Here is a 47,705-nt window from a genome sequence, read left to right as displayed (position 1 = left end):
AAAACGATCTCATCTTTTGGGAGAATTATGATTAAAAAAGGGTGGATAGAAAAACTACCAGAGGCGGATGATCGTAAAGAGTTACCTAATAATTAACGAAAGTTTTTACTTTTTTATAAATGTTTAAGATGGGATAGCGTCAGAAAAGTGCGGATTTACAACCTTAAGGAAATCCAAGTATAAGAAAGCCTACTATCTCGATGTTTCAAGTGAAATAATAGGCTTTAGTTACCTCAAAGCTTAACTATAAAAGTAGAACGAAAAACACAGACTTTTAACCGATGAAATAATCCAAGAATATGAATGTTTTTTAGAAAGAGTTAACTCACAACCTGAACATACGCCAATGGCAGTAAGTTGGTTAGAAAAAATATTCCCTAAGAAAAAGAAAAAGGTAGGAAGTATTATCGTTTCAGCTGTTAATCTTGCTTTTTTAAAAAACTTGATTATAGTCACTAAAAGAAAACATAAAGTAAAATTTATCTAGTTGTCAGCTTATATAGCAGAAAATCTATTTAAAAAGACCAAGCCCTCATACACATTGTTCTAACAATTTAGTCATATAATGCAACTAAGAAGATTTACTTTTACAAGTAGCTTCTGTCTTTATTCGTAACTACTCAGACCCTATGGAATTTTTTAAAAATAAACCTGCCTTCACGTTTGATTTCTTGATAACTAGTTAACACTTGAAATATCAAATCAAAGGAGGTGGAGTGTATGAACTACAAACAGTTTTTAGACATTTACAATCAAGGACCCGAGGAAGTATATCGCTTATTCAAAACGTATGAAAAAAGAATAGAATCTCTAAATGGAAAAATTCAAGTTATTTCTAATCGTGTTTCCACTCTTGAATTTCATACTAAAAAAAACTCTACAAATAGCCATAAGCCCCCTTCATCGGACGGACTCCGTAAACCGAAAACGAAGAGTTTACGTGAGAAAACAGATCGTCAGACAGGTGGTCAACCGGGTCATGAAGGTCATACCCTCCACCACGTTTCTCATCCTGATTATGTGATCAACCATCGTGTGACAACTTGCGACGGTTGTGGTGAATCGTTAGAAAATCAGCCTGTCATTCGAGTGAAGACACGCCAGGTATTTGATATTCCGCCGATTCAACTGGAAGTGACGCAACACGAGACTGAAGTCAAAACATGTGCAAGTTGCGGCACAAAGACAGAATCTTCCTTCCCTGAAGAGGTGCAGCACCATGTCCAATACGGGGCAAATGTGCAAAGTATGGTCATGTATATGATGCACTACCAATTGGCTCCTTTCGCTCGGACAAAAGAGTTCTTTCATCACTTTTTCGATCTGTCCATCAGCGAAGGGACCCTTTGGAATATGAATCGAAAATTTGGAACCTATTTGGTGGGAACCTTTGAGCCGCAAGCCCGAAACAGGTTAATCCAAGCACCTGTTGTCCATTTTGATGAAACCGGCTTACGAAGTGAAGGGAAAACGCAATGGTTACATACGTTGAGTACCGATCAAGTGACGTTACAGTATGTTCACGAAAAACGCGGCACAGATGCGATAAACGAGATCGATCTTTTGCCGAAATTCCAAGGCATTGCCGTTCATGATTGTCTGGCATCATATTTTGTTTATGAAAAGTGTGAACATGCCGTGTGCAATGCCCATTTACTTCGCGACCTAAAGGCCGTTCACGAACAAACGAAACAAACATGGACACAGGATATGATGGAAATTCTCCTTTTGGCGAAACAGGAGAGAGAACGTCAAAATGCACCTCTGAATCCCATGGTTGTCGCATGGATGGATGATACCTACACAGCCATTCTGGAAAAAGGATATATGGAGAACGCTGCAATGGCGAATCATGACGCGGAAAAGTTATTAAATCGACTCTCCAAACGCCAAGATTCCGTCCTACTATTTGTAGAAAATCCAAGTGTCCCCTTTGACAATAACTTGGCCGAACGAGATTTACGAATGGCTAAAGTGAAACAAAAAGTCTCAGGTACCTTCCGAAGTGGAACGGGCGCACAGAATTTCGCGATGGCACGAAGCTTTTTAAGCACACTGAAAAAGCAAAAAAAGAACCTGTTTGAATCCATTAAACAAGTAATGAAAACAGGGGAAATACAATTATTTGAAACATAGTTTACGAGGTAATTCGTGATCAATTACCTCTATTTGTATTGGTTTTGGATAGGGATCTGAGTAGTTACCTTTATTCTTACTTTATAGGATCTGATGCTTACTACGCTGAAAAACTCTTTTCAAAAAGTTTTAGGCTTTGACTTAAAATGGAGAAGGAGTGAGTGGTTATGCTATCAACGGTACTGCAGTTTATTTTAGGAATTGGTTTTTTATTCTTTGGTTTCATGAAGTTTTACTCGCAGGACATGGTGAGTGAGTTTGAGCGGTATGGCTTTTCGAGTGGGTTCCGAAAATTCACAGGATTTGTAGAAGTAGTTGGAGCTATTGTCATCGTGTGGGGAGTTTGGTATGAAAGTCTTTCCGCAATCGGTGCGTTTGTATTGGGAGTGACGATGCTGGGTGCAATCTATACGCATTTAGTTCGTGCAAAAGATTCGTTTTCAAAAGTGGTTGTTCCTATTATTCTTTTGGCACTAGCAGTAGTAGTATTTGTACTGAATTTTGATTCCATACCGTTTTTATAAACATTAATATGCAATGTTAGCCGCGAGTTTCGACTAGCGGCTTTTTTCATTCTCTATTCTGCTTTTCAAGCAATTCAATCATTCTATCATTTTGTTTTACTGTTTTTCGCAGATTTGATTCTATTGAAAATAAAGTGACCATAATTGCGAGAAACCCAAATATTAAAAAAATCATAGTGCTTTACAACTCCTATACAACATGTTATCTAAGAAAACAATAACTATATAATAACATATTTTCTATATTTTACATATATGTATTGCTATCTCGATAGACCTTTTTAATTATTTCCAACTAGTGTATAGTTAAGGATAAATTATACAATTAATTAAAGAGGTGAGGTCCTTATGAATCAGCTAGAATACGAGTGGGTAAAGAAAACACGACAAATTTTACTGGATCAATGTAAAGAACTAAATGAAGATGATTTTACGAAAGAGTTTGAATTTGGATTTCAAAGTATTAGAGACTCTTTAGTTCACGTAGCTGGTTGCTACCATGCGTGGTTGGGTTCTTTTGTACTTTCAAAAACAGCCTCACCACTACTAACAAAAGAAGTTATTCAGACTATGCAAGTAGGCGATATTGAACGTTATTTTCAAGAGGCTGATAGATATGTAGAAGAAGTAATCGAAAGTTTCACAGATACATTTGATGAACTTATCGAAAAAGAGCCTTCTTGGAAAGCGAACGGTCAAGTGATAGGGAAAACACCTCGCCAATTACTTATTCATTCCATCACTCATGAGTTTCATCATAAAGGGCAAATTGTGGCTATGCTACGCCTGCTTAATCATACCCCTGAAAATACAGATATTTTAGTTTTGGAGTAAAATCAGGTGGTTGCTTGTTATTCCGCTCGTTTTATTCAGTTGGCTCCTGACTGGTTTAACTGTAAACTCATTTGGAAACATAGGCAATATATTGTTGAAAAACAAAGCCATATGTAAATTTCTTCTTGTTACAAGGAAGATAAATTGCTTCTTCATTAATATTCCATCTATAATAGGTTCACAACCTATTTGGTTTACTAATGGAGGCAAACAACCATGGCGTACGTATTATTATTTCTAATTTTATTAATCGTTGGTATTGTGCTGTTTATTAATGTCCATCCAACGTTTGGGGCAAACCCAACCAAATTACAAAAAGAAGCCTATGAACGGTTTCCTCATTATGAAAATGGCAAGTTTAAAAACATGGTGCCTACTAACATGAAAATGAGCGCAGCTGACATTCTGTCTTTTATCAAAGATTCTATGAACAAAGAGCAGGAACGGAGTCCAAGAAACCAGCTTTCTATGAACAAGATTGACTGGGAAAAGGTGAAAAGTAGGGAAGATAGTCTTACTTGGTTTGGACATTCCGCATTTTTACTAAGCATTGACAATAAAAAACTACTTATTGACCCAATGCTTGGTCCTACAGCTTCGCCTGTATCCTTCATTGGGAGCAAGCGCTACAGCCAAGATATTTTGCATATCATTGATGAAATGCCACCGATTGATGCAGTTTTATTCACGCATGATCATTATGATCACCTTGATTATTCGTCGATTAAAAAGCTTAAGTGCAAGGTAAACCACTTTTTTGTGCCGCTTGGTGTAGGCGCTCACTTAATGAGATGGGGCGTTTCTTCACACAACATTACTGAGCTGAACTGGTGGGACGAGGTAGAATTAGGAGGTATAACACTAGCTTTTACTCCTTCTAAGCATTTCTCTGGAAGAGGCGTATTGAACCGTGATTCCACACTTTGGGGTGGCTGGGTTATCCTTGGTGAAAACACGCGCTTTTATACAAGCGGGGACGGTGGATACGATGCTCATTTTAAAGAAGTAGGAGATAAATACGGTCCGTTTACCTTAACGCTGATGGAAGGCGGACAGTATGATGCGCGCTGGTCGTGGGTTCACATGAGACCAGAAGAGTCGGTGCAAGCACATCTTGATGTAAAAGGTGAAACGATGATGCTCATTCACTGGGGAGCCTTTACACTTGCGTATCACAGCTGGACAGATCCAATAGAACGAGCGATTCAAAAAGCAAAAGAAGAAGGCGTGAACTTACTTATTCCAGAGCTCGGAGAAACGGTTTTGCTGCATGGTGAAAAAGCAAGCGGTGTTAACGACTGGTGGACAAATGAAAGTAAAGAAGCATAAATGAAATGCCCCTAACAAAAGGGGCATTTTCTAATGGAGGAGACAATGAAGCCAAATTATAAAGAGTTAGGACATGCAGATATTTTAGGACCAAAGTTAAAGGAGCTAGTTGAGCAGCAGCTCCTTGAAGATTTAAAATTTTATGGTATTAATGGAGAGAAATTTAAGTTTGACTGGTCGGAAAGTTGTATTGAAGGGCATGACGAAGAGTACTTAGACGGAACAGTGGAAAACTTTTCAGGTATTAACTTATTTAATGAGCAAGATGAACATCAATTAGAAGGCTGGATGGAATTTATTTATGAGCGGGAACATCACTTTTTCATCGCATACTGGGAGTTTTTACACGATATATCTGCTACTAAACGATACCTCAAAGATATGCCTGGAATTCCTGATCACGTGTTTAGTAGAATTCCAGAAGCGGTGCGCCCTAGTTATAAAAACGAACGACTCAATCAATAAAAGGAGAATGACATATGAAAAGAGAAGACCGGCTTTTAGCCGAAAAAGTACTAAAGTATTTGTTGATTGGTAGCCAAGTAGATGGTGTGAAGTTTGGGCCTCACAGTGGAACAACTATACTGAACTTTAGTAACTATAGCCGCAAGGAAGACAGTGACTTTGTTTTATCAATTGAAACTACCTGGAATTTATACCCCAAACCAACTGATTATCCATCGTGCGAGGAGGAAGTGCCTAACTTAACAGAGAAAGAACAGTTTCAGCATATTTGGAGCATGCGTAGGGAAAAGGTAGTGAAAGTTGAATTAGGGAATCAATCGCCACATCTTATTATTCACTTAGAATCTAACAAAGTACTGTTTGTGAACGGCCACGACCCTAATTATGAATGCTGGCAGCTTGAAGAAGAATGGATGAGCGGCGACTGGCTTGTGGTAGCTGCGCCTGGTGATGAGGTTGCGGTTTGGTGTCTAGATGGGTTTGAAGTCTTTTAATCTTGAAAACACTAAAGATAAAGGATAAAATTAACACTGTAATATTTTGCTATATTAGCTGAGGAGAGATGAGACGAGATGAGTAAAGAAACGTTCTATGAACAGGTAGGAGTTGCTATGACGTGCAGATCCTACGAAGAGTACGAAAAAATGTTTGTGTTAGATGATAATCTGTTAAGAAAAGGGCCAATTCTAGATGTTGCAGCGGGTGCTTCTTCTTTTAGTGCCAGCGCCAACGAACAGAGCTATGATGCTTTTGCTGTTGATCCGCTGTATAACTTAGAATTTGAAGACATGATGTGTAAAGGTCAAAAGGAAATGCAAGAGGCAAGTGATAAGCTAGAGAGAAGTCGTTCAAACTTCTCTTGGGAATCTTATGGAAGCTTAGCGGAGCATATACAGATTAGAAAACAATCTTTTGATGTTTTTCTAACCCATTATCAAGAAAAAGAAGTCAATAAACGATTTGTATGTGGAGCCTTACCGAATCTACCCTTTAACAATGAAACTTTTTCTCTAGTTTTATGTAATCATTTTTTATTTTTATATGAAGAGCAATTTGATTTTAACTTTCATTTGCAAGCCATTCATGAGCTAATTCGAGTCACTAAAAAGGGTGGAGAAATAAGGATTTATCCTCTAGTAAACTTTAAAGGAGAGAGGTTTCCTTTTTTAAATGAGCTAATAGAAACTTTAAGCGACGAGAATTTATCTGTAAAAATAATTAGTACACCGTTTCGATTCGTTCCTACAGCAACCGAAGTGTTAACTATTAAGAAAGCAGATTAAAAATCGAAACCTTTCTTCTCATGGGGAAGGGTTTTTTTATGTGGATTTCATTAATAAGGGGGACTGTTACTTGAACAACAAATATAAGCTTTTACTACTCGCTGCTCTGGTAATTACAATCTCTTGGGCCACTTATGTCATTGTCTCAGAAGTAATTCTTCGCTATTAACGTGCTGTAAATAAGAAAAAGGAGACTGAGACATAAGTAGTTCAGTCCTTACTATACCTGAACGATTGAGAGTTCATAACTTTTAATCGTTCAGGTTTTTTGGTTGATTGTGAAAACAATGTTGGAAACAAGGTGGAATGGAGCGTAGGACACTCGACTCCTGCGGGAAAGAGAGGGAAAACGGAGATCCCGTAGCGCAATGGAACGAACGTGTTGAGACAAACCAAAGAGATGGGAACAGCTAGTGTTCGTCGAGGCATCATTTTATTATGTCCCAAACTCTTTTTAATGTGGTTTGTATACGAAAAGCGAATTCTGTTAAGAGTGTTTATGCAAACTAGTAATGCATATAATATTCATTTGTTTCTCTCTCTTTATAACGTTTTAAGATGAACGTTTTAGGTTGGAAGCAAACTCTGTAAAAGAAAACGGAAGATGGTTTAGTTACGAAAACGCTCTAACAGATGAAGATTATACACAAGTTGCAGAACAAGTCCTCAAATCTCTTAAAACATCCGATGAATCTTGGATTACTTCGTTATTTTTATAACTTTTCAAAGGTGAAATAAAGCTTCTTTGAGGCTTTATTTTTTTGTTTTTTTCTCAATAGCTTTTTAGACATGATAATTAGTCATGTTATAAAGCTGATTCTGTTTCAATTTATAGATGGTTATTTCCTTTTTTTATATCTAACATACTCTATTATGTGTGTTATGTAAAAAAAGCATTCTTCGCGCACTTTCAAACAACGTATATTTAGTGATTTTCTGTTCATAATATCCCACACCGTAAAAAATATAATATGTAAACGTCTCAAATTGATGACCATTATCTATATAAGCTGATGTCAATGAATAATATGTCCTTATAATACAGATGATTAATGTCTAGATAATTATTTAGTGTATATGAATTACTTTGTTATACAAGAGGAACTTTACATAATAAAAGGAGTATTGGCAATGGACTCAATGACTTTTGTTTTATTTGGAGCTACAGGAGATTTAGCTAAAAGAAAAATAATACCCGCGTTATATAATTTATTTTTAAATAAGAAAATGCCTCAGCCAATTTCTATTGTTGGATCGGGTAGAGAAGAGATGTCTGATACGGATTTTCAAAACCTAGTAAGAGAGTCAGTGAAAACTTTTTCTCGACGAAAGGTAGACAATCGTTCAAGCATGGAAGATTTTATAGGTTATTTCAGTTATATTAGCTTGGATGCAACAGCACCAGAAGATTATAAAGATGTATTAAATCATGTTCAACAACGTGAAAAAGAATTAGGAATTCCAGAAAATCGAATATTTTACCTATCAGTAGCACCAGATTTTTTTGATTCTATCGCATTAAACATTAAAGAGAGCGGGCTAGGTTCTACAAAAGGTTGGAAGCGCCTGATAATCGAAAAGCCATTTGGACATGATTTAAAATCTGCGCAAGATTTAAACCTAAAATTAAGTCAAGCATTTAAAGAAGATGAAATTTACCGTATTGATCACTATCTTGGAAAATCTATGGTTCAAAACTTAGAAGCTTTAGAATTTGCAAATCCTATACTTCAATCACTATGGAATAACGAACACATTGCTAATGTCCAAATTACGGCAAGTGAAACGGTAGGGGTAGAAGAAAGAGCTGGTTATTATGACCAAGCAGGTGCAATTCGAGATATGGTTCAAAATCATATGTTGCAACTCGTAATGATGACGGCTATGCACCTACCAAAAAGAATTAATTCAGAAGAGATTCGTAATGAAAAGAAAAAAGTAATGGAATCACTTCGCCTCATAAAGAAAGAGGAAGTAGGTATGCACGTTATTCGCGGTCAGTATAGTGCTGGAGAAGTTCAAGAACAGTCTGTAGTTGGATATAAAGAAGAACCTGGTATTGACACGTCTTCACAAACTGATACATTTGTAGCTGCTAGATTGTGGATTGATAATCCATTTTGGACTGAAGTCCCTTTTTATATTCGCACAGGAAAAAGAATGAAAAATAAGTCTACTCGCATTGTGATTGAATTTAAAAACTCGTTAAAATATTTGCATATTACTGAAAAAAGAAACCTGGCTCCTAATTTGCTAATTATTGAAATTAATCCACATGAACAGGTCTCCATACAACTTAACAGTAAAAATCCATTAAATAACGGAGAAATTGAACCTGTAAGAGTAAACTTTTCATTGGATCAAAAGGACGTACCTGAAGCCTATGAACGGTTAATCTTTGATGCTTTCTGTGGAGATCCTACTTTCTTTGCTCACTGGGATGAGGTGGAGATGTCTTGGAAATGGGTACAGCCAATCTTAGAAGCTTTTGCTGAAAACCTTTTACCTCTTTATTCTTATAAATCAGGTTCTTATGGGCCTGAGGAGGCGAATCGTTTACTGAGTGCAAACGGATTTAAATGGTGGTTAGATAAGGATCACTTTCCAACTTTAGAAGGGTGAGACCTTTAAAAAAGCGTCTATTATTTGAAATAAGAATCTCCCTGGGATGGGAATGATAAGGACCATAGGAGAAAATAATATCTAGTGACATGTTTCGAGCGTTAGATCAGAGGTCAATCATTTGAATTTACCACAGAAAACGTTGTTCAACTTACTAAAAATGTATTGAGATATTAGGGAAAAGAAAGTAAACAAGCTTATGCTCTATTGTCTTGTAGCTAAAAAAGATTTGATGGAGGAATACAACTATGAAATTTTTTATTGATACAGCAAACATTGAAGATATTAAAAAAGCATATAAAGTAGGCGTTTTATCCGGTGTGACAACAAACCCATCTTTAGTGGCAAAAGAAGGCGTAAAGTTCGAAGATCGCATTGAAGAAATTCTAAAAATAGTACCTGAAGTAGAATCAGTTTCAGCAGAAGTAACACCGGATGCTGAAACTGCAGAAGAAATGATTGCACAGGCAGAAGAATTAATTAAAATTAACGGCGGAGATAAAAATATTACAATCAAACTTCCAATGACAATCCCTGGCCTGGAAGCAACACGTTACCTTTCAAAAAAGGCGTGAAAACAAATGTAACACTCATCTTTACCGTGAACCAGGCACTTCTAGCAGCGCGTGCAGGTGCTACTTATGTATCTCCATTCTTAGGACGTTTAGATGATATTTCAGAAGACGGTGTCCACCTTGTATCAAAAATTGCAGAGCTGTTCCGCGTACAAAACATTGATTCGCAAATTATTGCGGCTTCTGTCAGACATCCAGATCATGTGACGCGTGTAGCGCTTGCTGGAGCTCATATTGCAACAATTCCTTATGCTGTCATTGAACAACTAGTGAAACATCCTTTAACTGAGCAGGGAATTGAAAAGTTTGCAGCTGATTGGAAAAACGCTGTTAAGAGCTAATTTCTCTACCTAAAACGATTTATTTAATGGAAGGAACGTTAGCTGTTTAAGAATTGTTAACGTTCCTTCTCATTATAAGGATATTAATACGACTAAGGGGTTAATTAGTATGGATTTATTAAGTAGTAAAGTAATTAAGACTGCCCGTGGTTTGGAACTATATATAGATTCAGTAGAGAATATCACGATTAAAGGGATTCATATTCCAACTACATCTAAGCCATATTATGGGGTTAAATTTGAAATTGATTATTTTTTATTAGAAGAACATAAATATTATGACCTTCAACAAAATTATTTCTGCCTTGTTATGAGTGAAAACTTTCAGTCAATCAAGTTAGAGGAACCAGAGATGCAAAGTTTATTTGGTGTTAAAAATGAAGAGGAATTTAAAGCAACCAAACATCTCTTAAGTGACTGGTTAATTAAAACAAATGCTTATAGAGAAGCAATTCTTCAATCTCTTAATGAACATAAAGAGCATGGTACAAAAGAAGGAAATGAAGATACTAAAAAAACAATTACATTCTTAAAGGAGTTATTAGAACTGAAAACAATAGACATAGAGCAAGCGCCTATCTAAAGAACGGTTTATTATTTTCACTATCCGGTATAGTAAAGAAGCTCCAGAACTAATTTAATCGTTCTGGGGCTTCCTTGGAGTTAGCATAGTTTCATGGACACCATTTAATTAAATACCTTTAAGCTTTATGAAGCCTGTATTACACATAGCTAAAAACAGATAATTGCGGTGATTACCTGGATATGAGATGAATAATACATAGGTTACGCTAATCAAATTTCTTTATCTTAATTATCACCCAATAAGAGGAGCAAATAAATGTCTAGTTCTAAAAGACAAATGATGGACGCTGCTTTAGCTCAACATTATAAAAGAGAAGGTGGTTCAAACGGGATAGAGCTGAAACAAATTGAAAACCTTTAGTCCTAATTTGAAATAACTTCGTCCAGAAAAGATTTACCTCGAAAGGAATCTTTTCTGGACAAGTACAGTATTAACAAAAACTTATAGATTAATAGGTTTTAGATGTCGCAATTGCTTGTTCAAGGCTAGAGACAATTGAGATTTTACTGAAATCAATCCCGATTTGAATAGCAGTTTGTGCAATTTCAGGTCGAATACCTGATAGTGTAGCTTTTACACCTATTAAGCTTAATGATTCAATTAATTGAAAGATTTGATGAGCCACCATTGTATCAATAATGACTACTCCGGATAAATCAAGCAAAAGGTGACGAATCCCCTTATCTACACATTGATTTAAAGTGTTCTCAAGAATAAACCTAGCGCGGTCTGTGTCAATCTCACCTACAATAGGAAGTAGGGCTAAGCTTGAACTTAATGAGATGATAGGTGAGCTCAGTTCTATAATCAGTTCTTGCTGAGCCTTCAATCGTAGCTGAGAATGCGCATGGTATTCTCTAGTGAATACAATCATGACGTAATTAAAGTTTTTAATCACAACACGATTCCACCTATTGATTGTTTCTTGTGAATACGTTTCACTACTTGTCCGAATAAATTCTTCAATTAGGTCCAAATACTGATTTTGCGTAACGAAAAACTCATGTAAAATGACGTCGATTGGCGTGTTTAAATGTTCTTCATCTTTTGAAATTGAATTAATCCATTCATCGAAGTGAATGGAAAACTGTTCACTTGACTCGTTATTATCAAAGACTTTACAAAATCGAACATGAAATTCATGGTTTTGCTGTTTTACTTTATCAATTACGAGTGGATCATTTGAAGCATATACACCTAATGAATTTTCTTTGTCTAATGATTCATACCAGTTTTCAGTCAAAGACCATGTGCGTTCAACTAAAAAATGATATAATTTGTGATTTCTATGCATCGGTTATTATCTCCTTATACAAGTGATGGCCATCATCGATCTTTCATGTTGTAAACAGTAAAGTCGTTATTATCTTATAAAGAAAAAAGCCCTGGATTTTTCTGCTCTTAAATTATTGTGCATGCAGTTTTCACTTTATTAAATTTAAAATAGACTGCTTTGTGTTTGTTTATCCTAACATATTAATATAGAGAAAAATACCTTTTTTAGTGTATATATGCTCACAAGGAGTATTTTGCTAACAGCAGTTAACTTAGCTTGAAGGGGGGATAGTATAGCTTTACAGACAAGCATTCAAAGCGTAGAATGACTCTAACGAATAGACAATTTACTATTTTAAGAATCTTAAAATGTGGGTTGATCTTATATAAGGGAGCCTACACAATTGAAAAATCAATTTTCTAAATTAATAGAGAACAACGAAAGCGTTCATATTTATTATAATATTAACGATAAAAGAAATTACTTGGACAATCTAGTGTCGTATATTGTTTCAAGTGTAGAACAAGAAAGACATACGTTAGTAATTGAAAGTGAAAGATTAATTCCGCTCATTTTTAAAAAGTTAGAGGGAATGCTAACTAAGGAACAATTAACATATACACACATTCTACGTTTCTTTTTGTTGGCTTATGCTGCAGTCTATTTGACGTTTTGTTTCGGTCAATTCTTTCGTTGAGATCCGCTTCTAGCTCCACAAAATATATCGTACCGCATTTTGATTCAAAAATGTCGCATACTTCTTTAACAAAATCCCAATCGCTTTGCATATCAAACACCCATACATAAGTGAAAATTATACCTTCTGCGTCACTTTTTGCAACAGCTTCAAAGATTTCTTTACGGAACAAATCCACTAATCTCCACATTTCTTCGTTGAATTGAAACAAAGGAGCAAGAAGCTCAATAGTCATATGGTTATGAAACAGCTTCAGTCCCGTACTTTTCTCTAACTCTTGTCCTACCGTCATTTTCCCAACCGCCTGTGGGCCGAATATGAGAACGAACTTCATCTAGTTTCTCCTTTCTACCGTAAGCTTACTAGATTATCATTATATACATTTGGTGAATTTTATCACAAATAAACAAACAGCCGAAGAAGAGATTCCAACAACTAACAATTTACCGTAGAGGTGCGGAATTGCACCAACTCCAATCAAGAATGATAGCATAGCTTCTTCATAACCACGGCTTCTGCTTATCTCAAAAAAGCATTAAAAAAGGATGAAGGTATACAATACCCTCATCCTTGGATTTATATTTCTGCTGAACATCTTGAAAACAAAACAATTTCATGATAAATTAGTATAGATGCGTATCTATATTTATTATCGATTATAATTTTCCCTACTATAATTATAATATAGAAATGATGCGCTAGTCAACTATTTTTTAAGGGGTGTTTGCGATGGGTTCGGAACTTCAGCAGGAACAAAAGCGCGTAGACGACGTTACGGAAAGAATTAATGAAGAAATAAATAAGCTAGAAGAAGAGACGACAAAGCGTAAAGAAGAAGTCATTCATATTCGCAAGCACTTTTGGGATGAGGTTAAGGTAAATACGGATACGTTTGATGATTACCTTGAAACGATTATTGGGTTACGTCAGGAAGCTCAGGCGCTATCAGTAACTCAAAGTACACATAAACATTCCTCTAAGCGATTATCCACGTTGCATCGGATGAAAGAACTTCCTTATTTCGGTCGTATTGATTTTACAGAAGAAGGAGATTCAGCTCCTGAAAGCATTTATATTGGAATTGCTGCTCTTAATGACCAAACCGGAGATGATTTTTTGGTTTACGATTGGCGAGCGCCTGTTTCCAGCGTCTATTATGATTATCAGCCTGGGCCGGCTCATTATATGACGCCTGGTGGCATGATTCAAGGTGTGCTTGAAAAGAAATGGCAGTACCTTATTCGTAACGGGGTGATTCAGTCCATGTTTGATACAAGTTTGACGATTGGAGATGAAATCTTACAGCAGGTTTTAGGTAAAGGTACAGATAAGCAAATGCATAGTATCGTTGCGACAATTCAAAAAGAACAAAATAAAATCATTCGCCACGATAAAGGACGATTATTGATTGTTCACGGGGCAGCTGGAAGCGGAAAAACCTCGGCAGCTCTGCAGCGAATTGCGTATTTATTGTATAAATACCGAGACCACATCAATGCGGATCAAATTATTCTGTTTTCACCTAACTCTATGTTCAGTAGCTATGTTTCAAACGTACTACCAGAGCTTGGAGAAGAAAATATGCAGCAAGTGACGTTTCAAGAGTATTTAGACCACCGCTTAAGTAAAGCATTTCAAGTAGAAACGCCGTATGAACAGTTAGAATATGTTTTAACAGCTAAAAAGACATCTTTCTATCAATCGAGGCTCGCAAGCATACGCTTCAAAGCATCTACACGCTTTTTCGAAGCTGTTCAAGCCTACAGAAAATCGCTTGAATCAGAAGGGATGCTATTTAACGACGTTGTGTTTAGAGGGAAAGCAGTTGTAACAGCAGAAGAAATGGTAGAACGATTTTACAATTTTGATACATCTCTCCGCTTTCATAATCGACTTGAAAAGTTAAGAGATAGGTTATTGAAGCGGCTAACTGACTTTCAAAAAACCGAAAGCAAAAAGCCTTGGGTTCAAGACGAAATCGAGCTTTTAAGCAATGAAGATTATCATAAAGCACATGCGTATTTAGCTAAAAAACGCGGATTTAAAAGAGAAGACACCGCTGATTACGATATGGAACCACAAGCGCTTGCAAGGCTGATTGTGCGTCAAAAGCTAAAGCCGCTGCGAAGCAAAATTAAAGCGCTGCAGTTTATTGATTTTATCGGAATATACAAACAGCTGTTCACGAATTCTCTTGAAATAACGAAACACTTAAAAGACAAGGCGCCTGCTAATTGGCCTGACATTTGTGACATCACGGTCGATACGTTAGAGAAAGATAAGCTTTTTTATGAAGACGCTACGCCGTTTTTACTTCTAAAAGAAATCATTGAAGGGTTTCAAATAAACAGCGCTATTAAGCATATCGTCATTGATGAAGCGCAGGACTATTCGCCGTTTCAGTTTGAGTTTTTAAAACGTTTATTTCCAGCTGCACGAATGACAGTACTTGGTGATTTCAACCAAGCTATTTTTGCTCATGCAAGTGAAAATGCCGACTTTAAACTATTAACGAACCTTTATGGTGAAGAGCAAACGGAACTGATTAACATTACAAGAAGCTATCGATCGACAAAACCAATCATTGAGCTGGCGAGAAGGCTTGTGCCGAATGGAGAAACAATCGTTCCATTTGAGCGCGAAGGTAAACGACCTGCTCTTACACAGCTGTCAGATTATGATGAGCTCCATCAAGCAATTGCCTCCAAGGTTGATGAGTTCAAGAGCGAGGGCTACAACAGTATTGCAATTATCTGTAAGTCTGCAGAAGAAAGCGCATCTGCCTACGAAGCGTTAGCTAATATTAAGGAGCTTAAGCTATTAAAAAGCAACGCTCTTGAGTATGAGCAAGGAGTAGTAGTTGTTCCCACATACTTATCAAAAGGAATTGAATTTGATGCGGTTATCATCTACAACGCATCAAAGAACGTATACGGCGAAGAAAGTTTACGCCGGACGTTTTATACGGCTTGCACAAGAGCTATGCACGACTTTCACCTATACAGCGTAGGGGAAGTCAGTCCGTTTTTAGGCAAAGCACTTCGTGAAGGAGCACTTGACGTGTAAGATAATAAAAGATATTTACTTCCTTTACCTATCTTCTTTACTCACTGGTCTCCTTATGACCAACAAATGGACTATTTTAAAGGCGAAGATACGAGTTGGTCTGAAGCCTTATTAACAGAAATTAAGCAGCTTGGAGTAAGGTGCGAAGCGATGAAGCTTGACTTATCTAAACCTGATGCAGCCAAGTTGATTGCCTTCTTAGCTAGTGATGAAGCCGCATGGATTACCGGACAAATTATTCACTCTGACGGTGGATTTTTGTAAAAAAATCAATTTTCCTGTCCACTAACATCAATTTTGGCAACTTTTCATACTATAGGTTGAGGTGAGATTATGCCAAGAGTTCAATATAAGGATTCAGATGTTGCGTTAATGGCTAGAATGATGCGAGCGGAAGCAGAAGGTGAAGGACAGCAAGGAATGTTATACGTTGGAAATGTCATTGTAAACCGAGTAAAAGCGAATTGCCTTGACTTTAAAGGTCTACGAACAATTCCGCAGGTTATTTATCAAGTGCAAGGAGGTAACTATTCCTTTGAAGCTGTTCAAAAAGGGAATGCTTTTTATCAACGAGCAAGAAGTACAGAGAAAAGATTAGCCAAGAAAACGCTTGATTTTTGGCGTGAGTATCCTGCAAAATATGCGCTTTGGTATTTTAACCCATACGGTCCGTGTCCTCCAACTTGGTACGGCCAGCCATTTGCAGGTCAATATAAAAACCACTGCTACTACGAGCCGCAGCCGAATACGTGTGACAGTGTGTATACTGGATCGTAAAGTTAATTTAAAATAAAAAAGAGTTCATCGCCTTTATATTTTAAAGATGAGCTCTTTTTTTGTTTTAAAACCGCAAAAAGTTTTGAGGCGTAACACGATATTTTCTACTACATTAGTATAGCTATGTCCAAGGGGATTTTGAAATCTCGGTACAATATAGAAAAATTTAATATCATTGTTTCGAAATATATACTCTAGACGCTCAAGGTCAATTCCTTCCATGGCTAGCTCAATACCAAAAGTAGTAGCTTGATGCAGGGTAGCGGATTCAATAAAGCCAAAATACGTGGGCTGCTCAATGAGAATATTGCTTTTTCCATTTGGGAAAGGCATTGAGACTAATAGATTAAGAGCTTGCTGAGAGCCGGATACAATAAATAATTTGTCTGGATTGGTAAAAACCTGTAGAGTTTGCAAATAGTTCACAAGCTGAACTCGTAGTGAATAAAGACCTTGCTGTTCAGAATAAGTAAATAGTTCTTCTTTATATAGATCTATCGCTTGGTACTGTTTTGGCGTTTCCTTTACTTACGAGCTGGGCAATGAAAACTCTACCTGTATCTCACGGAGCTGTAGAATTAACACTTTTACCCTTAGCCACAGCAGGCTTTGCGATCATTAGAGCAAATGAAGCTCCTTCGCTTACGTTTTGGATTTCAAGCTTAATCGGCTCTTTATCAGTCATTATCTATGCCATGCACCTCGGTTTTGGACAATTACACTATGCAGACTTGGCCCTATTGGATGATTGTTTTTGCAGCGCTCTTTTTGAACGAATCTATTACATTCTTTACAATTGTAACGGCTGTGGTTGTAGTAATAGCAGTCATTGTAGGTAAAAATACTGGAGTCACGAAGAAAAGTTCTGCATCAATCAAACAATCAAGATAGATGCCGTAAATATGTATAGAAAAGAATAGTTTATAGGCTTGTATCCGTTACCAAACCTCCCATCTTTCATAAGCTAATAGAGAAGGGAGAGACAAGTCATATGAAAAAGATTTATCTTGATGCCGGCCATGGCGGCAAGGACTCAGGTGCAGTCGGTAATGGCTTATTAGAAAAAAATCTTGTTTTAAAGCTTCAGCAATACATGATTAGTTTTTTGAATACAAACTATACTGGTTTTACACTTCAAACAACGCGCACAACGGATACGTTTTTAAGTTTGTCAGAACGCGCTTCTAAAGCAAATGCTTGGGGAGCTGATGTATTCATGTCTATTCACGTAAACGCTGGTGGTGGTACAGGCTATGAGGATTATATTTACAATGGATCCGTCAGCTCAGCAACCGTAAACTATCGCAATCGCGTGCACGAACAGGTCATTCCTGTACTAGCAGCTTACAACCATACAAATCGAGGCAAAAAAGCAGCAAACTTTGCGGTTTTACGCTTAACGAATATGCCAGCTGTTTTAACTGAAATTGCGTTTATTGACACAACGAAGGATGCAAATCTTTTAAAAAATGAAGCTTTCTTACAAGCGATGGCAAATGCATACGCAAGAGGGATTGCGGTGTATTTAAATTTACCTGTTCGCCAATCAACGGTTTATACCATCCAAGCAGGAGATACGTTTTATAAAATTGCGAATATGTATAACATTACCGTTGAAGCGCTGAGAAATGCGAATCCTGGCGTTAATCCAACTACTCTACAGATTGGCCAGAAAATCTATGTTCCTGTGCGCACATATATAGTAAAAGCAGGAGATACGCTGTATAAAATCGCAAGGATGTATAGCGTAACAGTTCAACAAATCCAAGCAGCGAACCCAGGTATTGACCCATCTGCACTTCAAATTGGTCAACAAATTAGGATTCCTTCATAAAAAAGTAGAAAAAGGGCTTATCTTTAAGCTCTTTTTCGCTTATAATAGCGCTTTAGAGTAGGTGTTTAGGTTCATTTTTTTGAATCTCTTTTTATAGACGGAAAAAAATTCTATAATAGACATAAGGAGGAGAGGTATGTACATTGTTTATATTATTGGCACAATCTTAATTCTAGGGTTAATAACGACTTGTATTTACCTTTATCGCCGAAATGTACAAGTCGAAGAGAAGTATGTTACCCAGCTGGAGCTAGCACAAAAGGAAGCGGCTGTTTCCATCGCTGCTTGTGAAGAAGAATACAAACAGAAGAAACAAGCTGATTTAACAGAGAAAGAAGAGCACTACAAAAATATTATCAGAGATTTACGAGAAAAACATACGGCTCAGCTAATTAAATCGACAAAGTATATAAAAAGCTTGGAAGCTTTTTCGAAAAATAAAGGTGAAATTGTTATTCATAAAACGTTAACGACATTACAAACAAACTTAATTCATAAAAATAAAATTACAGCTGATGACATGATTATTATGGGAAACGTTTTTATGCCTTATTACATGAACGAACAGCTATTTATTCGACAAATTGACCACGTTGTTTTAATGAAAACTGGTATTTATTTGATTGAAGTGAAGAACTGGAGCGGAGATATTCTTTATGGTATTCGAAAAGACCAGATTCATGAGCTGTCATTTTTAGTCGATTCACTATCCACTCGGGTAGCACGAACCGAAGAGCAAACCTTTGTATTTACGAAAACAAGTGAAGGTGAGATTAAAGTAATGAGTAAGCCTCATCCTGGAAAAGAAGTCCAGCAACACGCGGCTAGCTTAAAGTCTTACTTGCAAAAATTACGTCGCGATATACCTGTAGTAACACCAATCGTTTATTTTAACGGTGATTATAATACGAGTGTAAAAAACTACTCACAAAACCATTCACTTTGCTTTTCTACTAAAGATGACCTATCTGTCTTTTTCACTGAACAGTTAAAACAACAGCCTATCTATACAACAGAAGACTTAAAGATGTTTAAAGAAACGCTTGAAAAAGCAAGTTATCATTTCATTCATTCCTAGTTGTTAAAACGAACATAGCTTACTAAGGTAAAAGAGTAGTATACGTATTGACTAAAATGGAAAGTAAATACCTAAAATATGTTGTGTAAAAAGTGCTTTTATAAGCACTTTTTTTCATCAAGAAAGGATGGGAACCAATTGAATGTTCGTCAAATTTCAAAAGAAGACACGTGGCAACTTAGGCAAAGCGTAATGTGGCCGGATAAGAATATTGAGTATGTGAAAATAGACAACGATCATGAAGGAATTCATTACGGGCTATTTGATCATAATGAGCTTTGTTCAGTAATTTCACTCTTTGTCCAAGGTGATACAGCTCAGTTTCGTAAATTTGCAACTGATACAAGTCGTCAAGGAAAAGGCTACGGTACGACTTTACTAAATTACGTCATAAATGAAGCGAAAGAGATGAATACAAAAATAATTTGGTGCAACGCCAGAAAGAACAAGACCACCTACTATAAAAGATTTGGTTTAACGCCTTCTAATGATACGTTTCAAAAGGGCGGCGTTGACTATGTTATTATGTCAAGACACCTATAATTTTGTTTGATTTTGAAAAAATATCCTGATATGGTGCTATAATGTAAATATCGATGATTATAGTAAAGCAGGTGAAATGAATGGATCTAGGTTATAAAGACAAAGCCGCGCACCATGCGATGGGCTTTGAATCAAGCTATGACTATTATGATGAGCAGTACAAGATTAACGACAATCCAACTGTTTGGCGCTATATGAACGCAGATCATTTTGAGTCCTTGCTATCTACAAAATCACTATTTTTCACAAAGCCCACTGCGTTTCTAGATCCTCTTTCTACGAATTACATGATGTGGAATATGCGCGATGTTGATAAATCTATGTTTGCAACCACTGAAGATTTAAAAAGCTATCTTGAAAAGGTCTATGAATTTTCTGCATTGTCCTCTTGGCATATAAATGAGCATGAGTCAGCAGGGATGTGGGATTTGTTTTTGAAATCTCAAGATGGCATCGCCATTCGCACGACATACGACCGATTATTAGGAAGTATTAAGGATTTACGCTATAAAGTTTTTGCGCGTAAAGTTCAGTACATTGATTTTGCTAAAAAGCAAGTGAGTGAAAATATCTTTGATACGCTTTTTTATAAGCGAAAATCGTACAGCTATGAAAACGAACTGCGGTTGCTTATTATCGCAAGTCGCATTGATGCATGGAAGAGCCAACAGCTATTTATTAAAGAAGAAATCTATGCTAGCGAATGGCAAGCGCGTATGGACGCTTTAAAAGAAAGATCTTTTGCATTTTCGCATCTGCACGGAAATCTTGTACGCTGTGACCTTGCTCATTTACTTACAGAGATATACGTATCACCCAAGAGTTCTCCTGCTTTTGTTCAAAAAATAAAAGCGCTATTAAGCGATCACGGCTTAGCTTATAAGGATGTTATTCAGTCTGATTTAGCAAAAGACTATATATATTAACCGTATGAAATCTCTCTCCTCACTCCATTATAAGAATGGAGGTGTAGATGATGAAGCAACCGGTTGTAATCTGTCCAAAATGTCAGTCTGCAAGCGAATTAGGATCTGTGTTAACCGCACAGTCCAATCAAAACGTCATTTATCATTGCTCGCAATGTGGCTATCAGCTTCGCAACGTGTATACGAATAAAGGATGAACTAACAAGAAAAGTCAAGGTGTTGATACGCTTTGACTTTTCTTGTTGTTCGTAGTTCAATAAGTTTTATAGTTAAAAAGAAAGGGTACTTCACATGAGAGAACATAAGAGGTGGGTTGACGTCACTAAAGGAGTTTTAGTTATATGAAGCAATACAATTTTACTGAAGGCTCAATCTTAAAGCAGCTCATTTTCTTTTCAACGCCAGTTCTACTAACGAACTTGCTTCAGGTGTCTTATCAGTTCATAGATAGTCTATGGGTTGGTAATTTGTTAGGATCAGATGCTTTAGGAGCTATTGCGGTTTCAGGTACCGTTATTTTTACGATCTTATCATTTATTATTGGAATTAATAATGCCAGCTTAACGATTTTATCTCAGCAAAAAGGAAACGATGATAAAGAAGGGCTATCTCGTTATTTAAATGCGTTTGTTGTGATATTATCGGCTTTAGCAATCTTACTTGGCGTCATTGGCTTTTTAAGCTCAGAGACAATCTTGAAGTTACTGGGCACTCCTGAAACAATGCTTGTCGACGCTACAACATACTTACAAATTAACTTTGTCGGAATTTTATTTTTGTTCGGGTACAACTTTATCGGTACTGTACTACGAGCAGTAGGAGATAGTAAAACCCCGCTGCGGTTTGTGTTTATCTCGGTTATTTTAAATGCTGTGCTTGATCCAATCTTTATCTGGACGTTTGATTTAGGTATTGCAGGAGCTGCGTATGCAACTGTTTTATCTCAGGGCTTTGCATTCATTTACGGCATCATTTATATTCTTAAAAAGAAGTTTGTACCGTTTTCACGTCCTGCTCTGCCAAAGAGGGAAGAAACAGTGCTTATTTTCAAGCTTGGTATTCCGTCAGGTTTACAAATGACGGTTATTTCAGCTGGTGTTATGGCAATTATGAGCGTCGTTACATCCTTTGGAAACGATGCAGTTGCAGGATTTGGCGCAGCTCAACGCTTAGATAGTATTCTTATGCTTCCAGCGATGGCGCTTGGAACCTCTGTGAGTAGTATGGCAGGGCAAAACATTGGTGCAGGAAAGTGGAGTCGAGTGAATCAAATTGGCCTATATGGAGTTATATATAACTTTGCAATAATGATGCTTGTAGCTGTGGTTATCTTTTTCTTAGCAGAGTGGGCGACTCGTCTATTTATTGAAGACGAAGGAGCCGTGGCGTTTGGTACACATTACTTAAAGGTTGTCGCTTTCTTTTATCCGTTTCTTGGTATTAACTTCATTCTAAATGGAGTTGTAAGAGCATCAGGAGCGATGTTTGCGATTCTTGTGTTAAATATTGTTTCTTTTTGGGTACTGCGTTATCCACTCACTTATTTATTCGCTAAGTGGCTAGGTGAAACGGGCATCGGACTTGGCATGGGTACAAGTTTTGTAATAAGCAGCATTATCGCATTTGTTTATTACAAATATGGAAAGTGGGATCAAAAACAAATTTTTGCTTCTAAATAAAGCACTAATCATAAAACCCCTCTTATTGTCTTTGGAAATAAGAGGGGTTTTATGATTAGTGCTTGTCTTTATTTAATTTCTCAGTAAGCTCTTTCACTTGTTGTTCTATTTGGTTAAGCTGTTTTCTGCTCTTTAAAAATGAACGAAACAAAAATACTAGAAGTGCAATAAACAAGATAATAAGTCCAAAAGTCACGAGTTGAAATATAATATCACCAATATTGTACGTACTCATACAAAATAACCCTCCGTTAAAAATGAAAATATGACCATTATTTTAACATAAAATTACATATAAAAGTAGGTGGAATAGTAAATTGATAGTATAAATAGAATTAAGATTCTAAGTTAAAGGCAGAATGAACAAAAGTAACAGCTTTGTACTCTGCTTCATTCTGCCTTTATCCCAATCTCGATAAAATATCTCTTGCTTCATTTTTAATATTCGCTACACACTTCAAATAAAATATCTAACCCCTTTTCTAGTTCCTCTAATGACGCGTACGCATACGACAGACGAATATGATATAAATCCCTTGTTTCATAAATATAGCCGGGATTAATTAGAACATTTCGCTTTAGCAAATTAAGAAATAGTGCTTTATTAACGATTGGCTTCTTAAATTTAAGCCATATAAAAAATCCGCCTTCAGGTTTTTCCCAGTTTGCTAAGCTTTGAAATTTTTGATAGAGAATCTTTTCTACAAATTCCGCTCGGATTTTTAGCTGTTCTCGCAGCTGTCCTAAGTGATTCTCATATAACCCTGTTGATAGCCAGTGCGCCACAATCTCTTGAGAAAAGGCGCTAGATCCATAATCTGTTTGCATTTTTATATCTGCTAGCCGTTCAATTACAGGGGGAGGAGCAACAACCCATCCAATTCGTAAACCAGGGCTAAGCGTTTTTGAGACGCTACCAATGTATAAAACTTGTCCGGACGTATCCAGCGCTTTGATAGGTTCAATCCCTGAAGTAAATAGCAGCTCGTGATAGACGTCATCTTCAATGATAGGAATCTGGAGTTCTTTGCACGTTTGATAAAAGGCTATTCTCTCCTCTAAAGTCCAACTATAGCCTGTCGGATTATGCAAAGTAGGTACACAATAAAACAATGACTGTTTATTTTTCTTAAGCCTACGTAGATGTTCGGGTAGGTTCTTACCTCTTAAAACGGACATAACGCGCATGCCTGCAGACTGAAAAGGATGTACTGAATTCAAATACGATGATTGTTCTTGAAAGACAAGTGATCCTTTTTCTAATAGCCCAACCGCAATTAGCTGAAGTGCTTGAAGGGCCCCAGAAACAATTAAAATATTTTCAGGCGTTGTATAAATTCCTTTTTTCTTTAAGTATGTACATAAGGTTGTTCTTAGAGCTTTACTGCCCCTTGGTGATGAATAGCCAATTGCTTTTGATTCGAGCGAAATTTCTTTTAACGACTCTTCAAGCTGCTTTGTTGGAAGTAAATCTGGCGATAATTCACCTGTTCCAAGTCGAATAATATGATCAACTTGTTCATATTGGTTAATAAGCTGAATGGTATGGTAGTTTGGTTCATGAACGCTTCCTTCAATATACTGCTGCCAATTCGGATTTGTTTTGTTTACAAGAACGTTCCAAGAACTATTGCTTACAAATACTCCAGAGCCTCTTTTAGATTGAAGTAAACCCTCTGCACGAAGTTCATCAAGAGCCAGCTGCACCGTGCTTCGGTTTACATTAAACTGCGCTGCAAGTTGGCGCTGTGTTGGAATTTTCGTTCCTACGCACCAGTCACCTTTTTCAATTCTCTCCTTTATCCAATCGATAATTTGGTCGTGAAGAGTTAAGTGTGAATCTGTATTTGGCTTCCAGTCCATGCAATCTCCTCTAAATTGGATGGGTAAAAAACCATCCAATTGGTTGTTTTCTTTTTAATCTATCATAGTAGGATAGTGATTGAAAGGAGGTTGTTGATGGATGGAAGCTATTTTTCATGGAGTTCTTTTAGCATTAGGTCTTATTTTACCTTTAGGCGTGCAAAACGTATTTATTTTCTCTCAAGGAGCTACGCAAACGCAATTTGTCCGAGCGTTACCGGCAACGATTACAGCTGCAGTATGTGATACGTTGCTAATTTTATTAGCTATCTTTGGATTATCTGCTATTGTATTTCAGTTTGAGTGGATTCGAGTTGCTTTAATGAGTGGAGGTAGCTTATTTCTACTATATATGGGTTACACTATTTGGACGTCTGTACCAAAAGCAGATGGGAATTATCACGTATTAACAACTCGTGAGCAAACTTTATTCGCTTTATCGGTTTCTTTACTCAACCCGCACGCAATTTTAGATACGATTGGTGTAATTGGAACAAGCGCACTAAAATATAGCGGTGCAGAACAAGCCTTGTTTACGGGAGCTTGTATTGCCGTATCGTGGCTATGGTTTATCAGCCTTACGTTTGCTGGAAGGGTGATAGGGAAAATTGACCATACAGGTGGTTTTATGAAGCTGCTAAATAAATTATCTGCTTTGTTTATATGGGGAACTGCTGTTTATTTAATAATAGGACTCTTTTAACCTAAAACAAAAACAAGCATCTGAAGGAGTATGTCGGATGCTTGTTTAGCGTTCTTTTTTACCCTCATGTTTCTCCGCAGCATTTTTTGTTACTACTATTCCCGTTAACCCGGCCGGCCGTCATGCTAATGAGAAAGCTCCACAAGAGGTAGCGCCATTCTCCTGTAAACAGCGCAACACATAAAAAGACAAGGACTTGCCCAATAAAAGCAAACCACGAAGCGAACCAAGCTAAGCGTAGATGTTCTTTCATTACATTACTCCAGAGCATTTCATCTTTTTTTCACGAATTCTACCTATTCAATCTTTTTTATTTCATGTTTTTAATCGCAAACATCGGGTAAAGATAGAGAGTGCTTACAAATATAAGATAATGACAATAAAGAAAAAACAAGCAACGAAAGGGGAAGCGGTCATGCAATCCTATGAACAACACCTAGAAACCCAGCGTGAACGAGTACTACACCAGCTCATTAATTACGGATGCTATAAGGCAAAAGATGGACGACATTTATATGAGCTTTCTATGCTCGAATTAAAAACGATGTACACAGAAATCCAGAAGCAGCGCATTAACTCCGTGCTAGGAGAGCGATAACTTAAGTTTTTCAGCCGCTACATAACCTTTTCGAGTTAATTTTGTGCCACCACGTCCTTTTTGCTTCATCACTAATCCTTTTTCTTCTAACATCTCTAAACGATAGCGCACCTGCTGCTCAGAAAGAGGCGTGTGGGATGCTTCAGCAAACTCAACCAAACGCTTGCGACTAGGCGTAACTCCTTGCCTAGTTAACGCATAAATGCCCTTCAATAAAATCAACTCATCCATCCCAAGCTCTTCAAGACTAGAATCTGATTGGTTCTGGTCTTTTTGATAATCACTTAGTTCAAGAATGGTCCATTTCAATGCTCTTTTTCTTCGTTTTTACTGTCGCATAGTTGTTCTGTTATTTCTTTCAAATGTTCTAACGTTATGTACATAAAAGAAGTCAAAGTATGTAAAATGTTGTATAATTAGACATATTAAACCTGAAGGAGACACTACATGACAAAAACGAAACAAGCTTTAGTTCAATTTTCAGCTAAGACAATCGATGAAGCGCCTGAGTACTACAGCTACGCTTTTCCTGTTCAGAAGATTAAAGAGTATTTAAAAACAAAGACAGGTCACGATTTCCAACTATATGTTGATAGCGATACGTCTAATGAGATTTGGGAAGTACTTGAAGAAGATCTAGAGCTTCACCCTGAAAGTGTTACGGAACTCGCTTCCGTTTTTGACTGCTTAGAAATGGGGATTATTTCTTCCAATCATACAGACAAAGAAATGGAGCTTATTTTAAAACCATCGCTCTACAATCACCTTTATTATTATGAAAAGCATAACCTAGCGCTTGTGCGTATGCCTGCTTTTCAAAGGAACGAATTGACTCAGTATGACTACATTTTGGCATCGAGTGAAGAAAGCCTATCATCCTTTTTAGACTATGTGTTAAAACGTAAGCGGGACTATATTAAAGATTACGTGACCATTTTTATTGATACAGAAGATGGTGTTGAAAATCATAAAGAGAAGATTACAACGCTTGTTAAGCGGGACGAAGTTTTTTTAGAAGATAAGCTCAAAAATCAAATCTATCGTTCTATTGACGAATTTTTCACAAACGGCGGAGAGTTTTTTCATACGTATCAAATTCCGTATAAACGTGGAATCTTATTGTATGGAAAGCCTGGAAACGGTAAAACAACGCTTGTCAAATCGATTGCAACGAGTATTGAAGCTCCCGTTGCCTATTGGCAAATTACTGAGTATACGTCCAGTTATTCGATTCAAGAAGTATTTTCTTCCGTTGCAAAAATGAGTCCGATGGTGCTCGTTATTGAAGATATTGACTCTATGCCTCAAGGAATTCGCTCTGTCTTTTTAAATACTCTTGATGGCGCGACATCTAAAGAGGGGATTTACTTAATCGGCACAACCAATTATCCAGAACGTATTGATCCCGCGCTTATTAACCGCTCCGGGCGATTTGACCGCGCCTATGAAATTAAGCTTCCAACACCGAGACTTCGCGAACAGTATCTTGTGAAGAAAAACAGCAGGGATCTTTTGACGGCAGAAGAAATTAAAGAGCTTGTTTCTGCTACAAATGAATTTTCATATGCGCAGCTTAATGAGCTGTATAACAGCATTGCTCTTCAAAAACATTATGAAGATAATGTCAACATCATCGATATTTGTAACGAATTAAAAGCAGATAATAAAAAAGGCCAGCGTAATGCTTGGTCAAATAACGATGAAGCGAATATTGGATTTTAAACTAATACTTTTTTGTAACATAAAAAACCAATTTTACGATCTAGTGTAAAATTGGTTTTTTCGAAGATTAGGAGAATGTATGATGAACCTTTTTTACTTTAATCATGAAAACTACACGGGTAATCACTTGCACGTAGACAGCTGGCAAGACGAGAACACAGCGTATTTAGAAGGCATTGCTTTGGAACGAAAAAATGGAACAATGGATGTGTTTTTTCAAGGGACTGATTTACTGTCAGACGAAATGAAGAAAAAAGGAAACATTCATGAAACATTCGGCATTTTTTTAGGGAATGTTAAAAACGCTGGGGATGCCTGTAACCTCTTTTGTCGATGGGTTCAAAACAATCCTTTATAAGCAGTCGTTTTTTAGCTACATAAGGCGATTCGACAGAGCTCGCTAACAAAAGTTTAAATTTTCAGATAAATATATTAGAATTTTTTGTAAACACTTTCACATTTCGACAACGTTTTCAAAAAAGAGTCTGTATACTAATATCCAGGGAGAGGCATTCAAGGGAATAAGTTTGACGTCACCGTTAATTGATATGTGCATTGGTTTTTCAAACTAAACAGTATTCATTCTAATAAACGGACACTACGTTTTATGTCACTTTGCCATTATGGACCCTTGAAAGAAAAGCAGAAAATAGCAATCTACATCAACATTCAATAGAGGTCAACGGGGGGATATAAATGAGTATTCACATTGAGTTAAAGATGATGAGAAACTACGAAATACTAGAAGACATGACACTAGTCGAATTAGCACACACAGGCGATGATGAGTCGCTCAATCACTTGATTAATCGCTATCGTAATTTTGTACGAGCAAAAGCACGTCCTTATTTTCTCATTGGTGCTGAGCGAGAAGACCTTATTCAAGAAGGCATGATTGGCTTATATAAAGCCATTCGTGATTTTAAAGAAGATAAAACGAGTTCATTCCGAAGTTTTGCAGAGCTCTGCATCACAAGGCAGATCTTAACAGCTATTAAAACAGCGACTCGTCAAAAACACGGACCGCTTAACTCATCCGTGTCGTTGGACAAGCCGCTTTCGGATGATGAATCAAACTATACACTTTTAGATTTACTATCAGAAGAAAATCGTACAAACCCTGAAATGATGCTGATTAACCGTGAAAAATCACTTGATATGCAGCTGAAAATTTCTGAATTATTAAGCGAATTAGAACGAAATGTACTAAACCTTCACTTAGAGGGGAAATCTTATTTAGAGATTTCTAACGAGCTACAGACGCATGTAAAGTCAATTGATAATGCCCTGCAGCGCGTGAAGAAAAAGCTCGAGCGCAACTTACAAATTAAGCAAGCAATTTAACATCAAAAACAGCATTTAGACGCCTAAATGCTGTTTTTGATGTTATTGGAAATATCAGATTACATAATAGAATCCTTATTTAAACTACGGTGTTCTTTTCAATAAAATCTATTGACATATTTATCAAAAATATGATAATTAAATAGTGATTAGCACTCCGGACAAAAGAGTGCTAATCACTACATATTCATACAACGGGAAGGAGATTTTTTATGACAAAGAAAGAATTTAAAGCTGAATCAAAACGACTGCTCGACATGATGATTCATTCGATTTATTCTCAAAAAGAAATTTTCTTACGCGAGCTCATTTCAAACGCAAGTGATGCGATTGATAAAATCTATTACAAAGCGTTAACAGATGAATCACTATCATTTGAAAAAGATCGCTACTTTATTAAAGTAACGGCAGATAAAGAAAAACGTACGCTTACCATTACAGATACAGGTATTGGCATGACGCAGGAAGAGTTGGAAAACAACCTTGGCACAATTGCGAAAAGCGGCTCTTTGGCGTTTAAAGCTGAAAATGAAGCAAAAGATGGACACGATATTATCGGTCAATTTGGCGTTGGTTTTTACTCAGCATTTATGGTTGCTGATGAAGTAACCGTGACGTCAAAAGCACTTGGAAGCGATACTGCTTACCGCTGGAATTCAAAAGGAGCAGACGGCTATACGATTGAGCCTTGTAAAAAAGCCGAAGTTGGTACAGAAATCGTCTTAAAGATTAAAGAAAATACGGAAGAAGATCAGTATGATGAGTATTTAGAAGAGTATCGCTTAAAAGCTATTGTTAAAAAGTATTCAGACTTTATTCGCTACCCAATTAAAATGGACGTTACTGAGAGCAAACCAAAAGAAGGCAGCGATTCTGAGTTTGAACAGGTAACGGAAGAACAAGTCATTAACAGCATGGTGCCAATTTGGCGTAAAAATAAAAGTGAGCTAACGGATGAGGATTACGACGCATTTTATCAAGAAAAGCGCTATGGTTTTGACAAACCGCTGAAGCACATTCACATTAGCGTGGATGGAATGGTGCGCTACAACGCTATCTTATATATTCCAGAAACAATGCCGTTTGATTACTATTCTCCTGAATATGAAAAAGGCCTAGAACTTTATTCAAGCGGCGTATTAATCATGAACAAATGCGCGGACCTTCTTCCAGACTACTACAGCTTTGTGAAGGGTCTTGTTGATTCAGAAGACTTATCGCTCAACATTTCACGTGAAATGCTGCAGCATGATCGTCAGCTAAAACTGATTGCGAAAAACATTAAAAATAAGATTACGAGTCAGTTGAAATCCCTTTTAAAAGATGATCGTGAAAAGTATGAAACGTTCTTTGGTACATTTGGTCGCCAGCTAAAATACGGCGTGTACAGCGACTTTGGTGCAAATAAAGATACGCTAAAAGATTTACTATTGTTCTATTCATCAAAAGAGCAAACGCTTGTAACGCTTAAAGAATATATTGAACGTATGCCTGAAGACCAAAAGTATATTTACTACGCATCTGGTGAATCGTATGACCGCATCTCAAAAATGCCACAAACAGAGATGGTTCTTGATAAAGGCTATGAGATTCTTTACTTTACCGATGAAGTGGATGAATTTGCGATTAAGATGCTGATGTCTTATGAAGATAAAGAATTTAAATCTGTTTCAAGCGGTGACTTAGGAATTGAAGCAGATGAAAAAGAAAGCGCAAAAGAAGAAGAAGCTGACAGCAAAGACCTTCTTACGTATATGAAAGAAATGTTAGCAACAAAAGTGAAAGACGTTCGATTATCTAAACGTCTAAAAACTCATCCTGTTTGCTTATCAACTGAAGGTGACGTAACAATTGAGATGGAAAAAATCTTAAAAGCAATGCCAAATAATCAGCAAGTACAAGCTGACAAGATTTTAGAAATCAACCCAAGTCATAACGTGTTCCAAGCGTTAAAAATAGCGTTTGAGCAGGATAAAGAAAAAGCAGAGCTTTACACAAATCTTCTCTACAACCAAGCTCTTCTTATTGAAGGTTTACCGCTTGAAGATCCGATTGAATTTACAAACAACGTGTGTAAAGTGATGGTATAACGTAAAGGAAGCAGAAATGCTTCCTTTTTCAATGCAAAAATGTAACGGTTTACAAATGGTTTTTGGTAAACTAAAAGCGGGAGGGATTTTTATGACAAAATATCCAATAATAGAAGGCGCAGAGCCGTTTTACTTTGAAGGAAACGAAATTGGTATTTTAGTATCGCACGGTTTTACAGGTACTACACACAGTGTGAAGCCTTTGGGGGAAGCTTACCATAAAGCTGGCTATACGGTTTGTGGTCCCCGTTTAAAAGGACACGGCACGCACTACGAAGATATGGAAACGTCAACTTATCAAGAGTGGATTCAATCGGTAGAAGAAGGCTATGCATGGTTAAAAGAGCGCTGCCATACCATCTTTGTGGTCGGTTTATCAATGGGAGGCACACTGACGCTTTATATGGCAGAAAATCATCCCGAAATTAAAGGAATTGTATCAATAAACGCAGCTATTGACATTCCTGCTTTAAATCCACAGGCATTCGAAGCAGATCCTCATACTCGTTTTCTTGATTCAGCTGGATCTGATGTAAAAAAAGAAAACGCAGATGAAATCGGCTATGACAAAACGCCTGTCGCGTCACTTAAAGAACTATATAAGCTGCTTGGAATTGTTAAAAATGATTTACCCAAAATTACTTGCCCGACCCTGATTTTTGTATCCACAGAAGATCACGTTGTTCCACCGCTAAATAGCACATATATAACTGAAAACATCAGCTCAGCTGAGAAGAAAGCTATAACGCTTGAAAATAGCTACCACGTGGCGACATTAGATAACGATCAGCAAATCATCATCGATGAATCGTTGAAATTCTTTAAAGACTATCAATAAGTAAAGAGCTCTACACTTAGGTGTGGAGCTCTTTACTTATTTTTTGTTAATTTCATAATCCTAAGAACTCCCCAAGCTGCTATTCCAAGAGACAGCGCAAGTAATGCTAGAACGATCAAAATCCCCCAAAAAGTATCCATACTTAATTCACCTCTACTTGTACTAGGAAATTACTTTTCGAAAGTTTCAGATTTAAAAACTATATTTTTCCTATTACGGTTGTTGAAGAATGAACATAATCTGGTAGAATTTGAGAATGGTATTTTATTAAAAAGGAGTGTCGGTTTAATGTTGTCAAAAGTACATGTAATTGTAACGGGGGCAGGAGCTGGGATAGGAAAAGAAATTGTCACATCATGTTTAAGTGAAAGAGCTCATGTTGTTGCTTGTGATATCAGCGAAGATTCATTAAATGAACTAAAAGCTTCATATTCGACTAATAAACTTTCTACATGACGTTTTACTTTGCTTTTTATATTGTTCCTGCTATCGCTAAAAGAAGATAACTTATAGGGGGGAGATTGCAATGAATCAACATTTTATTATTATCGCTGCTATTTTATTTGTTTTAGCTTATTTCATTGGTGTCAAAAAACAAACTTGGCTGCTATCAGGCTATAACCAGCAGCGTGTACGAGATAAAGATAAACTTGCAAGGCTCGTAGGGGCTTATAACTTCATTATGGGCATGATGATGTTGGGAGGCGCTTTTATTTCTCACCCAGATGTTCAAATACTTTTTCCCATTTTAATTATTGGATACTTGGTATTACTCGGCTATGTTAATACAAAAATGGTTGAGTAGCTTCAAAAGCATTCTACATCTAAAGTTGTAGAACACCTCCATCTATCATCTGATGTCATTGATTAAGGTTTTCGCTATGATGATACTTATAGAAAGAGGTGTATGAATTGATTAAAGGTTTATATGAAGCGCATTTACCTGTAAAAGACTTAAAACGTTCGATTGCATTTTATAAGAAGTTAGGATTAGAACTTTCTCATATTCATGATCATCATCTAGCTTTTTTTTGGTTAAAGAAAGGAGAAAGTTGGCTTGGTTTATGGGAAACGCAACAAGTAGAATTAGACTACCATCCTTCTATCCGCCACGTTGCTTTTCACGTAACGTTGGAAAGTTTGAGGTCATCAGTATCATGGTTAAAAGAAAGGCAGATAGCTCCCAGAGAAGCATTTGGCTTTATGCCTCATGAACCGTTTGTAATGGCCCATGATGGCATAGCCCATGCAAAGATTCATTTTTATGACCCCGATGGAAATAGCCTAGAGTTTATCTGCAAAATTCCAAACCCCACTAATATCGTTGGACGAATGTATTTAAGCGAGTGGGAAACCATTTATTCTTAAAGCTTTTTTACATAAAACAGCTCCTTTCTATAAAATGAGAAGAGCTTAATCTTTATAATTACTTTAAACTATAAAGTGGGGTGATAAAAAATGAATAGTAAACCGATTGATGAATTAACAATTGACGATTTAAAGGACTATAAAATCTGGCAGTGGGCCCTAGATGAAGAAGAGAACGAACACCAAGATGAGACATGGGTTACGCCTGCTGCCACGGATAACTTTACATCAGATTTAAAGGGATCTATCGTATTAGGCACACTATACATAAACGCTAACCAAACAATGCCTATTATGTGCAGCCTGGATGTTACTACTCATGAAGTTTCTATTGATTCAGTTATTGTGTATAAGAAAGAAGGTGATGCTGTTTTTCAACAAATGATTGATTACGGTCACTTTAATCATTATCAAGAAGATATTGCATTCATTCGTAAGTACGGCAAAGACTGGCTATAACTAAAAAAACAAAAAGAAAGCGATTACAAAAAATTGTATCTTGCTAGAATACTAGTAAGACATAAAAACGGATGTGGTGGTTAGTGATGCTTCAACCAAAAGAGTATGACAAGCTTCTCGGTATCTTGGAAACATCAGCGGAAACAAAAGAAGTCGAGGGCATACGTAGCGTAATTAAACATATACCAGATTTACATATAGCTGGAGATTTAGATCCACGTGTTTTAAAAGTAATCAGCAGTTATACAAATCATTCAGAGGAAGAACAAACAGAACCTGCGAATGTTTCAATTGCAGCCATTCGCGCTAGCATGGGCTGGCTTAATAGAGACGTTACAACTACAGAAATTACAACAGAGTTACTCAGCATTCCGAGCAAAGAGCATGATATTCCTGTACGCATCTATCGTCCTATATCAAATGAGCTCTTACCAGCAGTCGTGTTTTTTCACGGAGGAGGGTTTATTGGAGGAAGCTTAAAAACGGTTGAAAACCCTTGTAAAGCACTAGCTGAAAAAGCGCACGCAGCGGTTGTTTCTGTCGATTACCGTTTAGCTCCTGAACATCCATTTCCCGCTGGCTTAGAGGATTGTCTAACTGCGGTGAAATGGGTGTATGAAAATGCTGAAAAACTCGGAATAAATAAAGAGCAACTAGCAGTTTGTGGTGATAGCGCCGGTGGCAACTTAGCTGCAGTTTGCAGTTTACTTGATTCCCAGCAAGGAACAAATCGAATAAAGTATCAAGCGCTTATTTATCCTGTTGTGAATCCTGGGCGAATTGATACAGAAGATCATAGATGGGACATAAATGAATATGAAGTTTTTCATCATCATGAGCTAATTAAAGGAGTTATTCTAGCATTAGCTGGCTCTAGCTCAATGCTCAATAAGCTGTATCTACAGGGAGCGGATGTTACTGATATACGCGTATCTCCTTTATTAGCCGATGATTTAAATGGTCTTCCAGAAACTCTTATTATTAATGCTGAATATGACTATCTCCGCTTACAAGCCGAAGCGTATGCTAGAAAGCTTGCACGATCTGGGGTTAAAACAAAAATGATTCAGTATAAAGGAATGGACCACGCTTTTATAGATAAGATTGGAGATTATCCGCAAGCAGAAGATTGTATGAATGAAATTGCAAAGGAACTTAAAAGTGCATTTAGAATCAATTGCTAGCTTTGTATGTTGAAAGGCGAGTACATTCATGGCTCGTCTTTTTTTATTTGGTGAGTATATAGTTCACTTTAATTTTATTATGTAAACTTTATATATGAAACATCACTTTCCTTGATGTTCCAAATCAATGCGCATACAATGAAAGAAGGAATCAACAGATAGGCCATCCAGATTGATGAAAGCGATTCCTGTTTTTATATGAGACCTGGCTTTTTCGTTCAAAAAGTAGATAACAGGAGAGGATACCATATGAATATTAAGTCACTTGATTTATTTTCACAGAAGTTCCACCAAAACCCTTACGAATACTATGAACAAATTCGTCTGCATGAACCGTTTGCAAAGGTAAAGCTTTATACAGAAGCTCCTGATTCTTGGATGGCTTTTACATATGAAGCTGCCGAAGCTGTGCTAAAAGACGAGCGCTTCATCAAAGATATGCGCACCGTATTTCCTGGCGAAATGACGGATGAAAACGTACCGCCGATTTCTCAAACGATGCTTTTTGCAGACCCACCCAATCATCGTCGTCTCCGCAGCCTTGTCCAAAGTGGCTTTACTCCTAAAAAAATTATGAGCTTAAGCGGACGCATTGAAGAAATTGCGCGTGAGCAAGCTAAAAGAATGAAAGAACATGAAACGGTTGATTTTATTGAAACATATGCATTTCCGATTCCGATTATTGTTATTTGTGAACTCCTCGGTGTTCCACAAGAAGATCAGCTTGATTTCCAGCGCTGGTCAAACGTATTGGTCGATATTAACGAAGCTTCTCAGTATGACGAAGTATTGATGGAGTTTATGATGTACTTAGAAAAACTCATTCACAATAGACGACAATCACCACAAAATGATCTACTATCTCATTTAATTCAGGCAGAAGAAGACGGAGATAAGCTTACTGCGACTGAGCTGTATGGTGTTGTCATGCTGCTTATCGTTGCTGGTCATGAAACGACTGTCAATCTCATTTCAAACGGATTGCTTGCACTTCTTACCCATCCAGACCAGCTTGCCTTATTAAAAAACGACCCTTCCTTAATTTCAAAAGCCATTGACGAATTTTTACGATACAATGGTCCAGTCGAATTCAGCACGGACCGCTGGGCGCGCGAATCCTTTACCTTTATGGGACAGCAAGTTCAAAAAGGGGATCACGTTATCGTGTCATTGGCCTCAACAGGACGAGACCCAGAAGTATTTTCACATCCAGAGAAACTTGACATTACACGAGAGAAAAACCCTCATTTAGCGTTTGGGAAAGGCATTCATTATTGCTTAGGTGCGCCACTAGCCCGATTAGAAGGTGAAATTGCGATTCGCGTGCTGCTTGAAGAATTCCCAAACGTAGGCCTTGTTGCTAATTTGTCTGATTTAGAATGGCGACAAAGCTTTATTATTCGAGGTCTAAAGGAGCTTCCAATTCGTTTAGCCTAACGTTAACTAAAAGGAGCGGTCAAAATGAGTATTATTAATTCATTTAAAACAATTCCAACTACGTGTATATCAGACGCAATGACAGGGTTAAACAATCTTAATTCATCCATCAAGCCATTAAAAGAAGAATACAAAGTTGTCGGAAGAGCCTTTACCGTTAAAATGCCTGTAGGTGACAACTTAGTATTTTTAAAAGCCATTAAAGAAGCGAAGCCAGGTGATGTATTAGTAGTAGATGCAAAAGGAGATACGTATCGAGCAATCGCTGGAGACTTCATCGTTGGATTAGCGCAAACATTGGGTATTAATGGAATCGTCGTGGACGGGGTCATTCGTGATGTCGTCGGCGTAAAGAAGCTAAACTTTCCTGTTTTCTGCAAAGGAACAGCCGTAGCAGCAAGCGGGAAATCAGGGCAAGGTGAGCTAAACGTCCCTATTTCATGTGGCGGAACCACTGTTCATCCAGGCGATATCATTGTTGGTGACGCTGACGGCGTTGTGGTCATTCCAAAAGAGCATGAGCAAACCATCCTAACAAAAGCGACTGAAAAAGTGAAGTTTGATGAGTTGCGTGATCAAAAAGTATCTGGAAATCGAGATGAAGTTATAAACTATTTAAATGATTTTCTTTCAAAATCTTAAACCTTTATTCTCTAAAGCTACTAATCATGAAGATTGGTAGCTTTTTCTATCTCATTAATAGTTCCTAATAAATAGCGTAAAAGGTATAATTAGTTAAAGAAACTAGGTTCTGGTTTCTGTTTATATTCTGGTGCTTTATAGAGTGAAGAGTAAAGTACTATCTAAAAAGAAGGTGAACGTATGCAGCTCAGTATGAAAGTAAAAGGAGAAGGTGCAGAAAACGTATCGCGGTTAATTGCAAAAAACCCTTCCAATCCTTATGAACGAATGGAAAAAGGACAGAATGTCAGGTTAGCTTTTACAACTTTTGAAGCCTATGAAGCGGAGTTTATTATTTACGTTGATGTGGATCCTATTGAACTTGTAAAAAGTGGATCCAATCATTTTGATATTACCCACTATATCAACGATCGTGAATTTGCGGTCAGCAGCTTGTTTTGTTCCTACATACGCAAAGCACTTGGGACAGCTTTAAACGGAAAGCCGAAAGAAGAATATAGCGAGTGGGTACATCATGCTTTTGATCTTGAAGTTAGCTTCGGTCCTATTGCCTCACATTTACCAGATCAACGAATCCAAGAGCTTTTTGAACCGATGGGCTATGCTGTTGAAATAGAGCGAAGAGACATTGATTATACGTTTGATTTAAAAACACGAAGCACGGCTCGTTACGTAACATTAAAAGGAATAGTTACAGTCCAACAAGCCCTTCAGCATTTGTTCATTTTAATTCCAGTCTTGGATAACTTTAAGCACTACTTTTTGGATGAGCGAGAAATTGAAAAAATAGAGCGCTACGGCGAAGGCTGGCTAGATGCTCACCCCTTGAAAAGTTATATCTACGAGCAGTCGCTTCGTTTTAAAGACCTTGTTAAACAAGCGAACGTAGCAACAAATACTGAAAAAAAGCAGAAGAACGATGATACAGATCAAGCTAAAACACCGCTAAACGAGCTACGCTATCAGGCAATTCTTAAAAAAGTACAGTCTCTTCCTGCTAAAGGAACCGTTGTGGACTTCGGTTCAGGTGAAGGAAAGCTAGCTACTCGTTTAGGATTCATTCCAGGAATAGGTGAAATTTTAGCAGTAGAGCCTTCACAATCTGCACAGCTAAAAGCATTGGAGCGATTTGAAAAAGCTGCTGCCAAACCAAACTTCATTCAGCCTCGTTCTGTTTGGGGATCGTTGTTTTACTATGATGCACAGCTTCAAGGTGCAGACGTCATCATTTTGTGTGAAGTCATTGAGCATATCAATGAAGAACGACTGCCTGGCATTATGAACACAATCTTTACGTTCTATCAACCAAAATCACTGATTGTGACAACGCCAAATCAAGAATACAATGCCGTTTATCAAATGAATGAAACAATGAGACACGCGGATCACCGCTTTGAATGGAATAGACGAGAGTTTGCAAGCTGGTGTGAAGCTTGGACGCAGGATTTTCCTTATTCCATAACCATTGAAGGCATTGGAGAAGAAAATGACGAGTACGGATCACCGACACAAATGTGTACGTTTGAACGAAAAGAGGGAGACAATTGAAGAAATTATTTTTACCTCCTGCAGGAATTGTACTTTTAATGGGGCCCTCAAATAGCGGCAAAACAACGTTGCTAGAGTCCTGGATAAAAAAAGGCTATGTCAAACCTTCTGAAACGGTGAGCTCTGATCAGTTTCGCTTATTAGTAGGATATACAGATTTTATTGAATGGACAAGCCGTCCAAAAGATGAGGCAGACGTGTTGTTGCAAGAATATCAAACAATTTCCCAAAAAGCGTTTGAAACAATGGAATACATCATTGAAACTAGGTCCAAAATGGGGAAATTAACGATTGTCGACGCAACGCATCTATATGAAGACGACCGTAAGAGATATATCGACTTAGCGAAAAAGAACCACATACCGTGCATTGCACTTTTGCTTGATGTACCAACTGAAACGTTGCTTGAACGTGATGAAAACAGAGAATTCCCACGTGGTAAAAAGCGAGTCAAACAGCAAGCGCAGGTATTTGCTAAAAGCAAGCGTTCTATTAAACGAGAAGGCTTTCGTCAACAGTACGTATTAACAAAAGAAGATATCAGTGAATTAGAAGTCGTTCGCACCAAAAATAAGCTTGAACTTGACGTTGGAACAGGAATAGACGTAATCGGTGATATTCACGCGTGCTATGAAGAGCTAATTCAGCTTCTTGAGCGTCTTGGCTATGAGCCAAATGAAGAAGGCTTTTACACGCATCCAAACGGACGTAAATTTCTATCCGTTGGAGACGTGATGAGTCGAGGGCCTCGTTCTCTTGATAGCATGCTGTTTTTCAAGCGGCATGTAGAAGCTAATCTTGCGTATATGATTGACAGCAACCACGGTTGGAAAATTGCAAGATGGTTAGGCGGGAGAAATGTCACGTTGACGCACGGAGATGAAAAGGTTGCGGATGAGTTTACTCGCTATGAGGAAGAACACGGAACTGAAAAAGCGGAAGCCTTAAAACGTGAGCTAAAAGACTTTTTGCTAGAAGCGCCGTCTCATTATATTCTGACAAAAAATGATGTTCGCGTAGCTGTAGTAACGCATGCGGGTATAAAGGATGAATATATCGGAAAGCAATCCTATCACATCTCAGACTTTTGTCGATACGGGGATTCTGAAGGATTTTATGAGAACGGAAAGCCTATACGTAAAGACTGGTATACAAATCACCACACAAAAGAGCTCATCATTTGGGGACATGACTGTAAAGTTCAGCCGCTTGTTGTGAACAATACTGTTAACATTGATCAAGGGGCCGTATTTGGCGGCTCGCTGACGGCTTTTCAGTATCCAGAAAAACAGTTTGTTTCTGTAAAAGCAAAAGAAAACTACTCTGGAACGGAGGACAACCCACTCACACAGTGGCAGAAAAAAAGGTTGGATCCACCGAATATTGCACGCTTTCTTAACGGCTATTCGGTACTAACTGACACGTATGGAGATATTAAAGTTCTTGAAGGAACGGCCAAGTCAGCAATTGATTCTGTTTCTCACTTCACGATTCCAATTGAAGAGCTTATTTATATTCCACCAACCATGAGCCCCACACCAAAGCCTCCAGTACTGGAAGGATATCTTGAGCACCCAAAAGAAGCGTTTGATTACTATCAGTCAAATGGCGTTCAAACAATGGTCGTCGAGAAAAAGCACATGGGAAGTCGCGGCGTACTGCTATTATTCAAAGATAAGGAAACTGCTGTTCATTACGTTGGCAGAGAAACGCTAGGAACCATTTATACGCGTACAGGACGCTCCTTTTTTGCAAAAGACGTAGAGGAACAGATTTTATCGACTTTAAATGAAGACCTAATGCGTTCTAATTATTTCTCTAAATACAACACAGACTTTGTTCTGCTTGACGCTGAAATTTTGCCGTGGAACTTAAAAGCAAAAGAGTTAATTAGCTCTCAATACGCGCACGTAGCGGAAGTTGCACTATTAGACCGCAGAAAATTAAGTGAAAAGCTAAAAAAAGCCTTAAAGCATAATCAAAGCATTGAAACGTGGCTATCTGAAGTCAATCTAAAGCTTAAAAATGCTGAGATTTTCAACGAAGTTTTCCAAAAATACTGCTGGAACATTGACGGAGTAGAAGGCATTCAAATTGCCCCGTTTCACGTCTTAGCTCACAGCGGCGAAACGTTCTTTGACAAAACGCATCTGTGGCACATGGAAAGAAACGCTGAGTTTAGCTCATTATCGGATTTATTTATTTCAACAGACTTTATGGTCGTACATGACGAGAAATCAATGAACAAAGCGATTGAATGGTGGGAATCCATTACGGAAGAAGGACACGAAGGCTTTGTGGTGAAGCCGGAAACGTTTATCGCAAGAAATGAGAAAGGTAAGCTTTTACAGCCTGCTATCAAGGTGAGAGGACGTAAATACCTCCATATTATCTACGGAATGGATTATTTAATGCCTGAAAATCTCAATCGTTTAAAACAGCGGAATACCAGTAAAAAGCAAAAGCATGCGCTACTGGAGTTTGCTTTAGGTATCGAAGGTATTACGCGCTTTGTAAACAAAGATTCGATCGAGCGAATTCATGAATGTGCTCTTGGAACGCTTGCTCTTGAAATGGAGCCTGTGGACCCTAGACTGTAAGAAAAAAGAAAAATCGTGCGAGGAGCATCACAAAGCGCCATTATCGGCTATTTTTTAGATGAAGACTACAACGGCAAAGGCTATATGACTCAAGCAGCAAAGCTATTTGTTACCTATGCGTTTACTAAATTAAATTTATATCGCATTCAAGCCGAAGTTCAGCCTCATAACGTTGGATCGATACGGGTATTGGAAAAAGCAGGATTTCTTCAAGAAGGCCTTGCAACGAAAAACCTTAAAATCAGGGGAGAATGGAAGGACCATCAGGTGTTAGCCATAATTAATCCAGCTGATTGATGAAAACAAATAGGAAGCAGAGGTGGGAGAGAGCTTGAAACAAAAAAGGCTACGTGATTACGGGGTAACGATTGGAAAATTAGAAACCGGCGCATATAACGCAATTACGGACGTTAAAGGCGTTACGGTCGGGCATGTGACTATTAGCGAAGGTGAACAGCAAACAGGAGTAACAGCAATCTTACCTCACCAAGGGAACATTTTCCGCGAAAAGCTCATTGCATCAAGTCACGTCATAAATGGATTCGGAAAAACAATCGGAACTATTCAAATAAATGAGTTAGGAACGTTAGAATCTCCAATCGTTTTAACGAACACGCTAAGCATCGGGACAGCAGCTGATGCGGTCATTGATTATATGTTAGAACAGAACGAAGAAATCGGACGAACAACCGGAACGATAAATCCTGTTGTCTGTGAATGCAATGATATGATTTTAAACGATATTCGTTCAAAGACAGTGACGAAAAAGCACGTACTCAAAGCTTTAGAGACCACTTCAGAAACAGTCGAAGAAGGCTCTGTCGGTGCAGGCAGAGGCATGGTTTGCTATTCGTTAAAAGGAGGAATCGGAACGTCATCTAGACAAATCCAATTAACTCATGGCCTATATACAATCGGTGTCCTTACCTTAACTAATTTTGGTTCATTACCTGATTTAACGATAAACGGACAGCCAGTTGGCTCACAGCTTTATAACTCGATGCATTCTTTAGAAGAAATACCAGACAAAGGCTCTGTAATCGTTATTCTTGCTACTGATTTACCCGTGACGGAAAGACAGCTCAATCGCATTTTAAAACGAACGGTAACGGGCTTATCACGTACAGGATCTATTATTACAACAGGAAGCGGGGAAGTCGTCATTGGATTTTCAACAGCAAATAAAATTCCTCATGATAAAACGTCTTCCTGCCTTTCAATTTCAGCTATTCATGAAGAAGATATCGATTTAGCATTTCGAGCCGCTGGTGAAGCCACTGAGGAAGCGGTCTTAAACTCACTTATTACAGCAACTCATGTTGTTGGCAGAAGCGGCAATGAACGACCGGCATTAAAAAACCTATTGGAGATTTACGGAATTCAGTTAGACTGAAAACCAATACGTGTGTACAGTTGTTTATAGAAAGGAAACTTTGTATTGGCTCAGTTTGATATGAAAACAAAGGAAGAACTACTAAAGTAGGTTTGGGGGATAAACTATGAAAAAACTGGGAGATCTATACTTTTTCTGCGGAAAGATGGGAGCAGGAAAATCAACTAAATCGAAGCAATTGGCTGCGGAAAAACATGCGGTGCTGTTATCCGAGGATGAATGGCTTTCAGCTTTATATCCGAATGAAATCGCATCATTTGATGACTATCTAAAATTCTCAGCACAGCTCAAACCGTTAGTGAAAAAGCATGTCCAAAATATACTAAGTGTTGGTACAGATGTAGTGATGGATTTTCCAGGAAACACTCAAAAACAGCGAAAATGGCTTTTAAGTATCGCGTCAGAAGTCAACGCAAATCATCAGCTAATTTTCCTCAACTTAAATAACGAGCAATGTTTACGTCAAATCGCACAAAGACGTAACGAACAACCTGAAAGAGCAACTTTCGATACTATAGAGACGTTTATTCACGTTACTAAGTTCTTTGAAGAGCCAGATGTATCTGAGGGTCTAAACATTTTAGAGTTTAACGAATAGCTCAACCAAACCGCCACCTGAAACCACAGGTGGCGGTTATTCATGTAATGAAGGGGGAAGATGTTTATATTTTTTTATTTTTCTAGTTTACATAATATACATTATAGGAAGTTATATAAATAATAGATTTTTTGTCTCATTTGATAAGTAAACTTTAGATAGTGAGATGAAAAAGGAATTTACTAATGTATTGTATTGAAATTATATTATAGAGCTTGATACATGATTAACTTAAATAACTCCTGATCAAACGTTCGATTGCTTCAGTTTCATTTGGTGTTGCAGATGCCAACTACATAAACATATAGCAGAATCTCCGTTTAGAAAAATAAATCTACTGTGATTGAATTTTGTTCTAAACGTTACTTCATAGACTTTATATGATTAGTTTCTTAAATAGTTTACATAATGTTTCCTGTAAACGTAAATTTTGAGTTTAAAGATTTTTTATCCCTATATTGGATTAATATTCATTTTATTTTGTATAACACCCGTATTTATTGTAACTATATCCATTTCTATTTATTTTTATACAAATTAACCCTCTGTTTTTTCTTTGTTTTCAATCTCTAACCTTGCTGTTATCACATTTACAGTTGTAGTTTTGTATACATTGAGGTATAATGTATAACAAATAGAGATCGGCATATGTTGGGTGCTTAATCATCCGATTTTAAAGGAGCGATACTTGTGAATATTACAATTTATTATGGTAACCATGAAGATAAAACAATTCATACAATGGATTGTCACGTAGATATTGATATAGACGACGAAGATTTAGTTTCTTTAACAGATGTACGCTAAATCCATATAGAAAATAAATGTTCAAAACACAAATCAACTGGTTTGTGTTTTTTTATGTTTACTCTCCCCCGCTTTCTTCGTAAGACATAGCTACTTTTTATTTTTATCCCCCCTTTACTTTTCGTTCTTTTTCTCGTATGATTTAATAAGAACGTATGTTCGATTTATCAATTGCAAGGAGTGTTTGTTAGATGAGCAATAGAAAAAGAAAAAAGCCGCTTCCCCCTACCCTTTCTAATACTGGTTTTATCGGAGCAACATTCGCAGATACAAATGAGCTGCTTGCAAATGAATATCACTTTTCACGTAAACAGATGAAGATCACTCACCACGTATTGGATGCACTATTACAAGGTGTGACGCAGCTATTTCAACAGCATAATGTTGAAGCCGCTCTATCTTGTGTTTATTTACCTAAATATAAAAAGATTGGTCTTGTGTTATCTAAGCAACCGTTTGGGCGTCGTGAAGGTATTGGCTACTTTATTAATTACTTAAAAGAAGTTGGTCATATTGATTGGGATGAAAAAACAAAGGATTATGAAATACATAACACGAGCTTTATAGGCGTTGTCTTTGCAGATTTAGAAAAGATTTCAAAGTTTACTTTTGAATTTGAGCTTCAGCTTCTAGCTAAATTTGTAAAAGAACTAATTATCCCTGCGAAGGAGCTCTTTTTACAGCACCATATAAGAGCCTATATCTCAGGAATTGAAAATGATGAGCAGCATAAGTTAGGATTTGTACTTTCGATTAAGCCTTATGACGAACGGAAAGAAGCGGATTTATATTTTGTTGAATATTTAAAAGAACGCGGTCTTTATGAAGGGGATGAATCTGAAGAAGAATTAATTCCCATACATACGAAGTGGAGTCTATTCTCCAAATAAAAATTCCCATTTCTCACAGCTGAGGGTGGGAATTTTTATGTTTTTTTGGTTACTATAAACAAATTAGTAGTAACTACTAATAGTTAGTATTATAATAGAGATTATAATGATGCACTGTCATTATAGACATTTTTTTATAGAAAAGGAGTCGTGGCAATGATTCGTTTAGAAGAACTAATTCCAAAAGAACGCTATAATTTAACGGAGGAATTTGAAAAACACGCATCTGATCACCTTGCGATCAAATGGCAAGATGCTGATGGTCATCGAGAAGAAATTACATATAATAATCTATTAAAACGAGCAAATAAAGCCGCAAATTCATTAACAGAACTAGGTTTAACAAAAGGCGATCACGTCTTAGTCATCATGCCCCGCTTAATTGATTCATATGTCATGTACTTAGCATGTTTAAAAGCAGGTATTGTCATTATTCCTTCTTCAGAAATGCTTCGAGCAAAAGATATCCAATATCGTTTACACCATGCCCAAGCAAAAGCGATTATTTCATATTCTCCATTTTGTCAAGAAGTAGACCAAGTAACAGACTTACCTTCTTCTCTAAAGCATAAAATTGTTTTGGGAGATGCTGTGAACTCTTGGACATCCTTAGAGCCTCTTATGGATGCAGCGAGTGATCAGTTTGAAGCCGCTGATACTCATAGAGACGATACGGCCTTTTTGCCTTACACGTCAGGTACAACTGGCAATCCAAAAGGCGTCGTTCATACACACGGATGGGCATACGCTCATCTACGTTTAGCAGCGCGTGAATGGCTAGATATTAAAAAAGGTGATATAGTTTGGGCAACAGCAGGTCCAGGCTGGCAGAAATGGGTTTGGAGTCCATTTTTATCAGTTTTAGGTCAAGGAGCAACAGGAATTGTATATAACGGCCGATTCGAACCAGAGAAGTACTTAGCGATTTTACAAGATGAGCAAGTGAATGTGTTATGCTGCACGCCGACAGAATACCGCTTCATGGCAAAATCAGCAAACTTAGATTCCTTTGACTTATCTCATATTCATAGCGCAGTATCAGCTGGTGAACCGCTAAATGAAGAAGTAATGAGCGTGTTTAAACAACACTTTGGTATTCAAGTCCGTGATGGATATGGCCAAACAGAAAACACGCTTTTGATTGGAACATTAAAAAATGTAGACGTTAAGGTTGGTTCAATGGGTAAACCGATGCTTGAAGAATTTATTGAGATTGTTGATGAAGACGGCAACCCATGTGCCCCTGGTGAAATTGGAGATATTGCGGTTCGTAAAGACCTCCCTTCGCTTTTTAAACATTACTACAAAGACGAAGAGCGTACGAAAAAAGCGTTTTGTGGCAATTATTATCTAACGGGTGACCGAGCTTCTAAAGATGCTGATAATTACTATTGGTTCCAAGGCCGCAGCGATGATATTATTATTAGCTCTGGCTATACAATTGGACCTTTTGAAGTTGAAGATGCTTTGATTAAGCACTCTGCTGTCAAGGAATGCGCCGTAGTTGCAAGTCCAGATCCGGATCGTGGTAACGTAGTTAAAGCCTTTGTTGTATTAACTGACCCTGCGTTAACTGCTGATGAATCGTTAGTTAAAGACTTACAAAATCATGTTAAGCAATTAACAGCACCGTATAAGTATCCTCGACTAATTGAATTTGTATCTGACTTACCAAAAACAAATTCAGGTAAAATTCGTCGCGTTGAGCTCCGTGCTCGTGAACAGCAAGTTACTCAATAAGCAACAAAACGCCGAAGCGAATAGCCGCTTCGGCGTTTTGTTTAATTTTGTTTACAGGTAGCGCTGTGCAGTCCGAACTTCAACTGTTAGCGTTCCCCCTGCAACGTTTGTATACGTCTTAATAATAATTGGATATGATTTATTGTTCATAAATTTAAAATCAGGTCCATTCCATGAAACAGTAGCATCTCTTCCTTTAGGAACATATCCTACGTCTTTTGAATGATGAGAACGCGCAACGATTTGTACTCCAGCTTTATCTACTGCGTTAAATAACGTGGAAGATGTTTGACAGATTCCTCCACCAATCCCCATGACTAGTTCTTTGTTGATGATTTCAGGAGCTTGCTGATAACCGCGTTCTACCGTACGAGGCCCTACAACACTGTTATAAGAGAAATAATCACCAGGTCCTAAAATAGTGTTGTTAATAGCTTCAGCAGAGAGCTGGATATTTCGATTTCTCCCCGTGTCGTTAGGGCGAAATTTCGTAGTGAAAGAAGCAATTGGTACTTCACTTACTCCTGTTGCTGCTTGCACAGAAACGTTTGGTGGTGTTTCATAAATTGGAACCGTAATTTCTAATTGATTTGTGTTTAAATTTTGCAGACTCGCTACAAGTTCGTCTTCTTTTAAAACAATCCGGTTCGAGCCTCCAATTAATGCTCCATTTCCATCTAGCTTCATGCTTTGCATTGGTGTATCGATTCCTTTTGCTAACTCGGAGGCAAGTGCTTTTATCTCTTTATTATATACTTCCTTATCAGCAAAATTAACGGGTTTAAATTCTCGCATTAATGCACCAGTACGAGAATCTTTTAATTGGTACGTTAAGTCTTCTACTTTAATAACCGGCTCTTTTTTTTCTTTTTTCTCTACAGCTTTTTGTTCTTTTTCTGCCGCTGTAGCTGCCGCTTGTTGTGCAGAATGGTCCATATACATATCAAATGCAATATAACCGCTGACCAACGTGGCACTTGCTAAAAGTGCTGCTATAACCTTTTTCATGTAATTGTGATCCCCCCATATTTCGGCTTTACCTCAATATGTCTTTCTTTTAAAAAGGCTCTTTTCTAAAAGATTGTTGCTATTGGAAGGCAAAGGTGTTGGAAAATTTTCCAAGAATAATAGTATAATAATGCTTGGAGGGATAAATATGTTAAAAAAACTATTAGCAATAATTTCAGTACCTTTAGTTATTGTTCATTTAATCATTCTGTACTTTTGGATTGGTGATTGGGAAAAATTAGTTACGAAAATAGGATTAATTAGTTGGATTGGTTCAATTATTTTAGGCATAATTGTTTATT

The 47,705-nt window shown here is 37.4% G+C and carries 45 protein-coding genes and 6 pseudogenes; 43 read left to right on the top strand and 8 right to left on the bottom strand.

The genetic code is table 11. From position 1 onward, the window contains the following. Positions 1-274: 274 nt before the first annotated feature. The 11 genes and pseudogenes from A2U94_RS22320 to A2U94_RS11930 all read left to right on the top strand — a co-directional run. Positions 275-487, top strand: a pseudogene (locus A2U94_RS22320) (hypothetical protein); the annotation flags it as partial. A gap of 233 nt (positions 488-720) precedes the next feature. Continuing rightward, a complete protein-coding gene (gene tnpC, locus A2U94_RS11975) occupies positions 721-2,136 on the top strand; it encodes an IS66 family transposase (protein WP_025910973.1) in 1,416 nt (471 codons plus the stop codon). Positions 2,137-2,303: 167 nt separating this feature from the next. Then, a complete protein-coding gene (locus tag A2U94_RS11970) occupies positions 2,304-2,660 on the top strand; it encodes a DoxX family protein (protein WP_025910975.1) in 357 nt (118 codons plus the stop codon). Positions 2,661-3,008: 348 nt separating this feature from the next. Further along, entirely contained in the window at positions 3,009-3,494 is a 486-nt protein-coding gene (locus A2U94_RS11965) for a DinB family protein (RefSeq protein ID WP_025910976.1), read from the top strand. Between the two features lie 216 nt (positions 3,495-3,710). Next, entirely contained in the window at positions 3,711-4,823 is a 1,113-nt protein-coding gene (locus A2U94_RS11960) for an MBL fold metallo-hydrolase (RefSeq protein ID WP_025910977.1), read from the top strand. Positions 4,824-4,868: 45 nt separating this feature from the next. Beyond that, positions 4,869-5,288, top strand: coding sequence for a hypothetical protein (locus A2U94_RS11955; protein WP_152545198.1), 420 nt, complete (start codon positions 4,869-4,871; stop codon positions 5,286-5,288). Positions 5,289-5,302: 14 nt separating this feature from the next. Continuing rightward, entirely contained in the window at positions 5,303-5,782 is a 480-nt protein-coding gene (locus A2U94_RS11950; RefSeq protein ID WP_025910981.1) for a hypothetical protein, read from the top strand. 78 nt (positions 5,783-5,860) lie between these two features. Beyond that, positions 5,861-6,571: a class I SAM-dependent methyltransferase gene (locus A2U94_RS11945; RefSeq protein WP_025910982.1), complete on the top strand. Its 711-nt coding sequence runs from the start codon at positions 5,861-5,863 to the stop codon at positions 6,569-6,571. Positions 6,572-7,702: 1,131 nt separating this feature from the next. Next, on the top strand, positions 7,703-9,193 hold the full coding sequence (gene zwf, locus A2U94_RS11940; protein ID WP_025910983.1) for a glucose-6-phosphate dehydrogenase: 1,491 nt from the start codon (positions 7,703-7,705) through the stop codon (positions 9,191-9,193). 248 nt (positions 9,194-9,441) lie between these two features. Further along, positions 9,442-10,109: pseudogene (fsa, locus tag A2U94_RS11935) on the top strand (fructose-6-phosphate aldolase). Positions 10,110-10,218: 109 nt separating this feature from the next. After that, complete coding sequence (locus A2U94_RS11930; RefSeq protein WP_035321172.1) at positions 10,219-10,692, top strand: hypothetical protein; 474 nt, start codon at positions 10,219-10,221, stop codon at positions 10,690-10,692. Between the two features lie 451 nt (positions 10,693-11,143). On the opposite strand, the gene A2U94_RS11925 is transcribed toward A2U94_RS11930, so the two are convergent. Then, positions 11,144-11,989, bottom strand: coding sequence for an STAS domain-containing protein (locus tag A2U94_RS11925; protein ID WP_025910986.1), 846 nt, complete (start codon positions 11,987-11,989; stop codon positions 11,144-11,146). Positions 11,990-12,597: 608 nt separating this feature from the next. Continuing rightward, positions 12,598-13,002, bottom strand: a pseudogene (locus tag A2U94_RS11920) (AAA family ATPase); the annotation flags it as partial. Positions 13,003-13,397: 395 nt separating this feature from the next. Here A2U94_RS11920 and helD point away from each other — a divergent pair. From helD to A2U94_RS11905, 3 genes are all read left to right on the top strand, one after another. Beyond that, complete coding sequence (gene helD / locus A2U94_RS11915; protein WP_025910990.1) at positions 13,398-15,734, top strand: RNA polymerase recycling motor HelD; 2,337 nt, start codon at positions 13,398-13,400, stop codon at positions 15,732-15,734. A 66-nt stretch (positions 15,735-15,800) separates the two neighbouring features. Beyond that, complete coding sequence (locus A2U94_RS22315) at positions 15,801-15,998, top strand: SDR family oxidoreductase (protein ID WP_025910992.1); 198 nt, start codon at positions 15,801-15,803, stop codon at positions 15,996-15,998. Between the two features lie 69 nt (positions 15,999-16,067). Continuing rightward, positions 16,068-16,511, top strand: coding sequence for a cell wall hydrolase (locus A2U94_RS11905; protein ID WP_025910994.1), 444 nt, complete (start codon positions 16,068-16,070; stop codon positions 16,509-16,511). Positions 16,512-16,595: 84 nt separating this feature from the next. On the opposite strand, the pseudogene A2U94_RS11900 reads toward A2U94_RS11905, so the two are convergent. Continuing rightward, a pseudogene (locus A2U94_RS11900) lies at positions 16,596-17,015 on the bottom strand (aminotransferase class I/II-fold pyridoxal phosphate-dependent enzyme); the annotation flags it as partial. Here A2U94_RS11900 and A2U94_RS22310 point away from each other — a divergent pair. The 8 genes and pseudogenes from A2U94_RS22310 to A2U94_RS11870 all read left to right on the top strand — a co-directional run. Further along, positions 17,006-17,254: pseudogene (locus A2U94_RS22310) on the top strand (EamA/RhaT family transporter); the annotation flags it as partial. The pseudogenes A2U94_RS11900 and A2U94_RS22310 overlap by 10 nt on opposite strands. Further along, positions 17,235-17,402 (top strand): hypothetical protein, encoded by a 168-nt coding sequence (locus tag A2U94_RS22305; protein ID WP_374700367.1) that lies wholly within the window; start codon positions 17,235-17,237, stop codon positions 17,400-17,402. The pseudogene A2U94_RS22310 and the gene A2U94_RS22305, both read left to right, overlap by 20 nt. Before the next feature lie 100 nt (positions 17,403-17,502). Further along, complete coding sequence (locus A2U94_RS11890) at positions 17,503-18,345, top strand: N-acetylmuramoyl-L-alanine amidase (RefSeq protein ID WP_025910997.1); 843 nt, start codon at positions 17,503-17,505, stop codon at positions 18,343-18,345. 136 nt (positions 18,346-18,481) lie between these two features. Beyond that, positions 18,482-19,423 carry a nuclease-related domain-containing protein gene (locus A2U94_RS11885; protein WP_025910999.1) on the top strand — a complete coding sequence of 314 codons (942 nt, stop codon included), beginning with the start codon at positions 18,482-18,484 and terminating at the stop codon, positions 19,421-19,423. Between the two features lie 138 nt (positions 19,424-19,561). After that, entirely contained in the window at positions 19,562-19,966 is a 405-nt protein-coding gene (locus A2U94_RS11880) for a GNAT family N-acetyltransferase (protein WP_025911000.1), read from the top strand. Positions 19,967-20,046: 80 nt separating this feature from the next. Further along, positions 20,047-20,892 (top strand): hypothetical protein, encoded by an 846-nt coding sequence (locus A2U94_RS11875; RefSeq protein WP_025911001.1) that lies wholly within the window; start codon positions 20,047-20,049, stop codon positions 20,890-20,892. Between the two features lie 47 nt (positions 20,893-20,939). Next, the gene (locus tag A2U94_RS21555) at positions 20,940-21,089 is read left to right on the top strand and encodes a hypothetical protein (protein WP_090752689.1); all 150 of its coding nucleotides are present in this window, start codon (positions 20,940-20,942) and stop codon (positions 21,087-21,089) included. A 144-nt stretch (positions 21,090-21,233) separates the two neighbouring features. Continuing rightward, entirely contained in the window at positions 21,234-22,571 is a 1,338-nt protein-coding gene (locus tag A2U94_RS11870) for an MATE family efflux transporter (RefSeq protein WP_025911002.1), read from the top strand. A gap of 55 nt (positions 22,572-22,626) precedes the next feature. On the opposite strand, the gene A2U94_RS11865 is transcribed toward A2U94_RS11870, so the two are convergent. Both A2U94_RS11865 and A2U94_RS11860 read right to left on the bottom strand, forming a co-directional pair. Then, positions 22,627-22,806 carry a DUF4083 family protein gene (locus tag A2U94_RS11865; protein ID WP_025911003.1) on the bottom strand — a complete coding sequence of 60 codons (180 nt, stop codon included), beginning with the start codon at positions 22,804-22,806 and terminating at the stop codon, positions 22,627-22,629. A 203-nt stretch (positions 22,807-23,009) separates the two neighbouring features. Further along, entirely contained in the window at positions 23,010-24,434 is a 1,425-nt protein-coding gene (locus A2U94_RS11860; RefSeq protein ID WP_025911004.1) for an aminotransferase-like domain-containing protein, read from the bottom strand. A gap of 100 nt (positions 24,435-24,534) precedes the next feature. On the opposite strand from A2U94_RS11860, the gene A2U94_RS11855 reads away from it, so the two are divergent. Continuing rightward, positions 24,535-25,137, top strand: coding sequence for a LysE/ArgO family amino acid transporter (locus A2U94_RS11855; RefSeq protein ID WP_025911006.1), 603 nt, complete (start codon positions 24,535-24,537; stop codon positions 25,135-25,137). 64 nt (positions 25,138-25,201) lie between these two features. Here the strand turns inward: A2U94_RS11855 and A2U94_RS11850 are convergent, their stop codons facing one another. Beyond that, the gene (locus A2U94_RS11850; RefSeq protein ID WP_025911008.1) at positions 25,202-25,390 is read right to left on the bottom strand and encodes a hypothetical protein; all 189 of its coding nucleotides are present in this window, start codon (positions 25,388-25,390) and stop codon (positions 25,202-25,204) included. A gap of 162 nt (positions 25,391-25,552) precedes the next feature. Here A2U94_RS11850 and fbpA point away from each other — a divergent pair, with 162 nt between their 5' ends. Next, positions 25,553-25,735 (top strand): Fur-regulated basic protein FbpA, encoded by a 183-nt coding sequence (gene fbpA, locus A2U94_RS21160; protein ID WP_025911010.1) that lies wholly within the window; start codon positions 25,553-25,555, stop codon positions 25,733-25,735. On the opposite strand, the gene A2U94_RS11840 is transcribed toward fbpA, so the two are convergent. Beyond that, positions 25,721-26,044, bottom strand: a complete 324-nt coding sequence (locus A2U94_RS11840) for a winged-helix domain-containing protein (RefSeq protein ID WP_025911011.1) — start codon at positions 26,042-26,044, stop codon at positions 25,721-25,723. The genes fbpA and A2U94_RS11840 overlap by 15 nt on opposite strands. Positions 26,045-26,182: 138 nt before the next feature. Between A2U94_RS11840 and A2U94_RS11835 the strand changes: the two genes are divergently transcribed. From A2U94_RS11835 to mbcS, 19 genes and pseudogenes are all read left to right on the top strand, one after another. Further along, positions 26,183-27,457, top strand: a complete 1,275-nt coding sequence (locus A2U94_RS11835) for an AAA family ATPase (protein ID WP_025911013.1) — start codon at positions 26,183-26,185, stop codon at positions 27,455-27,457. 79 nt (positions 27,458-27,536) lie between these two features. Beyond that, the gene (locus A2U94_RS11830; RefSeq protein WP_138116989.1) at positions 27,537-27,815 is read left to right on the top strand and encodes a hypothetical protein; all 279 of its coding nucleotides are present in this window, start codon (positions 27,537-27,539) and stop codon (positions 27,813-27,815) included. Between the two features lie 338 nt (positions 27,816-28,153). After that, positions 28,154-28,801, top strand: a complete 648-nt coding sequence (gene sigH / locus A2U94_RS11825; RefSeq protein ID WP_025911017.1) for an RNA polymerase sporulation sigma factor SigH — start codon at positions 28,154-28,156, stop codon at positions 28,799-28,801. A gap of 212 nt (positions 28,802-29,013) precedes the next feature. Then, complete coding sequence (gene htpG / locus A2U94_RS11820; protein ID WP_025911019.1) at positions 29,014-30,891, top strand: molecular chaperone HtpG; 1,878 nt, start codon at positions 29,014-29,016, stop codon at positions 30,889-30,891. A gap of 91 nt (positions 30,892-30,982) precedes the next feature. Next, a complete protein-coding gene (locus A2U94_RS11815; protein ID WP_035321197.1) occupies positions 30,983-31,729 on the top strand; it encodes an alpha/beta hydrolase in 747 nt (248 codons plus the stop codon). 288 nt (positions 31,730-32,017) lie between these two features. Continuing rightward, positions 32,018-32,185: an SDR family NAD(P)-dependent oxidoreductase gene (locus A2U94_RS20670; protein ID WP_081801899.1), complete on the top strand. Its 168-nt coding sequence runs from the start codon at positions 32,018-32,020 to the stop codon at positions 32,183-32,185. A gap of 70 nt (positions 32,186-32,255) precedes the next feature. After that, positions 32,256-32,534: a DUF3784 domain-containing protein gene (locus A2U94_RS11810; protein ID WP_025911024.1), complete on the top strand. Its 279-nt coding sequence runs from the start codon at positions 32,256-32,258 to the stop codon at positions 32,532-32,534. A 107-nt stretch (positions 32,535-32,641) separates the two neighbouring features. After that, complete coding sequence (locus A2U94_RS11805; RefSeq protein WP_035321179.1) at positions 32,642-33,097, top strand: VOC family protein; 456 nt, start codon at positions 32,642-32,644, stop codon at positions 33,095-33,097. Between the two features lie 90 nt (positions 33,098-33,187). Next, positions 33,188-33,556 (top strand): hypothetical protein, encoded by a 369-nt coding sequence (locus A2U94_RS11800; protein WP_025911025.1) that lies wholly within the window; start codon positions 33,188-33,190, stop codon positions 33,554-33,556. An 86-nt stretch (positions 33,557-33,642) separates the two neighbouring features. Then, a complete protein-coding gene (locus A2U94_RS11795; RefSeq protein ID WP_025911027.1) occupies positions 33,643-34,740 on the top strand; it encodes an alpha/beta hydrolase in 1,098 nt (365 codons plus the stop codon). A gap of 249 nt (positions 34,741-34,989) precedes the next feature. Then, positions 34,990-36,177, top strand: coding sequence for a cytochrome P450 family protein (locus tag A2U94_RS11790; RefSeq protein WP_025911028.1), 1,188 nt, complete (start codon positions 34,990-34,992; stop codon positions 36,175-36,177). A 24-nt stretch (positions 36,178-36,201) separates the two neighbouring features. Continuing rightward, on the top strand, positions 36,202-36,819 hold the full coding sequence (locus A2U94_RS11785) for an RraA family protein (RefSeq protein WP_025911031.1): 618 nt from the start codon (positions 36,202-36,204) through the stop codon (positions 36,817-36,819). A 180-nt stretch (positions 36,820-36,999) separates the two neighbouring features. Further along, positions 37,000-38,367 (top strand): 3' terminal RNA ribose 2'-O-methyltransferase Hen1, encoded by a 1,368-nt coding sequence (locus A2U94_RS11780; RefSeq protein WP_025911033.1) that lies wholly within the window; start codon positions 37,000-37,002, stop codon positions 38,365-38,367. Next, positions 38,364-40,967 (top strand): polynucleotide kinase-phosphatase, encoded by a 2,604-nt coding sequence (locus A2U94_RS11775; protein WP_025911034.1) that lies wholly within the window; start codon positions 38,364-38,366, stop codon positions 40,965-40,967. The genes A2U94_RS11780 and A2U94_RS11775 overlap by 4 nt, the downstream gene beginning before the upstream one ends. An 18-nt stretch (positions 40,968-40,985) precedes the next feature. After that, positions 40,986-41,264: pseudogene (locus A2U94_RS11770) on the top strand (GNAT family N-acetyltransferase); the annotation flags it as partial. A gap of 34 nt (positions 41,265-41,298) precedes the next feature. Continuing rightward, positions 41,299-42,360, top strand: a complete 1,062-nt coding sequence (locus A2U94_RS11765) for a DmpA family aminopeptidase (protein ID WP_025911037.1) — start codon at positions 41,299-41,301, stop codon at positions 42,358-42,360. 106 nt (positions 42,361-42,466) lie between these two features. Continuing rightward, on the top strand, positions 42,467-42,958 hold the full coding sequence (locus tag A2U94_RS11760) for a P-loop nucleotide/nucleoside kinase family protein (protein ID WP_025911039.1): 492 nt from the start codon (positions 42,467-42,469) through the stop codon (positions 42,956-42,958). Between the two features lie 998 nt (positions 42,959-43,956). Next, the gene (locus A2U94_RS11755) at positions 43,957-44,655 is read left to right on the top strand and encodes a hypothetical protein (RefSeq protein WP_025911041.1); all 699 of its coding nucleotides are present in this window, start codon (positions 43,957-43,959) and stop codon (positions 44,653-44,655) included. A gap of 156 nt (positions 44,656-44,811) precedes the next feature. Then, the gene (mbcS, locus tag A2U94_RS11750; protein WP_081801901.1) at positions 44,812-46,395 is read left to right on the top strand and encodes an acyl-CoA synthetase MbcS; all 1,584 of its coding nucleotides are present in this window, start codon (positions 44,812-44,814) and stop codon (positions 46,393-46,395) included. A 51-nt stretch (positions 46,396-46,446) separates the two neighbouring features. Here the strand turns inward: mbcS and A2U94_RS11745 are convergent, their stop codons facing one another. Then, positions 46,447-47,403, bottom strand: a complete 957-nt coding sequence (locus A2U94_RS11745; RefSeq protein ID WP_025911045.1) for a VanW family protein — start codon at positions 47,401-47,403, stop codon at positions 46,447-46,449. Positions 47,404-47,705: the final 302 nt, after the last annotated feature.

This window comes from Bacillus sp. VT 712 (assembly GCF_001614195.1).
GTDB lineage: Bacteria > Bacillota > Bacilli > Bacillales > Bacillaceae_H > Priestia > Priestia flexa.
Note: the sequence above shows the minus strand (reverse complement) of the source record. Positions and strands in the feature narration are given on the sequence as shown.

Coding starts and splice junctions, on each gene's coding strand:
- A2U94_RS11760 (WP_025911039.1), top strand. CDS start 42,467: ATGAAAAAACTGGGAGATCTATACTTTTTCTGCGGAAAGATGGGAGCA.
- A2U94_RS11850 (WP_025911008.1), bottom strand. CDS start 25,390: ATGAAAGAACATCTACGCTTAGCTTGGTTCGCTTCGTGGTTTGCTTTT.
- A2U94_RS11785 (WP_025911031.1), top strand. CDS start 36,202: ATGAGTATTATTAATTCATTTAAAACAATTCCAACTACGTGTATATCA.
- A2U94_RS11860 (WP_025911004.1), bottom strand. CDS start 24,434: ATGGACTGGAAGCCAAATACAGATTCACACTTAACTCTTCACGACCAA.
- A2U94_RS11790 (WP_025911028.1), top strand. CDS start 34,990: ATGAATATTAAGTCACTTGATTTATTTTCACAGAAGTTCCACCAAAAC.
- A2U94_RS11905 (WP_025910994.1), top strand. CDS start 16,068: ATGCCAAGAGTTCAATATAAGGATTCAGATGTTGCGTTAATGGCTAGA.
- A2U94_RS11890 (WP_025910997.1), top strand. CDS start 17,503: ATGAAAAAGATTTATCTTGATGCCGGCCATGGCGGCAAGGACTCAGGT.
- A2U94_RS11965 (WP_025910976.1), top strand. CDS start 3,009: ATGAATCAGCTAGAATACGAGTGGGTAAAGAAAACACGACAAATTTTA.
- A2U94_RS11870 (WP_025911002.1), top strand. CDS start 21,234: ATGAAGCAATACAATTTTACTGAAGGCTCAATCTTAAAGCAGCTCATT.
- fbpA (WP_025911010.1), top strand. CDS start 25,553: ATGCAATCCTATGAACAACACCTAGAAACCCAGCGTGAACGAGTACTA.
- A2U94_RS11795 (WP_025911027.1), top strand. CDS start 33,643: ATGCTTCAACCAAAAGAGTATGACAAGCTTCTCGGTATCTTGGAAACA.
- helD (WP_025910990.1), top strand. CDS start 13,398: ATGGGTTCGGAACTTCAGCAGGAACAAAAGCGCGTAGACGACGTTACG.
- A2U94_RS11865 (WP_025911003.1), bottom strand. CDS start 22,806: ATGAGTACGTACAATATTGGTGATATTATATTTCAACTCGTGACTTTT.
- A2U94_RS21555 (WP_090752689.1), top strand. CDS start 20,940: ATGATGAAGCAACCGGTTGTAATCTGTCCAAAATGTCAGTCTGCAAGC.
- A2U94_RS11950 (WP_025910981.1), top strand. CDS start 5,303: ATGAAAAGAGAAGACCGGCTTTTAGCCGAAAAAGTACTAAAGTATTTG.
- A2U94_RS11875 (WP_025911001.1), top strand. CDS start 20,047: ATGGATCTAGGTTATAAAGACAAAGCCGCGCACCATGCGATGGGCTTT.
- A2U94_RS11810 (WP_025911024.1), top strand. CDS start 32,256: ATGAATCAACATTTTATTATTATCGCTGCTATTTTATTTGTTTTAGCT.
- A2U94_RS11955 (WP_152545198.1), top strand. CDS start 4,869: ATGAAGCCAAATTATAAAGAGTTAGGACATGCAGATATTTTAGGACCA.
- zwf (WP_025910983.1), top strand. CDS start 7,703: ATGGACTCAATGACTTTTGTTTTATTTGGAGCTACAGGAGATTTAGCT.
- mbcS (WP_081801901.1), top strand. CDS start 44,812: ATGATTCGTTTAGAAGAACTAATTCCAAAAGAACGCTATAATTTAACG.
- A2U94_RS11835 (WP_025911013.1), top strand. CDS start 26,183: ATGACAAAAACGAAACAAGCTTTAGTTCAATTTTCAGCTAAGACAATC.
- A2U94_RS22315 (WP_025910992.1), top strand. CDS start 15,801: ATGGACTATTTTAAAGGCGAAGATACGAGTTGGTCTGAAGCCTTATTA.
- A2U94_RS11960 (WP_025910977.1), top strand. CDS start 3,711: ATGGCGTACGTATTATTATTTCTAATTTTATTAATCGTTGGTATTGTG.
- A2U94_RS11855 (WP_025911006.1), top strand. CDS start 24,535: ATGGAAGCTATTTTTCATGGAGTTCTTTTAGCATTAGGTCTTATTTTA.
- htpG (WP_025911019.1), top strand. CDS start 29,014: ATGACAAAGAAAGAATTTAAAGCTGAATCAAAACGACTGCTCGACATG.
- A2U94_RS11745 (WP_025911045.1), bottom strand. CDS start 47,403: ATGAAAAAGGTTATAGCAGCACTTTTAGCAAGTGCCACGTTGGTCAGC.
- A2U94_RS11780 (WP_025911033.1), top strand. CDS start 37,000: ATGCAGCTCAGTATGAAAGTAAAAGGAGAAGGTGCAGAAAACGTATCG.
- A2U94_RS11755 (WP_025911041.1), top strand. CDS start 43,957: ATGAGCAATAGAAAAAGAAAAAAGCCGCTTCCCCCTACCCTTTCTAAT.
- A2U94_RS11830 (WP_138116989.1), top strand. CDS start 27,537: ATGATGAACCTTTTTTACTTTAATCATGAAAACTACACGGGTAATCAC.
- A2U94_RS22305 (WP_374700367.1), top strand. CDS start 17,235: ATGCAGACTTGGCCCTATTGGATGATTGTTTTTGCAGCGCTCTTTTTG.
- sigH (WP_025911017.1), top strand. CDS start 28,154: ATGAGTATTCACATTGAGTTAAAGATGATGAGAAACTACGAAATACTA.
- A2U94_RS11970 (WP_025910975.1), top strand. CDS start 2,304: ATGCTATCAACGGTACTGCAGTTTATTTTAGGAATTGGTTTTTTATTC.
- A2U94_RS20670 (WP_081801899.1), top strand. CDS start 32,018: ATGTTGTCAAAAGTACATGTAATTGTAACGGGGGCAGGAGCTGGGATA.
- tnpC (WP_025910973.1), top strand. CDS start 721: ATGAACTACAAACAGTTTTTAGACATTTACAATCAAGGACCCGAGGAA.
- A2U94_RS11815 (WP_035321197.1), top strand. CDS start 30,983: ATGACAAAATATCCAATAATAGAAGGCGCAGAGCCGTTTTACTTTGAA.
- A2U94_RS11925 (WP_025910986.1), bottom strand. CDS start 11,989: ATGCATAGAAATCACAAATTATATCATTTTTTAGTTGAACGCACATGG.
- A2U94_RS11885 (WP_025910999.1), top strand. CDS start 18,482: ATGTACATTGTTTATATTATTGGCACAATCTTAATTCTAGGGTTAATA.
- A2U94_RS11945 (WP_025910982.1), top strand. CDS start 5,861: ATGAGTAAAGAAACGTTCTATGAACAGGTAGGAGTTGCTATGACGTGC.
- A2U94_RS11800 (WP_025911025.1), top strand. CDS start 33,188: ATGAATAGTAAACCGATTGATGAATTAACAATTGACGATTTAAAGGAC.
- A2U94_RS11930 (WP_035321172.1), top strand. CDS start 10,219: ATGGATTTATTAAGTAGTAAAGTAATTAAGACTGCCCGTGGTTTGGAA.